The following is a 57,671-nucleotide window of genomic DNA, read 5'->3' as shown; positions in this document are numbered from 1 at the left end:
GTTATGCCGACCACATCAGCAACACACCGGAAGAAGCGGCAGCTTGGGCAGGTTACAGTCAGGATGACGTATTTAAGGTAGAACGAACAACAGCGGAGAATATCTCCTCTTTTCTTACCAATCCGGTTGTCATGACTGTGTTATTGTTCCTCGGAATCGCGGGTGTGATCATTGAATTGATTGTTCCTGGTTTTGGAGTTCCTGGTATTGTAGGTATCGTGTGTTTCGTGTTGTATTTCTCGGGTAATTACATTGCGGGATTTGCCGGAGCAGAGACATGGGTGCTATTTACCGTCGGACTCATCATGATGATTCTGGAGATGTTTATTCCGAGCTTTGGTATTCTGGGAATTTTGGGATCAATTGCGCTTGTGGCCGGTGTTGTAAGGGCCGCTTATGATACGAGTGATGCATTTGTATCTCTGGGTATCGCTTTTGGAGCAGCATTGGTAGTCATTGCGATCATCTCAATTATCTTTAAGGATCGAGGGATATGGAATCGGTTCATATTGAGTGACAGCATGTCTGCGGATCGGGGTTATTCATCAGCCACAGAACGCAAAGAGCTGGTTGGTCTGCAAGGAATCAGTCTGACACCACTTCGTCCTTCTGGAACAGCGATGTTTGAAGGGGAACGAATTGACGTTGTGACGGACGGAGATTTTATTCCCATCGATACTCCGATTATTGTGATTAAAGCGGAAGGTACCCGGATTGTGGTTCAGCAAGCTTTGCCGGTGTAACTCGCTCTGTTGTCGAAGCGCATTAACGCTTCGGCAATGTACATAACCACGTGCTGAAGCTGCCAGCGAGGTGGTGCATTCTTTCATTTAGCAGCGGACTCATGAGTGTCTTCTCAAACATTTTTATCAAATTCAAATTGCAAATGGAGGAAATTAAACAATGGACACATCTATGATTACGATTTTGCTCATTGCGGTAGTAGGTATTATCGTATTGAGCGTATTCTTCAGCTTTTTCCCGGTTATGCTCTGGGTTTCAGCGATTGCATCCGGCGTACGTGTAAGTATTATTACACTGGTAGCGATGAGACTGAGACGTGTAACGCCTAGCCGTATCGTTAATCCAATGATTAAAGCAACCAAAGCCGGTCTTAAACTCTCAATGAACCAATTGGAAAGTCACTTCTTGGCCGGTGGTAACGTTGACCGTGTTGTAAACGCTCTGATTGCTGCACAACGTGCCAACATTCCACTCGAATTTGAACGTGCTGCTGCCATTGACCTCGCAGGTCGTGACGTATTACAAGCCGTACAAATGAGCGTTAACCCACGTGTTATCGAAACACCGATTGTCTCTGCGGTAGCCAAAGATGGTATTGAAGTTAAAGTTAGAGCGCGGGTTACGGTTCGTGCCAATATTGACCGTCTCGTCGGTGGTGCTGGTGAAGAAACGATCATCGCCCGTGTTGGTGAAGGTATCGTAAGTACAAACGGTTCCTCCAATTCTCACAAAGACGTCCTGGAAAACCCGGACCTGATCTCCCGTACCGTATTGTCCAAAGGTCTGGATGCAGGTACTGCTTTTGAAATCCTGTCCATTGATATTGCGGACGTTGATGTAGGTAAAAACATTGGTGCCTTCTTGCAAACAGAGCAAGCAGAAGCTGACAAACGTATCGCACAAGCGAAAGCGGAAGAGCGTCGCGCAATGGCCGTAGCCCAAGAGCAAGAGATGAAAGCACGCGTAGTGGAAATGAGAGCACGCGTTGTGGAATCCGAATCCCAAGTACCTTTGGCAATGTCTGAAGCTCTGCGTAGTGGTAAGATTGGTGTCATGGATTACATGAACCTGAAGAATATTGAAGCGGATACTCAAATGCGTAACACATTGGGAAAACCTGGTGAAGGTTCGAATTCCAACGATCAGGGTGATTCCAAAAACGGAAGATAGGCGGTGAGTGCATATGGGCCTATTTGAATGGATTTTTGATAATCTGTATATTGTGGCCGTCATCGGTTTTGCACTCTTCTCCTTCTTGGGGAAAGCTGCCAAATCGGCTGATCCGAACAAAAAGCGTCCTGCCAACGGGATGCCTACGTTTGGAGGCAGCGGTGATTCAGGCCGGGATGAACGCTCAAGAGACAACTCATCTCCGCAGCAGCAGTCTTCCGGACCTGCAGACCCCCGCTATGATGAACAGTATGACGATCGGTATGATGACGTGCAATATGAGAATCAGTATGATGAGCCGTATTCAGAGCCTGCTGCTTCTTCTCGCCCTGCAACTGACTACAGAAGTGAGGGCACGATGAGTGCCATGGAAAATTCACTTGAGGAACAGATGAGAGGCATGGAAGAACAGCAGCGCTTGATTGAAGAACGCTTGAATCGCATCTCTTCTGCGAATCGGCCAGTTGTGTCTGATTCCAGTTGGGATGAGACCAGCATCGATGAATCGGGAGCGTCTCCGCTTCGTCCTGCTGATATTCGCACAGGTGTCCTGTGGGCAGAAGTACTGGGTTCTCCTCGTTCCAAGCAACCGTTTGGTACAAGAGGGAAACTGTAAATAAGTTAAGTTGCTGGACGGAAATAAAGCCGTCTCTGGTGAGCATAAAGCCACCGGAGACGGCTTTTTCTGTGTACGATCCTTTTTTCTCAACATTCGTCCCTAACACGCACCGGAATTTTCATAAATTCATGAATCTGCGCATAAGTTGAACTGTAGAGGAAGGGGGAAGACCTTCGAATGACCCGGATCAGCCGCAAGCTGCGCAGATGGACCAGTGAAGTGTTGGATCTGCCGCAGGATGTGCTTTATGATATGCCACGGTTAACCCTGATCGGCAGTAAGCAACTGTATATAGAGAATCATCGCGGTGTCATCCATTTCACCCCGGATCGCATCGTGCTGGCTCTTTCCCAAGGCCAGTTAGAGATCAAAGGAACTGCCTTGGTGATACGTAACATTTTGCCGGATGAAGTAGCTGTTGAAGGAACGATTCTGGATATTCATATGAATGGAGTGGAGGGGAACGGATGAAGCAGCCCAGTCTGTACAAACTGCGGGGAGCAGTCCGAATCACGGTCACTGGGGGAGACATTGAAACATTGATCAACACGGTGGCAGAGCAGGGACTGGAAGTTTGGAACCTGCGTGCTCACGATGGACGCGTGGCAGAGATGAACATTCTGCTGCCGCATTTTTTCAGGTTGCGTCCTGTGTTGAAACGGACAGGCTGCAGGGTGAAAGTAACCCATCGCAGCGGTTTCCCTTTTTTTGCGGCCCGATTATTGCGGAGGAAGTTCTTTCTTGGGGGGATGCTGTTTTTTGTGGCAGCTTTGTTTGCGTTGTCATCCATGGTATGGAGTGTGGAGGTCAAGGGTAACGTCACCATTCCCACCGACGAGGTGCTTGCAGCAGCGAAGAAAGAGGGGATATATCCTTTGCAATGGGGGTTCCGTCTGCAAAGCCAAGACAAGCTCTCTAGGCAGCTTGCACTCGCTCTGCCGGATGTAACCTGGATTGGCGTGAGCAAAGAGGGGACAACCATTACCATTCAGGTCGTAGAATCGGCGCAACCAAAGCGCGAACCATTGCTGAATCCCAGACATTTGATCAGTAAGTCAGATGCTGTGGTCACTCAAATCTATGCGGAGCAGGGACGCCCTGTTGTTCAGAAGGACATGCGTGTCAAAAAGGGTCAGGTATTGATCTCGGGAATTCTCGGGGATGAGGAGAACACCAAAACCATCGTTGCCAAAGGTGAAGTTCGTGGCCTGGTATGGCGTGAGTATCAGGTAGAGGTTCCGCTGGTGCAAAAACATAATACAATGACAGGTGAGAGTAAAGAACGTTTTTACATGGTGCTGGGAAATTGGGCGATCCAACTGTGGGGGTACGGAAGTACACCGTTCAGTTCATTTGATACCGAGAGTAATCATAAACCATTGACGTGGCGATCCTTTACACTTCCCATGGGTTGGCTGACAGAGAAAGATCTGGAGACCCGAGAGCATGAGCAACAACAGTCGATAGAATGGGCCAGAACAAAAGGATTGGAAGGAGCAAGGAACGATATTATCGCCAAAAACGGCAAAGGAACAAAAATTATAAGTGAAAAAATTTTGCATGAGAAGAAAGAGAATGGTAAAGTTTATATGAAAGTCTTATTTGAAGTAGAAGAAAGCATTGCGGAAGAACTTCCGCTAGTCCATAGTCAAGGAGAATGAGGATATTTGTCAGAGCAAACACGCAGCATACAAATCTCCCTCCAGAGTGCGGGAGAGGGCCAATCTCTTTTTGGACCCCAAGATACTTTTCTTAAACTGATTGAATCCGAGATTCCCGCCCAGATTGCATCCCGTGAAGCGGAGATTGTGATTTTTGGCAACGCACAGCAGGTGGAATCGCTTGAACAATTATTTGATGTGTTACTGCAATTGATACGCAATGGATATGTGTTAACCGAGAGAGATGTGAAGTATGCGATTGAACTTGCCAAGGATATGCGGGCAGACCAGCTATTGGACCTGTTCAAGGGTGAGATTACGACGACATACCGAGGTAAACCAATCCGTGTTAAAACCATTGGACAGAAGCACTATGTAACTACAATTAAAAAACGTGATATTGTATTTGGCATTGGTCCTGCCGGTACAGGTAAAACCTACCTTGCTGTTGTACTGGCTGTTGCCGCAATTAAAGAAGGCAGCGTCAAACGGATTGTACTCACACGGCCTGCAGTTGAAGCAGGAGAGAGTCTTGGGTTTTTGCCAGGTGATCTTCAGGAGAAGGTAGACCCTTATCTGAGACCGCTGTACGATGCTCTGTATGACGTTATGGGACAAGAACAGACTGCGAAGGCACTGGAGCGTGGGTTAATCGAAATTGCACCACTCGCCTACATGCGGGGGCGTACGCTAGATGACTCCTTCATCATTCTTGATGAAGCACAGAACACAACGCCGGAACAGATGAAGATGTTTCTGACCCGTCTTGGTTTTGGCTCCAAAATGGTCATCACCGGAGACGTGACACAGATTGATTTACCGCGTGGTAAGAAATCCGGGCTTGTGGAAGCGAATACGATCTTGAACGAAGTTAACGAGATTGGATTTGTCTATTTTGCCGAGCAAGATGTTGTACGGCATTCCCTTGTCCAGAAAATTATCGTGGCTTACAACCACGCCGCAGAAAATCAAGCATAGAAAGGGATTGTCTAAAGTGACCTCGAAGGAACCGTCAAAAGGCAAATCTTTTCAGAATAAGGCTACAGGATGGAAGTATAGCGTGTGGGCACGCTATCTTCTGTTTTTGTTTCTGGTGATTCTTTTCTACGTCAGTCTGGCTTCCAAGCTGCTCCCTGAGCGCTATGATATTCAGGAAGGGACACGGAGTGAAGTGGACATTGCTGCGCCCATGCAGATTCCGAATAACAAGGCCACACTCAAAGCACAGGAAGAAGCTGCTGAACGGGTACAGCCGATATTTCAGATTGTCCAGTTGCGAAACGAAAATTTGATGACTACCCTGCTTGATCGTGTAGATCGATTAAATCAGGATGATCAGATTTCAAGTCAGGACAAGATTGATATATATCGGGATGAAATTCCGCAGCGCCAGAAGGATTTTGTGACCAACTATATCAATAATAATCGGAAAGCCGGTACATACTCCGAGACTCTTTTGGAAGAGATCAGAAATGTGGTACAGGAGCAAAGCTACCGTATTCCTGAAGAAACTTACATCAAAATCTCGCGTCTGACATCGGATGATATCCAGGAGATGAAACCGGTTGCGAGGGATATTGTTGCCCGGTTAATGACGGATCAGATCAGCGATGCAACTACTGCCCGTGCCAAAGTAGCTGAGATGGTGAGTGTCAGCTCTCTTGGTAAGCGTACGCAACGTGAGGTCGTGCAAGAACTTGCTCGCCTCGTGGTGACCGCTAACCGTTTCTACGATGAAGAGGGAACGAAGGAAGCGAAAGTTCAGGCGCGTGAGAACACGCAAACCGTCTTTATCAAGCAAGGGGACACATTAGTTGCCAAGGGTGAGATGATCACCCCGGAGATGTATACTTTGCTGGATGAGAATGATTTGTTGAAAAATGAAGTAAACTACTGGCCACAGCTTGGACTTCTTATGTTTTCCTGCCTGTTGTCGGCAGCCATTCTGATGTATATTCAGCAAGGCAGCGGAACGCATTTCAAATATAATAATGCGCAGCTGTTGATGCTTGTTCTCATTTTTATTATTACGATTGTAGTTATGCATGTGACGGCGATTATCCAGACCAATGAGAGGTCTTATGTTGGCTTCCTTGCACCAGTTGCGGTAGGAGCGATGTTAATTGCCTTGTTACTGGATACCTCGCTTGCCTTTGTATGTTCGATATTGATCGGTATGTTGTCCAGCATCATTTTGAATACCCATCAGGGTCAGCTTTTTGACTTCGAATTAGGTTTCTTCGCTGTATTGGTTTCATTTGTTGCGATCTTCGCCACTCATAAGGCTAGCCAGCGATCAACGATCCTGAAAGGGGCCATTATGGTCTGTCTGTTCGGGTCCATAGCCGTCTTCACCTTGGCTTTGATTGACTCGGGCGATTGGAATCGAACCACGACATTGTATGGCGTTGGATTTGCATTTGCTGGTGGCGTATTAACTGCCATACTGGTCATCGGGCTGATGCCATTTTTCGAAACATCATTTGGTATCTTGTCAGCGCTCAAACTGGTGGAACTGTCTAATCCGAACCATCCGCTTCTACGCAAGTTGCTGACGGAGACACCGGGTACCTATCATCATAGCGTTATGGTAGGCAATCTGTCCGAAGCAGCAGCAGAAGCCATAGGAGCTAACGGATTGCTCTGCCGAGTGGGTTCGTATTATCATGATATTGGCAAGACGAAGCGCCCCATCTATTTTATTGAAAATCAGAACAATATGGAGAATCCGCATGATTCAATTGATCCGAAACTGAGCAAATCCATTATCGTAGCCCATGCGCGCGATGGGGTGGAAATGCAGAAGGATTATAAGCTGCCCAGACCTATTCGGGATATTGCGGAACAGCATCACGGCACAACATTTCTCCACTATTTCTATCACAAAGCACTGCGCCAGGCGGAAGAAGCAGGCGTTGAGCCTGATTTCACGGAAGAAGATTTCCGTTACCCTGGGCCGAAGGCTCAGTCCAAGGAATCGGCTATTGTTGGCATTGCCGATAGTGTGGAGGCTGCTGTGAGATCTTTGCGCAAACCGACAGTGGAGCAAGTGGAGTCCATGATTGAGAAGATTATTAAAGGACGATTGGACGATCACCAATTCAATGATTGTGACCTTACGATGCGTGAGCTGGATATCGTCGCCAGAACATTGAAGGAAACGGTGATGGGTATCTTCCACTCCAGGATCGAATATCCGGAGGAGATTAAGAAACCAAAGCCGACTTCACCCGAAGCGGGCTAATTTAATAATATGAGCAGACAGGAGTTATGAAAGAATGAGTCTTAATCTGGCATGGAATAATGAACAACAGGATAAAGAAATTACAGAACCGATGATTGCAATGCTGGAACAGTTGCTGAACCTTGCAGGAGAAGCGGAAGGTGTTGCAGACGGGGAAGTGGCTCTGACTTTTGTAAACGATGAGCAGATCCATGAGTTGAACCGTGATTATCGCGGCATTGACCGTCCTACGGATGTACTGTCTTTTGCGATGAACGAAACGGTTGATGAAGAGCTTGATATTATCTATGACTTGGACGAAGATGAAGAAATGGAAGAAATGCCGGATGTTCTTGGAGACATCATCATTTCCGTACCACGGACCATCCTGCAAAGTGAGGAGTATGGACACTCATTTGAACGTGAACTTGGTTTTCTGTTTGTCCATGGTTTCTTACACCTGCTTGGATATGACCATCAGGATGAAACAAGTGAGGCTGAAATGATGGGCAAACAAGAAGCGGTATTGGCCCAGGCCGGGTTGACACGATAATGAAAAGACGCTCCTGGGGTCTGGTATTCCGCAATGCTGCGGAAGGAATCGCATATGGGTTGCGGACTCAGCGTAATGTGAGAGTTCACACGGGAGTGGCTATTTTGATGTGTGTAGCCGGCTTTTTTTTCAGAATTTCAAGAACGGATTGGATGTTTGTGCTGACCGCTGTCTTTTTGGTCCTGGTGACTGAATTGATGAACACGGCTGTAGAAGCAGCGGTTGACTTGGCACATCCCCATATCCATCCGCTGGCAAAAGCGGCAAAGGATACCGCGGCCGGGGCAGTTCTGCTGGCTGCGGTATTCGCCGTCATCATTGGTTGTATCGTCTTCACTAAGCCGGTGATGAGCTGGCTGGGTTTGTACTGATTTTGATTCGTTTTGTGATTTTAATACTACACAACTTTGTAAAGTTAGACCTTGTTTAAGTTGAACTTGTAGACGTTACACGATAACGAAGAGGACAGAAATAAACCTGTAGAAGCGAAGCGTTCGCCTTTATCCCCGGATTTTCACTTTGAAAAAGTGAATCAAAAAATCTGGGGATAACAGCGATCAAAGGGTTATTCTGGACTCGGAGTGGCTAGTGTAAATTTGGCTTTGGTTGAACTTAATTCGTAGGTAGTAACTTTATATTGCACCCTAAGGGAGAGAATATTAATGGATAACGGTTTGTTAATGCAAGAAGCAATTAAGGCGCGTACGAAGGCGTATACGCCTTACTCCCATTTTGGTGTAGGCGCGGCTTTGCTTGACAGTGAAGGTCATGTGCATCATGGTTGTAATATTGAGAATGCTGCTTATACACCAGGTAACTGTGCTGAGCGTACAGCGATGTTCAGTGCCATTGCAGGTGGGCAGAAGCCTCGCAGCTTCAAAGCGATTGCCATTGTGGGAGACACGGATGGTCCGATTGCTCCATGTGGCGTATGTCGTCAGGTCATGTACGAACTTTGTGAACCGGATATGAAAGTCATCTTGGGGAACATGAAAGGTGATCTGCAAGAGACCACCGTTGCTGAACTGTTACCTTGGGCTTTTGGGCCATCTGATCTGAATTCTGCCAAAAAATAAACCAATATTCCAGGCCTAGGCGCCTGAGGAGGAACATATGAAAAAACAAGCATTCAAATCCGGTTTTGTAGCCATTATTGGACGTCCAAACGTAGGTAAATCCACACTGATGAACCAAGTTATCGGACAAAAAATTGCGATCATGTCGGACAAGCCACAAACCACACGTAATAAAATTCATGGTGTGTATACATCCGAACATCAGCAAATCGTATTCCTGGACACACCGGGTATTCACAAACGTCAATCCAAACTTGGCGATTACATGAACCAGACTGCTCTGAACACGCTCGGAGAGGTGGAAGCAGCGCTGTTCCTGATTGACGCTTCGGAAGGCATGGGTGGCGGTGACCGTTATATTGCGGAACAGTTAAAAAATATTCGTACGCCTGTCATTCTTGTCATGAATAAAATTGACAAAATTGAGCCGGAAGCGCTGCTGCCTCTTATTGAGGAGTATCGCAAACTGCATGATTTCGCTGAAATCGTGCCTGTATCTGCCATGCTCGGCAGCAATGTAAGCACACTATTGGAACAGCTCGGCAAGTATTTGCCAGAAGGTCCACAGTACTATCCTGATGACCAGGTTACTGACCATCCGGAGCAGTTTGTATGTGCAGAGTTGATCCGTGAGAAAATTTTGCAGATGACTCGTGAAGAAGTGCCACACTCCATTGCCGTAACGATTGAGGATATGAAAGTACAAGATAACGGTGTCGTTTATATCTCAGCTGTCATTTTTGTGGAACGGGATTCGCAAAAAGGAATCATTATTGGCAAGCAGGGAGCCCTTCTGAAAGAAGTGGGTAAACGAGCTCGACACGATATTCAGAACTTGCTCGGCTCCAAAATTTTCATGGACCTGTGGGTTAAAGTGAAAAAAGACTGGAGAAATCAGGATAGAGTTCTGCGTGACCTTGGCTTTGGCCGCGACTGATCGTCGGAATTGTATCCAGTAATTGCAACACATAGTTTACCTTGCAAGACTCCATCCTATTTGGTAGATGCAGACGTCATTTCCGAAGAGAGGATGAAATTCCGATGCGAGATTTTTCGTGGAAGGTTTTTGCGATGACGGGGGATGTAGAGTCCTATTTGTTATATACCGAGGCATGTAACTCATTAGGACAGGAGTCGGATAATGCAAGGGAAGTGATTGAAGATGAAGAAGCCGAAGGATAATTGGCTGATTCGGGAATGGTTAGGTGACGAGGCATGCTATACAGGGTGGAAGGGATTGTCATCCGCAGCATGGACTACGGCGAAGGGAACAAAATCATTACGCTTTGCACCGAAAGTGGCGGGAAAGTAGGGGTACTCGTCCGCGGTGCCAAAAAGCCCAAGAGCCGACATGCTGCACTGGTGCAGCCGTTTACGTATGGTCAATATGTATATTTTCGCAATACAGGTCTAGGCACACTGAACGCTGGAGAAATTGTTGAATCTTATCATGAGTTGCGTGAAGATCTGGTCAAGGCCTCATATGCCTCTTATGCGTGTGAACTATTGGATCGGGTGCTTCAGGATGAAGAGACAGGTACATTTTGGTTCAAACAGTTAAAGGCGTGTTTGCAGGCGTTGAAGGAAGAGAAAGATCCGGTTGTTATTACAAGTCTGTACGAAATGAAAATATTACAGGCATCCGGATATGGTCCACAGTTCGATGAGTGCATCTCCTGCAATCAGGAGCGACCAGATGAGCAGTTGTTTATAAGTCCCAGACTTGGTGGCGTCTTGTGTCGAGCATGCAAACATTTCGATCCTCCAGCGATGTCAGTAAGTCCAAAGGCCCTGAAGTTGTTGCGTTTGTTCGCGCAGTTGGATCTGCAGCGCTTGGGGAATATATCAGTGAGTGAGTCTACCCGTGATGAGATCAAAAAGTTGATGCGTGCCTTTATGGATCATCAGCTCGGTCTGAATCTCAAATCCCGTTCTTTCCTCGATCAGATGGAGAAGTACGGGATTTGAGGCGTTTTGGTGGAAGTGAAACTATATCTTGACTTCATACTAGATTTTATATATTATGAAATATAATTTCTCTTTATGAGACATGCATTGAACGAGAAAGTAAAAGACTGGATTTATTGCATTTGTGGGGGGCAAGTTGTTGTATAACTCTTGTGAATCATGAATGAGCGAGCCGGGGATGGTGGAAGCCTGGCTGAATCGGTCTTTGAAACGGCACTCGGGAGCATGAATGGACACGGAAAAGTGGGCTGGAACGAACAGAATCTTCTGTTTGATCCAAGCCAAGTAGGGTGGAACCGCGGGAATAGCTCTCGTCCCTACGTCTGTACAACAGGCGTAGGACGGGGGCTATTTATTGTTGTCTGCACCGTTCTAAGCTTGCTAACAAACCATTGAAAAGGAGCATGATTATGAATTTTCAGCAGATGATTCTAACGCTGCAACAATTCTGGGCCGAGCATAACTGTATTATTGTCCAGCCATACGATACGGAAAAAGGGGCAGGTACGATGAACCCGATGACCTTTTTGCGTTCGCTTGGACCCGAACCTTGGAAAGTAGCCTATGTGGAGCCTTCCCGTCGTCCTTCGGACGGACGTTATGGTGAGAACCCTAACCGGCTGTACCAGCATCATCAGTTCCAGGTAATCATCAAGCCTTCACCGGACAATATTCAGGAAATTTACCTGGAAAGTCTAAAGCGTCTGGGTATTGATCCGCTCAAACATGATATTCGGTTTGTTGAAGATAACTGGGAGAATCCTTCCCTTGGTTGTGCAGGTCTTGGTTGGGAAGTATGGTTGGACGGAATGGAAATTACGCAATTTACGTATTTCCAACAGGTTGGTGGAATCGAGACGAATCCGGTAGCTGTTGAAATTACGTATGGTATGGAGCGTTTGGCTTCTTACATTCAGGATAAAGAGAATGTGTTTGATCTGGAATGGGTGGAAGGTATCACTTATGGTGATGTATTCCGTCAGCCAGAATTCGAACACTCTAAATATACGTTTGAAGTATCTGATGTCAAAATGCTGTTTACACTCTTCAACATGCATGAAGAAGAAGCAAACAAAGCCATGGCGCAGCATCTGGTATTCCCGGCATATGACTATGTGTTGAAATGTTCCCACACGTTCAACCTGCTGGATGCACGTGGAGCCATCAGTGTAACGGAACGTACGGGCTACATCACACGTGTCCGTAATCTGGCTCGCCAAGTCGCTGCAACATATATGGAAGAGCGTGAGAAGCTAGGCTTCCCGCTGATCAAGAAAGGGGGAGCCGAGCATGTCTAAGGATCTGTTGTTTGAAATCGGGCTGGAAGAAGTACCTGCACGCTTTATGCGCGCAGCAATCGCACAGCTGCAAGAGCGTGTCGTGAAATGGCTTGACGCATCCCGCATTGCTTATGGTGAAGTGAATGCATATGCTACACCGCGCCGTCTGGCTGTTTTGATTCAAAATGTGGCTGAAAAACAGGAAGATATCGAGGAAGAAGTGAAAGGTCCTTCACGCAAAATTGCCCTGGACGACAGTGGCAATTGGAGCAAGGCTGCACTCGGATTCGCCCGCAGTCAAGGTGTTGAACCGGACCAGTTTACGTTCAAGGAACTGAACGGTGTCGAATATATCTATGCAACGAAGAGCAGCAAAGGTGTGGAAACGGCTTCTGTGGTTGGGGAAGGATTACTTTCTGTATTACATGCCATGACGTTCCCGAAATTCATGCGTTGGGCTTCCTATGATTTCAAATTTGTACGTCCAATCCGCTGGATTGTGGCTATGCTCGGCAGTGATGTTATCGATCTGGAAGTGACAGGTGTTAAATCGGGTAATGTAACTCGTGGACATCGTTTCCTCGGTAAGGAGGCCGTGATCTCTACTCCGTCTTCATACGTGGAAGTGTTGCGTGCAGAACATGTCATTGCTGATATACAGGAACGTGAACAGATGATTGTATCCCAGATTCAGGCACTGGCTGCTGAGAAAAAATGGGATATTGCGATTAAAGAAGACTTGCTGGAGGAAGTCCTGTTCCTGGTGGAAACACCTACCGTATTGTTCGGGACATTTGACTCCTCATTCTTGAATATTCCACAAGAAGTATTGATTACTTCCATGCGTGAGCATCAGCGTTATTTCCCTGTACTGGACAATGAAGGACAATTGTTGCCATTCTTCGTGACGGTACGTAACGGTGGAAGTGATTCACTGGACGTTATTGCCAGAGGGAATGAGAAAGTTCTGCGTGCACGTCTGTCTGATGCCAAGTTCTTCTATGAGGAAGATCAGAAGCTACAGATTAAGGATGCATTGTCGAAGCTGGAAAGTATCGTCTTCCAGGAAGAGCTCGGAACGGTTGGAGATAAAGTGCGCCGTATTCGCAAGATTGCCGATGGACTTGCTGCCAAACTGCAAGTATCCGGTGATGTTGCCGAATCCGTTAGCCGCTCAGCAGATATCTGCAAATTCGATCTGGTGACACTGATGGTGGGTGAATTCCCGGAACTGCAAGGTGTGATGGGTGAGGATTACGCTCGAAAAGCCGGCGAAAAAGAAGAAGTGGCTAAAGCGGTATTTGAACACTATCAGCCACGTTTCGCTGGAGATCAATCCCCTGCTTCTCTGGTTGGTGCGATTGTGAGTGCTGCGGACAAAATGGATACAATCGTGGGTTGTTTCTCAATCAACATTGTTCCAACGGGTTCTCAGGATCCGTACGCGCTGCGCCGTCAGGCTGCAGGTATTGTACAGATTTTGCTGGATCACAAGCTTCCGCTGACATTGTCAGACGTGTTCGGAGTAGCACTTCAAGTGCATGCCCAGATGAACCTGTTGAAACGTGCAGATGAAGAGGTTCGTAAAGATCTGCAAGACTTCTTTGGTCTTCGTGTGAAAAAATTGTTGTCCGAAACAGTTCGCTACGACGTAGTGGATGCCGTAATTTCTTCCGGATTCGATGATATCAGCGCTGTGGTTCCAAAAGGTGAAGCATTGATGGCGGCTGTTCAGACAGGAGACGCATTCAAAACAACGGTTGAATCGTTCAACCGTGTGGGTAATCTGGCTGCCAAAGCATCAAATGCTTCCGTACATCCAGAACTGTTCACAGAAGATGGAGAACGTCAGCTACATGACGCATGGAGCAAAACGAATGCAGAATATCGTCAGGCGTTGACTCAGCATCATGCTGCTGAAGCACTGGCTATTGCATCTGCCTGGAAGGATGGTATTACCTCATTCTTCGATTCGGTCATGGTTATGGCCGAAGATGAAGCTGTTCGGGCGAATCGACTTGCCCTGCTCGCGGCTATTGATCGTGACTTGAAAGGATTTGGAGATTTTTCCAAGTTGGTTTGGTAATTGGGCGTATTTCATGAGTCCTTTTCCACAGACTTGGCACAAAGCTAAAATTCAGTATTAAAGAAGGATATATGAGGGTATAAATATACGGAACGGGTTGTGAAATGTATTTTTGACAACCGCTCCGTATTTTAGCCTTTGATTTCCCTTGTTCCGGCAGAAGGATTTTGCCTGGCCGGGGTCGTATATAACAATATGCAGCTATTTTATGAAACCGGGTGGTCTGGGTTTGAGTGAGTTAAATATACGCCACATTGTTGTGGATGGTGATGCTTGCCCGGTCAAAACCGAGATTGCGCAAACCGCTCGCCTTTTCAACATCCCCGTATTGTTAGTCTCTTCATTTGATCATTTGCTTCAAGGAGGAGAAGGGGTACGCACTGTGCAAGTGGATCGCAGTGATCAGAGCGCAGACCTGTATATTGCTAATCATATTAAGCCATACGATGTGGTTATCACTCAGGACTATGGACTTGCGGCACTTGCGCTCGGCAAACGTTGTTATGTTTTATCCTTTCGTGGTCGTGAGTTCAACGATCGTGACATTGATTTCATGTTGGATTCTCGTCATACTGCGGCCAAAGCACGAAAAAGAGGCCATTACGGGAAAGGCCCAAAGCCTTTCACAGAGCAGGATCGAGAAATGTTTCAACATAAACTGACAAAACTTTTAAAAGATTTGCAGGAGAATGTGTAAGTTTATCGAATTATATTTACGTGTTGAAGAGATGAAGGTGGCCAGAGATGAGTACCGGACAAGGCGGTATACCCGAAAGTATTATTGAATCGGTGTTACAGCAGAATGATATTGTCGATACGGTGAGCCGATTTGTGCATCTGACCAAGCAGGGGAAGTATATGAAAGGCCTCTGTCCTTTTCATTCCGAGAAGACGCCTTCGTTCACCGTTACACCTGAGAAACAAATTTTCTACTGCTACGGTTGCGGCACGGGTGGAAATGCCATCAAATTCAGGATGGAAATCGAAGGGTTATCCTTTCCCGAGGCTGTCAAGACGATGGCGGAAGAAAGTCACATCTCTATGGGGGACTGGCAAGGGCGTGAATCTGCTCATGTGAATCCGGAGACGGAACGTCTATTGGAGGCTTATGAGCTTACCGCGAAGCTGTATCATTTTTTGTTGAAAAATACAGAGCACGGCAAGTCAGCCATGGAGTATTTACGCTCAAGAGGTTTTGGCGACAAATTGATCGACCAGTTCCAGATTGGTTTCGCACCAAATCGTTGGGACACACTGGTACAATTTCTCGAGAAACGTAACTATCCGCTTGAAGAGATGGAAAAGGGTGGACTTCTTTCACCGCGAAATGAAGGTCAGGGATATGTGGATCGATTCCGAGACCGGATTATGTTCCCGATTAATGGCAGGAGCGGTAAGCCGATTGCATTTGCAGGACGCATATTGGGAGATGGGCAACCGAAGTATCTAAATTCACCGGAAACCCGGTTATTTAACAAAAGCCGTGTTCTCTATAATCTGCATCATGCCAAAAATGCAATTCGCAAACAAAGACAAGCCATTTTGTTCGAGGGATATGGTGATGTCATCTCCGCATGGGATCAGGATATCCAGAATGGTGTAGCGGCAATGGGCACTGCGCTAACCGAGAATCAGGCACTGATGCTCAAAGGGATGTGTGACGAAGTCATCATATGTTATGACGGCGACAAAGCAGGACAGGCTGCTGCACTCAAAAACTTCCCTATTCTTGAGGAAGCCGGATTGCAGGTCAAAGTGGCTCTCATTCCCGAGGGACTTGACCCGGATGATTTTATCCGGAAGCATGGTGGTGAACGGTTCCGAAACCAGATTGTGGACGGTGCCGTGACAACTACAAAATTTAAACTTATAAACTTAAAAAAAAGCCATATACTGCTAGAGGGTGGCGGACAAATCGCCTATTCGAAAGAAGCAGTAAAATTGATTGCCCCCTTACCTTCTCCAACAGAAAGGGAAGTGTATCTTCGTGAACTGGCTGCAGAAGTGGACGTATCCTTCGAAACATTGAAGCAGGAGTGTAATGAAGAACGGGAGGCAATGAAAAATAACCTCCAGTATGGGGATAATAACCCGAAAAGGTGGAATAATGGTAGGCAACAAAATAGGCAGGTGCCTACACCCAATCTGTTGCCGGCTTATCACGCTGCCGAACGCAAACTGATTGCCTGGATGTTGCAGGATGATGAGGCTGCCCAGTACGTGAATGAGCATCTTGGTGAAGCTTTTAACTTGGATGATCATGCAGCTATTGCTGCTTATCTATATGCCTACTATGCGCAAGGCAAACCGTCGGATACAAGCCGTTTTATGTCTTCACTGCATGACGATCGCTTGGAAAAAACGGTCAGTTCAATCTCGATGATGGATGGTCCAGGTGAATGGAGTATTCAAATGCTCGATGATTGCATCAGGGAAGTGCTGAAGTATCCACGTAAGAAAGAGTACGATTTGAAAAAAGAAGAAATGATTGCTGCAGAGCGGGCAGGTGATTCTGTACGCGCGGCACAGATTGCAATTGAAATGATTGCCCTAGAGAGACAGTGAACGTCTGATGATTAGATGTTTCTAGGGAGGAGGGAGTCGAGTTATGGCGAATGATCAGCATACTGAACTAGAAACAGAATTGACACTGGATCAGGTTAAAGATCAATTGATTGAATCAGGTAAGAAAAGAGCTTCGCTGAATTACAAGGAAATTATAGAGAAACTCTCTCCTTTTGAGCAGGATGCAGAGCAAATGGATGAGTTCTATGAACAACTGAGCGATCTGGGTATCGATGTAGTGAATGAAAATGATGAAGAGGTTACACTTCGTCCTAGTGAAGATTCCGAGAACAACACCAGAGAGGGAGAGGACGAATTCCACTTTGATGATGACCTGAGCTTGCCGCCAGGTATCAAAATCAATGACCCTGTCCGTATGTACCTCAAGGAAATTGGTCGTGTGCCACTGTTGTCGGCAGATGATGAAGTACAACTGGCTAAACGGATTGAGAACGGGGATGAAGAAGCCAAGCGTCGTTTGGCTGAAGCGAACCTTCGACTTGTAGTCAGTATCGCCAAGCGTTACGTTGGACGTGGAATGTTGTTCCTTGATTTGATTCAGGAAGGTAATATGGGTCTGATCAAAGCGGTTGAGAAGTTCGACCACAAAAAAGGATACAAGTTCAGTACGTATGCTACATGGTGGATTCGCCAAGCGATCACTCGTGCTATTGCTGACCAGGCGCGTACCATTCGTATCCCTGTGCACATGGTGGAGACGATTAATAAGCTGATCCGGGTATCCCGTCAGCTGTTGCAGGAACTTGGTCGTGAACCGACACCAGAAGAAATTGCTGCTGAGATGGATCTGAGTGTAGAGAAAGTTCGTGAAATTACGAAGATTGCACAGGAACCGGTTTCTCTGGAAACACCGATTGGTGAGGAAGATGATTCCCATCTGGGTGACTTCATTGAGGATCAGGAAGCACTTGCTCCGGCGGATGCTGCTGCGTATGAGTTGCTGAAAGAACAGCTCGAAGATGTATTGGATACACTGACTGAACGTGAAGAGAACGTACTTCGTCTACGTTTTGGTCTGGACGATGGACGGACGAGAACGCTGGAGGAAGTCGGCAAGGTATTCGGTGTTACGCGTGAGCGTATTCGTCAGATCGAAGCCAAGGCTCTTCGTAAATTGCGTCACCCGAGTCGTAGTAAACGACTCAAGGATTTCCTCGAATAATCGAACTATGGGAGACTTTCCGCAAGACGCTTTAGCGGCGGCGGGGTCTCCTTTATTTTTAATTTAAACGTCTTGATTTCTTGGTTTTGGAAATTCATCCTTGAAATGTTTTATTGGATTTTATTTTATCGCTTTTCCTTGTTCAATGCAAATCAATAAATTAAATGAATGGTGTAGGTGCTTCATGAAACTTTCGAATCGATTACAGCGAATACATGATCAAATTCCCGATGGCAGCCGCATGGCTGATATCGGTTCAGACCACGCGTTGCTGCCAGTAGCTGCAATCCGCAGTGGGAAAGCTGCAAGTGCAGTAGCCGGGGAAGTCAATCCAGGCCCTTATGATGCTGCATGCAAACAAGTCAGTGATGCTGGCCTGAAAGAAAAAATAACGGTACGCCGTGGAGACGGATTGGATGTAATCTCTGCAGGAGAAGTTGATGTCATTACCATCGCAGGCATGGGTGGTGCCCTGATTGCTTCTATTTTGGACAGAGGTTTATCCAAACTGGAAGGAGTCCAGTTACTTATTTTGCAACCAAATGTGGGAGAGGATATCCTCAGACGCTGGTTGCTGGAGCATCACTGGGTGGTTGTAGCAGAACAGTTGCTCGAAGAAGATGGCAAGATTTATGAGATTATAACAGCGATGCCACAATCCGTAAGCCCGATTGCAAATGTTGAGGTGTATCGTGCACGTCCGCTTCAAGGCGGGGCAGAATTAACGGAAGATTTGCTGCTGCGGATGGGACCTTATTTGGTGGATCGTCCAACGGATGTATTTTTTGCCAAATGGGAAAGTGAGATCGTCAAACTGCAAGGGGTTGTTAACTCCATCTCCAAATCCGATCAGGATTCTTCCCGGGACAAGGCGGCTGAGGTAGAGCGTCTTATCGCAAACTTGAAGGAGGTTTTGGCATGTTTGCCAAAGGTCAAACTGTAATTCAATTGATGGAGCAACTCGCTCCAAAACATCTGGCTGTACCGGATGACCGCATTGGTCTGCAGCTCGGCAGTTTGCAAAAAGAAATCAGTCACGTGTTAGTTGCTTTGGATGTGACGGATGAAGTGGTGGACGAAGCGATTCGTATTGGTGCTAACCTGATTATCGCTCATCACGCCATCATTTTCCGTCCGGTTAAGTCACTGAGTACAGATACACCTATGGGTAAATTGTATGAAAAGCTGATTAAGCATGATATCGCTGTTTATATCAGTCATACGAACCTGGATGTGGCCGAGGGTGGTATGAATGACTGGATGGCCGAGGCACTTGGCATCGAGAGTAAAGAATCGCTGGAAGATGTACACACAGATCATCTGTACAAGCTGGCTGTGTTTGTGCCTCGTACCCATCATGAACAGGTTCTTCAGGCCATTCTGGAAGCCGGAGCGGGGAGTATCGGTCAATATAACAAGTGCAGCTTTAATACGGAAGGTACAGGAACGTTTGTACCTGGTGAAGGGACTCAACCGTTTATCGGTACCCAAGGGCAGATGGAACGTGTGGAAGAAATGCGGATTGAGACCATCGTACCCCAAAGTCTGAGAAGTAAGGTCGTGCAGGCGATGCTTAAGGCTCATCCTTATGAGGAAGTGGCCTACGACCTCTATGCCATGGATTTAAAAGGCCGTACACTCGGTCTGGGACGCTTGGGACCCCTTAGGGAACCTAAGACATTAGGTGAGCTTGTGGAGGTCGTAAAGACCCAATTCAATGTGCCTCATGTGCGTGTAGTAGGAGATCTGAACAAACAGATCAAAAAAGCAGCGGTTCTTGGCGGCTCTGGCAGCCGTTACGCGCTCACTGCCCGTTTCAAAGGTGCGGATGTTATTGTGACCGGAGATATTGATTATCACACGGCTCATGATGCGTTAATGGCAGGTATGTGTATCATCGACCCTGGACATAATTCCGAGAAGATTATGAAACCAAAAACAGCTGATTGGCTTCGTTCCCGGTTGGAAGAGAAACGATATGATACGAAAGTTACGGCTTCAGAGGTAAATACGGAAGTATTCCAGTTTATCTAAAAAGACAGTTGCTGTGTGATTCCCAGTAATATTAAGCTTGTCTGGGAACCCAATTGCCTGTATACTATGTAATGTTGTTCGGAAAGCTTGACAGACAATCGCTGGTGGCCTTTGTTGCCACGAGAGGAAAGTCCGGGCTCCACAGGGCAGGATGCTGGATAACGTCCAGTCAGCGCGAGTTGAAGGATAGTGCCACAGAAATGGACCGCCGATGGCCGGATTTTCCGGCACAGGCAAGGATGGAACCGAGGTGTAAGAGACCCCGAGGAACGCTGGTGACTTCGTTCCTGGTAAACCCCATCTGGAGCAAGACCTAATGGGACACAGCCCCCTTTTCGGAGGAGGCAACCTTAGCCCGAGGTGTGTCTAGGTTGGTCGCTTGAGCTGTGCAGCAATGTATGGCCTAGATAGATGATTGTCGCTTCTGGTGGGAGGGTAGTTCCCGTATGAACCACGAAGAGCACAGAACCCGGCTTACGGTAAGCTTTCCTAACTGCAACAACAACACCATAGCAACACAATGTAGTCCACCTATCAGTCGAGGACAACTCGTATGAATCATCCGATGGCCTGACTGATCAGAAGGACCCATGAACGAAAAAACATAACTCCTGTTGATAACAGGTTCTATAAAAATAAGGCGGCAGTTCCGAGATTCTCGGGCCTGCCGCCTTATTTTTATTTCTCATATCAAGTTAACTAACCTTTATACGCTAAAGAATCGCGAAACGTTTATGACAGTTCATTACAGTGTAACAACACTGTCGGATGTTAAGGAAGCATGCCAGCGTTGGATGGCGCGATCCATTCTTTCCACGGCTTCCGGAAGGAGCTCAGGGTCCGTATGAGTAAAGTTGATCCGCATGCGGTTTAACTCTGGTGTACCTGCATAGAAGGAATCACCTGGCACAATGCACACTTTCTCCTGGATCCCGTAAGTGAACAGATTGCTTGCAAGCATGCCTTCAGGCAATTGCAGCCACAAGAACATGCCACCTTGTGGTGAATTCCACGAGATGCCTTCCCAAGCTTTGGCTGCCATAAGAGTCGTCAGTGTTTTCATGCGTTTTTCGTAATCCTCTGAAATACGGCGAATATGCGCATCCAGATCGAAAGATTCAAGCAGTGCATGAAGCGCTCTTTGGTCAATGCTGCTGGAGTGCAAGTCGGCACCTTGTTTGGCTCGTGCTGCCATTTTGACAATATCGGGAGCAGCCAGTATCCAGCCCGTACGAAGGCCAGGTGCTACCGTTTTGGAGAATGTACTGGTGTAGATAACGTTGGAAGGGCCGTCATAGGATACTGCATCCAGTTCTGCGAGAGCAGGGACATCCAATTGCTCCGGATTAAACCGAATTTCACCATAGGGATCATCTTCCAGAATGAGTACACCATACTTGCGGCACAGATCCACAGCCTGCTGTCTTCTTTCTCGCGACCATACTTTTCCCGTAGGATTGGAGAACGTGGGATTAATATAGACAAGTTTTGGACGATGCAACTGGAGCTGTTCCTCCAGAGATTCAGGCAACATGCCGTGATCATCACAGGCTACGCCGTGAGATTCAGCCTGATAGGAATGAATGACTTGCAGAGCAGCGAGGTAGGTTGGTGATTCAACCAATACGCGGTCACCCGGGTCGAGAAGGATGCGGCAAACCAAGTCAATGGATTGCTGTGAACCTGTAGTGAGAAGCATGTGATCGGGTGAAGCGGGAATGCCCTTGGATTCAAGACGTTCGGCGATTTTGGCGCGAAGAGGACGGTAACCCTCAGTCTCCGCATATTGAAGAGCGGCTGCTCCGCTCATAAATACTTTTTCATATGCAACGCGGATGGCTTCCAGCGGGAATGAAGTCTGGGCTGGTAATCCACCGGCTAGTGAAATCATTCCAGGTGCCTGAGCGGCCTGGAGCATGTCGCGAACGACAGAGGACGGGGTGTTTTGTGCCATTTTGGACCAAGGGATACTCATGTTATTCTCATCTCCTGTTATTCACTGTTATACTGATATTATAAACTATAATAGACGGACTACACTATAACAGTAAAATGAAGATCATAACAGTTGGGGGAGCACATATGCATATTGAATTAAAGCGGGGAAGCAGTACCAAATTGTACGTGCAGATTGCGCTAACGATTGCCGATCGCATCCGATCAGGACTCATTGAACCCGGAACCCGACTTCCTTCTGTTCGTAAAATGACCGCGGATTTGGGTGTCAGCCTGGTCACTGTATCCAAAGCGTATGCTGAACTTGAAGCGATTCAATTGATCACCTGCTCCCAGGGGAAAGGTTGTTATGTGAGAGGTACATTGAACGTGGATCAGACGGAGGATATGGACCGAACGCAGCGAAATAATGCCAACAGTGAATCCAGTACGTCATGGAATTGGCAGATGGCACTGGTGGATTATTTACCGCGAGCCCAGCTATGGAGACATTTTGATACGTCACCTCAAGTGCGGTATGAACTTCATATGTCAGCGATTCAGCCGGAATTGTTGCCTACACGCGAGATTATCGACAGCGCCTACCGACTCTCTTCCGATCATACAGAGCGTATGGCGGCGTATGGATCTTTTCAGGGAGATCGGGAACTTAGACAGATCTTTGCCGAACATTTTGCCGAGCGTGGACTACAGGCTGCACCTGAACGCATGTTAATTACAAGTGGTGCACAGCAGGGGATCGATCTTGTGGCCCGGACTTTTGTCGGACCTGGGGATGTTGTATACATGGAGGCACCAAGCTATACCGGAGCCATTGATGTATTTACGAGTAGAGGCGCGAAGATCATTACGGTCCCGATGGATGACGAAGGCATGCGTATTGATCTGTTGACCCGATTATGTGATACCTATCCACCCAAGCTGATCTATACGATCCCGACCTATCACAATCCAACAGGTATCACGATGAGTGCAAGAAGACGAGCACAACTTCTTAATCTCGCGCAAAGCTACCACTGCCTCATTCTGGAGGATGATCCGTTTGCAGATCTTTATTTTCAGGACCCTCCCCCGGCTTCCATTAAATCGATGGATGGGACAGGCCATGTCGTATATATCAAAAGCTTCAGCAAGGTGTTGTCTCCCGGTTGCCGTATAGCCTGCGCCATCGCAGACGGAAGCGTATTGACCCGGCTTGTGGCCGCGAAATCTACGGCGGATTTGGGGAGTCCGCTGCTTACACAAAAGGCACTGCAATCTTTTATTCAGAATCAGTACGGTGCCTATGTATCCCGATTGAGGGATGAATTGTATTCTCGCTTGTGCGCAGCTTCTAAAGTGCTGGAAGAGCATGCTACTATGGGCATGCAATGGCGCCTGCCAGAGGGAGGACTCAATCTGTGGCTCCAACTTCCGAGTAACCTGGATATGCGTGAGTTGCATCATCAGTCACTTGCTGCAGGGGTTTCTTTCCTCCCCGGTTCCGCCTGTTATGTAGGGGAGATGGATACACCAAGTCTGCGTATCTGCTTCACTGTAACAAACGTTGAGCTTTTGTGTGAAGGACTTCGTGTACTGTGCCAAGTCATTGACAGAGTAACACCTGGGCAGGGTGGGACAGTGGCGGACAGGCTACCGCTCATATAATTTTTCGGACTATGGACATACATCCAATCCACTTTCGATCTGTTGCAATAGGTTATAGTATCACCAGAAAGGGAGTTGGTTTTGAAATGAACCATTACTGTCCACCGCTTTGCCCGATTGTCTGTGACCCGATCCAAGTTGTTGAGGATTATTACATCCCACAAATCGTGCCTGTAATTCACCCGATTGAAGTGATCAAAAAACATCACTGTGTTCCGATTCATCACCACATGTATCCTGTTGTTGTCAAAGAAGAAGACCCTTGTTATGTATCCAGCCATAATCCGAAGAAAAAATCCGTGAAAAAATCAAGTAAAGCCCGCACATCTTCTCGCAAGCGCTAATTGCGGCGGGTGCCCCGGGGAATTGGATGTAAACCAAAAGAGCAGCGTACGCCCCGGGGCGCAGCTGCTTTTGTATTTTTTACAGATTATCCTCATTACGATTACTGGGTATACTTTTTCATCGTATTATCCATTTGTTGTCTGACATGTTGCGGCCAGAATTGCAAAGGAGCGCTGTTGCCTGATGCGGCTTGAAGTGCCTTATAGACATCGATTTGCCCATAGCCGAAATACTTGTCGTGACCGGGATCACCGAGGTCAATAACACTTTGGCGCATCAAATCCATCACTTCCGTGTTGGTCAAGTCCGGGTTCAATGAACGAATCAAACCTGCAAGTGCGGCTACATGGGGGCTAGCCATGGAAGTTCCAGACAAGGCCGCATACTGATTGTTTGGATAGGTACTGGCGATACTGGACCCTGGAGCCATCACATCTACATAATCCCCGTAGTTGGAATAGGAAGCTTTGCTCATATCCGGGTCCGTAGCAGATACGGCAAATACTTCCGGATAGGCAGCTGGGTATCCTGGACGCTCGGTATTATCGTTCCCCGTGGCTGCAATCAGGACGATATCCCGGTCAAAAGCGTATTTAATGGCATCATGAAGAAATTGCGCATCAGCATAATTACCCAAACTCATGTTGATAACTTTGGCTCCATGATCGGCTGCCCAGATGATGCCTTCGGCAACGGCATACGTGGTACCAGAACCTGAGTTGTCGAGTACTTTAACCGGTAGTACCTTGTTATACCAGCTCATGCCTGCCACGCCTTCGTTATTGTTGACAATAGCGCCTATAATGCCTGCGACGTGTGTCCCATGTCCCACATCATCCATCGGTTGGCTTCCCGGCTCGACCACATTATAACCCTCAAGGAGCTTGCCCTTCAGGTCAGGATGATTCATATCAACCCCCGTGTCGACCACTGCTACGATGACATCTTTGTTTCCCTTGCTAATATTCCAACCTCTGTTTGTCTCAATCGCAGGCAGGTTCCACTGATAATCGGAGAACAAAATGTCATTGGGTATCGTTACATCTGTTTGTTCAGTTACGGTATCATTGGTTAAATACATATAGTGGGGTTCCATATAGAGTGGATTCCATTTGCTTTCGAAATAACTATGCAATTGCTTGTAACTCATGTGTTCTGACCGAAAAACATACGTGTATCCCAGCTTGCGCGCAGATTGCGCTCTTAGATCGGATTTAATGATACGCATATCCCGTTCACCGGGATCCTGGCGAAAACGGATGACGATTTCATTTTCGTAAAAATGACTGGCATTTGCATTATCATGTCCGGTCTTTACTGTGATTTCGTTAAGCGTATCCGGGTGAACAGACTCAATTTTGAATTTACCCTCACGCGGATAAGGGATCATGCGCAGATTTTTCCGCTGATGTTGTTCAACAGCATTTAATACGTTCTGGCTGAACAAGGCAATCACAGCTCTTTTGCCATCTTTGGAGGGTTGCCCCATAACAAAATATTTTTCTTTTCCCAAAGGAAAAGAAGAGGATTCAAAACTTTGACGTTTGTTTACCGCTTTTTTGGCAAGGTTGAGCGAATGTTGAAGCTTCTGTTGTTCCAACTTGCTTCCTTGTGTGGAGGCGTGATCAAAGGGCTTGTTAAAAGAGCCATTGGTATTCATGAGATGAATGGATCTGATATGTTCATGTGAACTTTGGAGATCATTCACATATCGGCTAACCTGCGCAGCATTCATTGTGGCGGTTTTCTCCAGCATGATACTGAGATGTTGCTTGGCATCCATACGGGTCAGAAGATCGGTTGCTTTGACATCCTGCACTTTCAGACGCTGCTTACTCGTGTGCTCTTCATGAGCAGAGTCTGACAGGGCACCTGGCTTAGGTTCGGGACGATTGGATGTTGGAAGCAGGAGCGTCAGGGCGAGTGCACCCGCACCAGCTGCAAGGGCCCAGTTAATCCATTTGGGTCTGGACATGGTGGATGGAACCTCCTTGATTCATTTTGGACAATCATTAACAGTGCTTCGTCGTTGTCACTGGTTATATCTATCGTTAGAAAAAGCGGATATTTTTATGCAGGCGTGTTCGAGTTTAACTGCTTATAATAGGCATGTTTAACGGCAGAAGCGGAAAGCATGATTAAGGGATACCGCTCGTCATCTTTTTATGGTAGGATTATAGCTGAGAATTCAAAGGTCAGGGGAAAACCACCGTTGGCCGACCTATATGTAAGGACTTATTTAAGGGGGAGCTACCTTTATGTCAGCAGCCAATGTACAGAAAACATGTGAGTCAACTAGGGAAAAGTTAAAACCGGCTATCGATCGGATTGAAAAATTTTTGAATGATAATGCTTTGCCTGAACTGGATCAGAATCAGACGGAAGAATCAACAGCCTTCTACAAAGGATTTCTTTCAGATCTCCGTCATTTGCTCGTTTTTTCTGAAGTTTCTTACGAAAAACTTGGCGTTGTGCTGCGTCGTGCCAACTTTGATGTCGATTTTGCCGAAAAGGCTCTTTATAATACGTATCACCAATGCGTAAATAGCTTTTTCTATCCCAAAAATGAATGTTATTCCGAAGACGGAAGATACGCTTACACAGGACAAGATGCCATTCGTTTCCGTGACAAGCCAATCCGTGCAGTACGGGATGTTATTCTTGAGGTTTCCAAAACGTACGAAGAATTGCGCGATGATCTGGCATATTATGAAAGTGATTACCTGACCCAGCGCCGTATGCAAAATCAACGGAATCACGCCTAATTAACGTTTAAACCTGAATATGAAATTGGACGAAACCGCCCTTGTGGCGGTTTTTTTGTGTTTTTAGTGAGAATCAGACGAGGTGTAATCATGTCATCATCTGGCATTTTGACGGGGAATATCAGGTTTGTGGCGGGGAGACAATAGTAGTCGAGGTGATAAAAAATGAGCCAAGACAAACCAATTGTCAAATGCAGCGTCTCCAACTGTAACTTTTGGGGAGAGAACAACTTCTGCCACGCCGATGCCATCATGATTGACATCGACCAACATGCCACCCGTCGTCTGCATGAGGAATTTGCCGGTGAGACATTTGACTCCGATCACCATGATCATGCACGCACATCCTCTGCAACATGCTGTCACACGTTCAAACCCAAGTGAGCAGTCATCCCTATTCATAACGGAGGTGCTTCCCAATGAAAAATGACGATAATAAGTTTAATTTTCAAGATCGTCCTAAAATCAATGTTGACGGTGAAAAACAGCGTATGCGCGTCGATTATCCCAGAAAAGCACATCGGGAAGAATACGGGGCAGAGGTCGCTCCTCCGACTGTTGTAAGAACTGGAGGTACCGAACGGGCAGAGCCTGTACCGGAGAAACATGAGGCAGACCGGGTCATGGAATCAACAGGCAAGGTCGCGGGTTACATGGGACTTGCCTTCGGGATTGCGTCCTTGTTCATGTGGTCAATCGTACTTGGACCGGCAGCAGCGGTACTGGGTTACTATGCTTATGTGAATGGTCGTAAGACAGCGGGAGCCTGGTCCATTGGACTGGGTATTGTAGCTACGCTGAGTTATTTTTTCATGATTCCATTCGCTCGCTAAATTGTAAAATGATTCACTCACAAGCCTTCTGTTCTCACCCAAATGTGGTGAATTACAGAAGGTTTCTTTCGTATATGCGCAGGTTAAGTGGGAAGATTCATATATTTTTTTGAAAACAATGGAACCTTGCTGTAAAACGATGTAGAATAAGGTCATAATACGCTTAATTATACGGGAGTGGGTATAACTCATGCAGATTGATCCAAGTGGATCGCGGCAGTTATTGGAACTGCAATTGTCCAATGTGAATAACCAAACCAGTGGATCACAATCGGATGCTGGTTCAACAGTGGATTTCGCCAATGTGATGGACGGGCTGTTAGGTACGGGTGCCAAGTCGACGAGCAATACAGATTCCACCGCTACAGTCTCCAAAAGATCCAGTGATGGTCTGTTGTGGCTGCAACTCGGAAGCACGTACAATCCGGATATAAATACGGCAGGATCGTCCTCTGTCTCCAATAACATCGTTGAGTCTTTATTATCTTCATCCAATGCAGGAATCGTGGATTCCGGAGCATCTGTACCTACGGATTATGAATCTTTGATTGCGGAAGCAAGTGCGAAGTATGGTGTTCCTGAATCATTGATCAAGGCGGTCATTGACACAGAGTCCAATTTTAATCCAAATGTCGTGTCCTCCGCCGGTGCCAAAGGGCTCATGCAATTAATGGATGGCACGGCTGCAGGGTTGGGTGTGAGTAATTCATTTGATCCTGCCCAGAACATTGATGCGGGTACGAAGTATCTTTCCCTTCAGCTCCAGCGTTTCGGTGGAGAAGTGAAGATGGCGCTTGCCGCGTATAATGCAGGACCAGGGCGTGTTTCACGCCTGGGCGTGTCGAGTGATAGCGAACTGATGAGTGTACTTAACCGTCTGCCTTCCGAAACACAGAATTATATCTCCAAGGTGGAGAAGGCACAGTCAAAGTATGTGATCTAAACTCACAGATAGACATTTGTGAAAACACATGATAGGCAAGCCAAGATCAAATGTGGGAGCAGTAGCGCTTGAAACGCCTGTTCCCGGTTGGTCTTTTTGTGTTGTATGGGTATCATGTTACAATGCTCACTGTAGGTTCATGAACGAAGAGATAAAGGGAGGTCTAACCTCATTTGAAATATTTTGATTATGCTGCAACCACACCTCCTCATCCGGATGTGATTCGTACGATGGCCGAAATTATGGAGACACAATTCGGTAATCCGTCCTCCATCCATGGGTATGGAGAGCGTGCTCATCAGTTGCTGCGTCGTGCACGATCCGGATGTGCTGCGGCAATCGGCGTTAAGCCTGAAGAGATTGTATTTACTTCCGGTGCGACCGAGAGCAATAATCTTGCCATAAAAGGTGCGGCATTACGTTATCAGTCACGAGGCAGACATATCATCACTACGGCTACCGAGCATGCCTCGGTGTATGAAAGTTTTATGCAACTGCAGCAATGGGGATGGGACGTGACGCTAATTCCTGTCAATTCCAATGGTGTGGTCAACGCTCAGCGGGTTATAGACGCGATCAGACCGGATACGGTGCTTGTGAGTCTGATGCATGTAAACAATGAAACAGGTGCCATCCATCCAATTGCAGAGATCGGCAAACAGCTCAAAAAGAAAGCACCACGCGTGCTTTTCCATGTGGATGGTGTTCAGGGCTTTGGAAAAATGAAGGCAACACCTGCGGCTTGGGGTGCAGATCTGTACAGTCTGTCTGCTCACAAGATTCGTGGACCGAAGGGAGCAGGTCTCCTGTATGTGCGAAGTGGAGTGGAGCTTACTCCACTATTGTCAGGAGGATCACAGGAGCAGGGCCTAAGAGCAGGCACAGAAAACGTGGCCTTACTGGTAGGCATGGCAAAGGCGATGCGAATGGCAGCAGAAGATCAGGTTGATTTTGCCCAACGTACAACGGTGCTCCGTGATCGATTGATGGAAACGATACGTGCCATTCCTGAATTTGAATTGAACAGTCGTTCAGAGGGTGCACCTCATATTGTGCACTTCTCCTATCCCGGGATGAAGGCAGAAGTGGCGCTGCACACCTTGGAGCAACTTGGCGTAACCATATCGACCCAATCTGCCTGTTCTTCGCGTTCGGCTGAACCGAGTCGGGCTCTACTTGCGATGGGCAGAGATGCAGCTTGTGCTGGTGGCGGATTGCGTATTAGTCTTGGAAATGAACATACAGAAGAAGATGTAGCCTTGCTTGAACAGGCTTTACATCAGATGGTGGCGCAGTTGCGGCCCCTCGAAAGGCGGATGTAATGGATATGAAATATGATATGCTGCTTCTCCGTTTCGGAGAGTTTATGTTAAAAGGGAAAAATCGTGCCCGATTTGAAAAAACGATCATTACACAGGTGAAAGCTTTGCTTAAACCTTATCCAGGAGCGAGCCTTCGCAAAGAATATGGCCGTGTCTATGTGGATCTTGGCGGTGAATCACATACTGAACTAATTAAGGTGCTGAAGCGGGTATTCGGCGTGATGTCGATTAGTCCGGTTAAAGTTACTCCATCCGAGCTTGATGAGATTGTGAAAACAGCAGTCGCATTTATGGACGAAAGGGAGGACGAATTCAAGGAAGGCACCACATTTAAGGTGAATGTAAGGCGGGTATGGAAGGAGTTTCCGAACTCTTCCCATGAAATGAACCATCTGGTTGGTTCCCCGATCCTTCGAAAGTTCCAGCAATTGAGTGTTGATGTTCGCGAGCCTGATATTGAGCTACGAGTGGAAATTCGAGATCAGGGTACCTATATTTTCAACGAAACCATTCCGGCAGTAGGTGGGTTTCCGCTGGGCACGAATGGAAAAGCGATGGTACTGCTATCAGGTGGAATAGACAGCCCGGTTGCAGCCTGGTCTTCCATGCGCCGTGGACTTGAAGTGGAATGTGTACATTTTTACAGTTACCCGTTCACAAGCCAGCGTGCCAAAGAGAAAGTCATTGATTTGGCACGTGCCCTTGCTGATCATGCAGGAACAATCAAGTTGCATCTGGTTCCATTTACAGAGATTCAAACGGCATTTACCCAACTGGGTCAGGACAATCTGATTATTACGCTGATGCGACGTTCAATGCTGCGAATTGCATCCAAACTTGCCGAGCGTGAGCGGGCACTCGCACTGATCACCGGGGATAGCTTGGGCCAAGTAGCGAGTCAGACTCTTCCGAGTATGAATGTCATTGGTCGTGCGACGGATCTGCCACTTTTGCGACCACTGGTTATGATGGATAAACAGGAGATCATTACCCTGTCCAAACAGATCGGAACGTATGACATATCTATTTTGCCATATGAGGATTGCTGTACTCTCTTCGTGCCAAAGTCACCTTCAACCAATCCAAATCTTCGAATTGTGGATAAAATTGAATCAACAATGAGCCATCTCTCAGAATGGGTGGAGCAAGCAGTGGAACAAACTGAAACGATCACACTGCATGCCGGTGAAACTTCTGTGGTAACGAATCAGACAGAAGACAATGGCATGAAGGATGATTGGTTCTAAACTCAATAAAAATTAGCATGGCAACATAATATGGGCTATGTTAACTGCAAAAAAGGACTGTCCGATGAAATATCGTTCAGTCCTTTGCTGTATTCAGATAAAATTTTAGTTTAAATTAGCCTACGAATAGGAGCGCTGCTGTTCCCCGCCAGATCCCTTGTGGCTGGAACTGCTGGAGCGTTTGCGATAACCTGCAAAGACTACACCTGCAATAACCACAACGATGAAGAGAATGCGCAATGCCGGATGTTCAGTAAAGTAAGGCAAGAGTCGCTGTTCCTCCGTGATCATATTGGAAGCCGTATACCCGAGAACGATGGCTCCGACATAGATGATCCAAGGAAAGTGATTGATTAGCTTGATAAACAGGGTACTGCCCCATACGATAATAGGTACACTAATCAGGAGTCCAAGGATGACAAGCACGAGATGCTGCTGCGCTGCTCCAGCAACTGCAATCACGTTATCGAGTCCCATGGCTGCATCCGCGATCACGATGGTACGAATAGCGGTCCACAAGGAAGTTCCCGCCTGGACATCATTGTGTTCATCTCCCTGATCCGCCAATAATTTATAGGCAATCCAGATCAGAAGTATGCCTCCCACAAGCAAGAGCCACGGAACTTTAAGCAACCATAAAACAACAACTGTTGCTAAAATTCGAATCAAAAGTGCGCCGCCAGTTCCATATAGAATCGCCTTTTTCTGCACGGAAGGGTGCAAATTTCGAGCTGCGAGACCAATGACGATGGCATTATCCCCAGCCAGAATTAGATCAATAAAGACAACGTTCAGCAAAGCCAGCCAGAATGTGGGACTAAATAGCTCCATGAGATATGTCACTCCTTATATACGGTTCAATCATTAAGAATAGCATGGACAACTCTGACATACAAGTTAATGTGGGGGGGATTAGGACATGGATACACTATGGCTGTTAACTGAAATTTTAATGATCAATCTGGTATTGAGTGGAGATAATGCGGTTGTTATTGCGCTTGCCAGCAAGGATCTGCCACCAATACAACGCAAAAAAGCGGTATGGTGGGGAGCTTTTGGTGCGGTGCTGCTGCGTTGTGTATTAACCTTTGTAGCGGTATTATTGCTGGGAATTCCCTTTATCCAAGCGGCAGGTGGGCTGTTGCTATTCTGGATTGCAGTAAAGCTGCTGCTTCAAAATGATGAAGAAGTACATATTCGTGAAGTTTCTACGACCTGGAAAGCCATTCAAACCATTCTGATTGCCGATTTTGTAATGAGTCTGGATAACGTTTTGGCCATAGCGGCTTTGGCAGATGGAGATTTGGCTTTGATTGTCATCGGTATTGCAATCAGTATCCCCATCGTTGTATGGGGGAGCGGGTTAATTGTTGGTTTGTTGAAGCGATTTCCGATTCTTGTATTCGCTGGCTCAGGTATCCTAGCCTTCACAGCAGGTGAGATGGTGATGAAAGACCCCAAGTTAGGAGAATGGCTGGGAGGTATGGCATCAGAGGTGCATACGCTGTTACCCGTAGCAATGGCTTGTCTTGTGGTTGCGATTGGAGGCGCACATAAATTTGTGCGGAAGAACGCATAGTTTAATTTTGGATAAAAGCTTGAACATAGGACCGTCTGAACCGTCCGGTTTAGGCGGTTTTGTGTTGAGAGAATACGCTTGTGAATACAACAACCATTGGGCTAGTCATAAGTTGCACATTTTAGGGTAATAAAGGTAAAGGACGCACGCAAAGTGCGACATAAAGTATAGTTTTTTGCCGAAACATCGGATACACTAGAAGCAGGATTACAGGTTTAAAATCAACAGTCAGCATGAAATGCGTATCGTTTATGAAGAAATAAAGTACATAGCCATAGTATAAGAGGTGATTGCAGATGAGGATGAGAAATGAAAAAGCGATTGGACTATTTATTGCAGCTGCGGGAATTATTATTCTGCTTGGCAAGTTTGGCGTGTTTGGATTTATCGGTCGCAATTTCTGGCCTTTGCTGATCCTGCTGCCAGGCATCGCCCTTCATGCGTTATATTATGCGCGCATTTCACCATCGTGGTCCCTTGTTCCTGCCGGCATACTAACGGTGTATGGTGTTTTATTCAGTATAACGAATACATGGGGCGCTGGACTTATGAGCAGGCTGTGGCCAGCATTCTTGCTTGGGTTCGCCATAGGGTTACTCGAATATGGAATGGCTGAACGGCGAAGACCGGAATATGTGTTACCTGCAGCTTTGATCCTTGGTGCAGTGTCCATCATATTATTCGGATTTACCTTGCTGCAAACGGGAATAATCTATGTACTTGCTGTCCTTTTGATCTTGGCCGGAGTCTGGTTATTGCTTGGGCGAGGACGTCAAGGGAGAGGCTGGTAACATTCCCAGTGGTCTTTTCGTACGAAATATCTTGATTTTTACCTATAATAAACTATAATATAAGGGATATAGACATGCGTCGGGATATCACCGACGCTTATTTTGTGAGTAACCTGCGAAATTGCGGGAAGTTTAGTAGATAAGAATTGAAATTGGAAAGGATATGGATACAAACCATGCATTCAAGAGAACACATTCGCAATATTGCGATTATTGCCCACGTCGACCACGGGAAAACTACGCTCGTCGACAAGTTGCTCCAGCAATCCGGTACTTTCCGTGATCACGAAACGGTACAGGAGCGCGCAATGGACTCCAACGATTTGGAGCGTGAACGCGGTATTACGATTTTGGCCAAAAACACGGCTATAACTTATAAAGATTATCTGATCAACATTGTGGATACACCAGGACACGCCGACTTCGGTGGTGAAGTGGAACGTATCATGAAAATGGTTGACGGCGTATTGCTCGTTGTTGATGCTTATGAAGGCTGTATGCCACAAACGAAGTTTGTACTTCGTAAAGCTCTGGAGCACAACCTGACACCAATCGTTGTTGTTAACAAAATTGACCGTCCAGCGGCTCGCCCGACTGAGGTTATTGATGAAGTATTGGACCTGTTCATTGAACTGGGTGCCAACGATCAACAACTTGAATTCCCAGTTGTATATGCTTCCGCATTGAACGGAACATCCAGCATGGATAATGATCCTGCAAAACAGGATGACAACATGATGGCGATTTACAATACCATCGTTAGTCATATCCCACACCCTACCGAAAATGTTGAAGAACCACTTCAATTCCTCGTTACTTTGATGGACTACAATGAATACCTTGGCCGTATTGCCATTGGTCGTGTTAACCGCGGTGTGATCCGTCAAGGACAATCGGTAACGGTTATTATGCGTGATGGTAAGAGCAAAACTGCACGTATCGAGAAACTGTTCGGTTTCCAAGGTCTCAAACGTATTGAGACGGAAGAAGCAGGAGCAGGCGACATCGTTGCCATTGCAGGAATCAAGGATATCAACATTGGTGAAACCATTGCCGACCCTAACAATCCAGAAGCACTTCCAGTTTTGAAAATTGATGAGCCTACACTGCAAATGACGTTCCTCGTGAACAACAGTCCATTCGCAGGTCGTGAAGGTAAATGGGTAACTTCCCGTAAACTTCGTGAGCGTTTGTTAAAAGAATTGGAAACAGACGTTTCCCTTCGTGTTGACGAAACGGATAGCCCGGATGCATTTGTCGTTTCCGGACGTGGTGAGCTTCACTTGGGTATCCTGATTGAGAATATGCGTCGTGAAGGATATGAATTGCAAGTATCCAAACCAGAAGTTATCGTTAAAGAAGTTGACGGTAAGAAAATGGAACCTCTCGAGCGCTTGTTGATTGATATCCCTGAAGAGAGCATGGGTTCCGTAATGGAGAGCCTGGGCGCACGTAAAGCAGAGATGGTTAACATGGTTAACACAGGTAGTGGTCAAGTTCGTCTGGAGTTCCTGATTCCAGCACGTGGTTTGATCGGATATAGCACAAACTTCCTGACATTGACTCGTGGTTACGGTGTAATGAACCATGCATTTGACAGCTACGCACCAGTAGTATCCGGTCAAGTGGGTGGACGTCACCAAGGCGTGCTGATCTCAACTGAGACTGGTACATCTACGTTCTATGGCATGATGGGCGTTGAAGATCGCGGTACGCTCTTCTTGGAGCCAGGTACTGAAATCTACGAAGGTATGATTGTTGGTGAACATACACGTGACAATGATATCGTTGTTAACATCTGCAAAGAAAAACAACTGACTAACGTTCGTTCTTCCGGTAAAGATGATACGGTTAAAATTAAAACTCCAATTATCTTCTCGTTGGAACAGGCGCTTGAATATTTGAATGAAGATGAATATTGTGAGATTACACCAAAATCTATTCGTCTTCGTAAGAAGATCCTGAATAAATCCGAGCGTGAGCGTGCAGAAAAACAACGCAAAATGGCTTCTAAAGCTTAATAACAACAAAATAATATATATAAGTTAACGTTTGATGGAACACATATGCACCATCGGCGTTAATTACAACCCACTAAAGTAGTGGAGGATACGGAATCGATTCTGTAGGAGCGAAGCGTTCGCCTTTATCCCCGGATTTTACCATTGAAAAAATGGATCAAAAAAATCTGGGGATAACTGCGACCAAAAGAACGATCCGAATCCGAAACGGTCACATTGCAGAGCTTTGTAATTAATGTTGTTGGTGTTTTTCCATCAACCAGTTAACTTATATCCTAGCATGAACACGAAAGGAGCTGGCTGTGCATGCAAGCATGGTTCGCGTCAAACCCGATCGTAGCCTACATCGTCATCTTTGTATTGATTACTTACGTATATAACAAGGTGTTTCGGGTACGTCAGAAATTGCCGCTTGGTAAGGAAATCGTTCTCTATATTTTGATGGCGATGGGCACATTCATGCTTCTTATTTTTCAGATCGACAAGCTGCCCATCATTCAATGTTTGTTGGTCGCGGTTGGGCTGATGTTGTTAGTGAGAGTGCGTTATTTTATTGAAGGTCGTCAAAAGAAAAAAGCGGAAGCTGCCGCTCGAAACTCATAAATCCTGTCTTGTACAGACCATCCGTTTTCCTTAGGGAAAGCGGTTGTCTTTTATTTAGACAAAAACAGATGTGATAAAGGTGTTGAAGATATGAACTCAAATTCGAACGGACTGCCTCCACGGAGACAGGCACCAACGCAATCCGGTGCTTCTGGATCGAAGAATGGCAAGGGCAAGCAGCCTAAGAAGAAAAAGAGAATGAATGCTTTTGGCAGAATCCTTTTAAGTCTATTGGTTATTGCCATTGTGGTAGGTGGTGGATATGCGTACTGGGTATACAATCAAGTCGTGGATACAGGCATCGATAAACCGGTACCTCCCGGGATGTCAGCCACAACCAAACCGATCACGATGCTGTTATTAGGCACAGATAACCGTCCTGAAACTGGCACATATCTCTCGGATGTTGTTATGGTGGCTTCGTTGAATCCGGAGACCAAGACGGCAACCATTGTATCTTTGCCTCGAGACACGCGTATTCAATTGGATGGGTACAAATCCAACAAGCTGAATTCCTATTATCCAAGATTCAAAGCACAGGAAAAAACCACTGGCAAAAATGCAGAGGATCAGATGAAAGAAATGATGGGCAAGTATTTGGATGTAGATATTAATTATACAACCGTTCTGAATTTCCAGGCATTCCGTGATGCTGTCAATGCCGTGGGTGGCGTGGATGTGACTGTGGATAAAAATATGTGTTATAGAGATACAGCCGATGGTACAGATATCAATCTGGTCGCAGGCGCACAACATCTCGATGGTAAAGCAGCACTAGATTTTGTTCGTTACCGCAAATCCAATTGTAATCCAAAGACTGATGAATCCAATGACTTTGATCGTAACAAACGTCAAAACCAAGTGCTGAACTCCATGCTGGATCAGATGAAATCTCTTGGGGGCATTACAAAGATCAGCAAGGTGATTGGTGCAGTTGACAAGAATATGACGACAGATGTGGAATCGGAACAAATGAAAAACTTTATCTCGACGTATTGGAACATTTCCACTTCGGATGTACATTATACTCCGGTTACCGGAGAGTGGAGAAGTCCATATGTGTATATTAATGAGACGGAACTCGCCAATGCCAAGCAGGCTTTACAAGATACACTTTCAGGTAAAGTAACGGCTTCACCTTCAGGCGAATAACCTTCATTCTTTTGGGATTGGAAGCACGTTAATCGGTATGCTATAATAACATAAACCAAGTACAAGAATTGCATAAAGAAGGTTAGGGGGCTGGTTGAATGTCCGAAGCCGTCACACAATTAACTGAATCTCTTTTACAGCAATTCAAGAATGAGACCTTTGTGCTTCTGAGCACAGTGGATGTAGAATCCGGAGGTCCGACTTCAACAGCCATCTCCTGGATTTATGCGGAGAATGCTTCTACTTTTCGTGTAGCAATTGATCATCGTTCACGTTTAGTGAATAACATGATTACTAATCCGCTCATTACGGTTACTGTCTTTGGAGAAGAGATGGTGTACGCAGTGAACGGACGTGCTGTGGTACGACAAGATCCGCTGCAGGATGTTCCATTTAATATGTGCTGTTTCGACATCACAATTGAAGCGGTGAGGAATGCTCTGTTTTACGGCGCTCAATTGTCCTCTGTGCCTCAATATGTCAAAATATATGATCAGCGTGCTGCTGAGAAATTAGATGAGCAGGTTTTTGCTGCAATGAAAAAAGCCTAGTGAGAGATCACTGGGCTTTTTGTTGTCTTTTGTCAGATGAATGCAGCTGCTGCATTTGTTGTTTTTGATTCACGTTTTCATCCGGATTTTGACGGACTTTGACATCTTTCGGGAGTTGAGGGATAATTCGTCCCACCATGTCAGCAAGTTCTGAAGCAAAACCGGAGATTGGGTGCCCTTGACGAATATGTTCACCGATTTCTTTAATTCTTTCGGTGACATCTGCATCAGCAGTAACGATGGAATCTACACCTTCGGGGTCTTTGCGAAGTGCTTCGGCAACTGCGTACTTAATGGTACCAACCCGAGCACGTTCCAGTTCACCATCAACATCGATGCCAACTACGGCTGTATTACCGAGTATGACGCAGTTCGCATCTTCAACACCTTCCACTTGCTTGGCAAGGGCTTTAAGGTGATTGATTCGTTTTTCATTTGGCATCCGGCCACTCTGTGCATCATCCGCAATGTTGGTATCATGGACTTCACCTGTATTCTCATTGAGGCGGTCCAAACGTGAAGGATTCATCCGATCTTCCTGTGCATTGAGCATGTGAGATCCTTTCCCTTGATCTTGCTGAGTTGTTACATTTCCTCCGTAACCTTTCGCATGTGTACCTTGATTCTGCGAAGCGCTACGTGTGGAACTGTTGCAACCTGTAAGTATAAAGATCAGAAGCAGCGTGCAAACCCATATTTTCATAAATGTTCATCCTTTCTTGGAGTTTTTCAGAATGGTTGACAATTATTTTGCCCTAGTCGAATACATTTATGTATGGGATCATGATTGTCCATGCCGCTGCTGAAAGATCACACTATCCATGCCTTTAACGACGCCGCTTTGGAGGGGATTGAATGAAAAAGATTTTTGTATTGGATACCAACGTGCTTCTGCATGACCCCAATGCCATATTTGCCTTTGAGGAACATGAGGTAATCATTCCCGCGGTTGTACTGGAGGAGATCGACTCCAAAAAAAGAAATGCCGATGAAATTGGGCGTAATGCCCGTAATGTATCCAGACTGTTAGACGGATTACGTGAGCTGGGTCACTTGCACAGTGGGGTACCTTTGGCTAATGGAGGTAACCTGAAAGTAGAGCTGAATCATCGGAGTTTCGTGAAAGTTCAGGAAATGTTTGGTGAAGTGTCCAACGATAATCGGATTTTGGCTGTCGCACTGAATTATCAGATTGAGGAGAATGAAAAGGAAGTAGTCGAACGTCAGGTCGTGCTTGTCAGTAAAGATGTACTTGTGCGTATCAAAGCGGATGTACTTGGTCTGTTCACACAGGATTACTTATCAGATCGGACGGCAGGACTCAGTGAGTTATATCCAGGTTATACGGCCCTAAAAGTTCATCCGTCAGTGATTGATGAGTTTTACACATATCGTTTTTTACCAATCAAACCGTTACAATTGTCTTATTCGTTGTATCCGAATGAATTTGTCATTCTCAAGGATGAGATGGGAACCAATAAATCGGCTTTGCTTAAAGTGAACACAGAGGGAACCAAGCTGGAGCCGCTTTTCCTCAGTAATGACAATGTCTGGGGCATTAGCGCACGTAACGCACAACAACGCATGGCACTGGAACTGCTTTTGAATGATGACATCCCGCTTGTTACCATCACCGGTAAAGCTGGAACAGGGAAAACCTTGCTGGCACTTGCAGCAGGTCTGCTTAAGGTAGAGGATGATCATAAATACAAAAAACTGCTGATCGCTCGCCCTGTTGTTCCCATGGGGAAAGATATCGGTTACTTGCCTGGTGAGAAGGAAGAAAAACTTCGTCCATGGATGCAGCCGATTTATGATAATCTGGAGTTTTTGTTTGACACCAAAAAAGCCGGAGATATCGATAAAATTCTAATGGGGCTTGGCAGTATTCAGGTGGAGGCTTTAACGTATATTCGTGGAAGATCGATACCTGGACAGTTTATCATAATTGATGAAGCCCAGAATCTCTCCCGCCATGAAGTGAAGACCATTGTATCAAGGGTCGGTGAAGGCAGTAAGATTATTTTGATGGGAGACCCTGAGCAGATAGACCATCCGTATCTTGATTCTGCCAGTAACGGCCTGACGTATATCGTGGAACGGTTCAAGCAAGAGGGAATCAGCGGACACATCATGCTCGAAAAAGGAGAACGGTCCAAGCTGGCACAGCTTGCAGCTGATTTATTGTAAAATTAAGGGGGATTTATTTCCCGGAAAATGTTGTTATTGAAGCCGGCTCCTGGAGCCGGCTTTTTGCTGAAAAAATAAGTAAGCGTTATTACACAGAACTCGATATGCTCGTATTATGCAAAAATCCGAAAAAGTGTTTTTCGGCAGGGTAGGACAAGAGTACTACTTATTTGTTACAATAATTGCTGCAGGAAAAAACTAGGTGAACAGGGAGGGAAGTTAATGAAGCGTAGACATCAGGTTGTTTTGTTCGCGGTATTGCTGCTTTCGTTAACGATCTTGTCACCGAGTTTTGACTTTAGAGGTTCACAGCTCAATCAGGAACGCGACCAGGAGAAGGATACCTTTCCGGGTTCGTTGTCCCGTAATGAAGATGCTCAAGCTCCGCTGGAGATTGTAGTGGCCATGTCGGATGTAGAGTTCCAAGCCTTTCAAAAAATAGCTAAAGAAGTTGCTGCTTCCCAGCTGGTAGAGATTAATCTTCGGAATGAGAAGCCGGATACATATAAGCATGTTTTGGATCTTGAATTTTCACTAGGGGAGAATGGTGATGTTGTTCTGCTTGATAGTGAGGAAGTGCAATACTATGCCCAAAAAGGGTACCTGTATCCGTTAAACGGAACAACATTGTCGAAGTCGCTAGGAGATACGGTAGTTGGGTTACGGGGAATGACAGAGTGGAATGGTTATCAATGGGGGATGCCTTTTGATTTTGATCCGTACATTCTGGCTGTACAATCTTCATTTCTAAAAAGATCTGGTCTGGAGTCATTACCTCACAATAAAGATCAGTGGGTCAGACTTACTCAACAAGCCATTTCGGAAGGCATCCCTTTAATTACAATGAACATCAATGATATGTACGGGACAAATGCGTGGCTGAATCATTTGGAACCAAGGATGGCGCCAGATCAAGTTAGTCAAACGCAAATAGATTCGCAAACAAGAGATCTTCAGCAGGGGATTCAGTTGATGAATCAGATTCAGCCCCTTATTAGGCTCAAGTCTACCAATCCAGGGTTTTCTCCAACTGCTGACCAGAACGACACACCGATGGTTGTATCATTGTTATCTCAATTATTAAGTGCAGATCAAAAGAGTGCAGTTGATGAAGATTCTTTGGAGCGGTTTTCTTTCGAAACCTTGGAAACTGTAAACTCCAGAAGCCTTGTTATTACTGCGGGTTCGGTTGAGGCTGAGGAGGCCAGTAGATGGATTGAAGGAATGACGTCCGCTACGACACAGCTGAAATGGTACCAACAGGTTAACCGGTTGCCCGCAAAGCAACAGGAGCTGGATTTGGAGTCTGAGAAACTCGTTGGACGTTATGATATGACAAAGGGACAATCCTGGTTCTCAACCACCCAAGATGTCCCCGCTGCAACGACCGAAAGTCATGCTCTAACAACTCGTTTTCATAAAAAAGTACAACAATTCTTAAAGGGAGAAATTACAGCGAATCAATACGTAGACAGTATTAGAACGGCGAACTAACTTTAAAAGGATATAGCTAGTTTTACTTCCAGTATGCCTTCACTTGTTGAAACATCGGTTGCTTTGACAAACGACAGGATTTTCTGTGGATAGAACCCAAGGTCAAATTCTCTTTCCAGCATTCGGCGAGTAGTGTCTGGTAATTCAAGCTGGTTGAATACAAGTTTGTCCACATGAAAACGAATGGAGTTTTGAGGTTCATTTTCTACCGTATAATGTCCTTCAATGCTTAATTGCAATTGATCCCGCTGACCGGAAGCTATAATCTTATCCTGATTAAACTGAAAGGCAAAATCTTCAAAGATTGAATTTTGGGAACGCAGAAATGCATTAAGCTCATCCTGCCCAATTCGAATCGTATACGTTGTTCCAGTCGTGGATATACCTCCGTTTTGTTTTTGGATAAAATCGGGCAGGTTCTGCATGGCAGATGCCAATGCTTTGAAATATCGTTTCACCTCATAGATGCCGATATTCTCCCAATAAAGGGTTAATTCATCCATCAGTTTCTGAATCGCTGCCGCATCTCCGCTGGTGGCTATTTGGGCATCCACTTCTTTTTGCAAGGTGACTACACGTTCCCGCTGGTTTTGAAGATTAGTCTTCATTTCGGTTAATTCTGTTGTAGTCTGACGAATCTGAGTGGAAGTCTGTTGCAGGGTGTGATAACGGTCCTGATACTTGTCCAGCACAGCCTGATCCCGTCCGATAATAATCTGGTAATAATCATACAGTACAAACAAGTCTTTGAACGACCTGGCTCCCAGGACCGTCATGAGGAGGCTGTCGCGTTCTCCTGTGTAGTAGGACCTCACTACAGCTCCGGCCCGATCTTGCTGAATATGTATCTGCTCTTCCTGTTCCTGAAGCTGGACGGATAATGTCTCGTATTGTTGAGCCAGCTGCTTCTGCCTTTCGGCGATGCGTTCGATTTCGTGATCGATTTCAACGATGGATAGACTTTTTTGCAATATCTCACGTGTATCCTCAGGTGAAGACTCTCCATAGGCATGGGCTAAAGGTAGCTGGAGGAATAAAATGATGCATAATATAAAGGCGGCAATGCCGTATTGACGATTCACCGATCCATTCTCCTTTCCACTTCTTAAATGACAATCGTACAGGCTTGTTGTCTTCCAGACAATATATGAAACAAATCCGTGAAATATCCTTAGTGGTTACATAACACCATGAACATTCATTTAATCTGAACACAACAAAAAAGCAACCCGACAGTTATCGGATCACTTTGATGCTGCAGGTGGATTAGAGCGGCAACCCCATTTCGAATACAGTCCAGTAGCTGAACCCCGTGAATGTTACGATCATATAACCCCAGAAGAGCAATATGTACGTTCGCTCGGTAAATTTCAAGTATCCCAAAATGACAAAAAACGCAGTCTGCAGGAAAAAAAGCAAAGCCATTTCGACCAGATCTCCCGCAAAAGCCATCAGGCCAATTGCAAGCGTGAAGAACCCGAGTACCCGAAACATGCGTGCCACGGTAAATCCTCCTCTCCTAAGTACGTTCATAGATTGTCTACACAACATTATACCGGGAAAGGAAAAACGTGTAAACAAATTTGGATATGAAAGCGAATTCTTTTTTTGCTCAAAGTAAGTATAGAGGGATATGTTTTACGTATGTCACGTATGAGCAAGCCTGAATGTGGAAATACATTTTAGTATGAAATCAATTCTATGAACTCTATGAGAGGCATAAGAATGAATGAAGCAGCTTTTATACCTAATTCACATACCGGGCTTCCGGTAATGCGGACGGTTATTTTAGGATGTTGTTAGGAGGGTATTATAGCATGACTGCAGTGAGACAGGATGCTTGGAGTACAGAGGACGATTTGATATTGGCTGAGGTTACTTTGCGTCATATTCGGGAAGGCAGTACACAATTGGCCGCTTTTGAAGAGGTGGGCGAAAAAATAGGCAGAACATCTGCCGCATGCGGTTTTCGCTGGAACAGTTGTGTACGTAAAAAGTATGATTCTGCCATCAGTAACGCCAAGGCACAACGACAGAAACGAAGTTATCTCAGAAAGCAGCCAGCTATGCTCGGACCGCAGGTTGCAGCATTGTCTACACTGGACACTGAAGAACATCTGTACAAATCAGATGGGATCTCAGACGATTCATTATCGATGGATGCAGTAATCCGCTTCCTGCGGCAATGGAAGGGAACAGTGCAGGAGAGTAATCGTCAACTCAAGATGCTGGAGAAGGAGCTTCGCGAGAAAGAAGATGAATTGCTTGAACTACGTCTTGAGAATGACCGTCTCTCCAAGGAAGTGAATGAAGTACAGACGGATTACCGTGTGGTGAATGACGACTACAAAGCTTTGATTCAGATTATGGATCGGGCTCGCAGACTCGCATTTTTGTCCGAAGAAGAAGAGGAACTTAAGACACGTTTCAAGATGGATGCCAACGGGAATCTGGAACGAATTGAATAACAAGTTCAGACGTTTGATTTGTGAAAGTCAGGTATGAACCCGCCACACCTCCGTTACACAACGGCAGGTATGACGGGTTTTTAGTTTGGTGTTTTTGTTCTATTATAGATAATAGAAGAGCAACTACTGAAGCGGAGAGGAGTGCATCATATGATCATTGACATCGTAGGAGCGGGGGCACTGGGTCTTTTATATGGCGGGAAACTGCTGGCGTCAGGTAACCAGGTCAGATTTTGGACGAGAACAACAGCTCAGGCTGACCTCCTCCGCCATAATGGAGTAACCATTGTGGAACAAGACGAGGAGATACATATTCTACCGGATCAAATACAGGCGAAACCAGTAAGTGAGCTGACTGACACATGGAAAAACAAACCAGGAGAATGGTTACTGCTCATGGTTAAGCAGACAAGCATTGATGATTTCATTCATGAGATCAGTCCGTTACAAGATCATGTGCTGAATATCGCTTGTTTTCAGAATGGGATGGGCCATCTGGCAAAACTTCAAGCAGCTTTGCCAAAGTCGCTTCTGTGTAGTGCGGTTACAACAGAAGGTGCGAAGCGCACACAAAGTCAGGTAACTCGTGCAGGTACAGGTGAAACCAAGCTGGGGAGGTACAACATACATATAGTAGCTTCTGCCTCTATAGAGGAGAAGAGAACATTTACTCTGTCGGGATCGTTGCAGCAGGCAGGATTTGACTGTACAGTGTCGAATGAAATCGATAAGCTGATATACAGGAAAATATTGATTAATTCAGTCATTAACCCGCTTACGGCACTATGGCGAATCCCTAATGGAGAATTGATCGTCAAGGAAGAACGAAAGAGGCTAATGCGCCAGTTATATGATGAAGTATTGTTAATCTACTCTGCAAGTGGAATATGTTTGGATCAGGATATGTGGGATCAACTGATATCGGTCTGTCGTTCTACTGCCACGAATACTTCCTCCATGCTTGCAGATGTTCTCGCTGGACGTGGTACAGAAGTGAGGTCAATTAACGGTCATATTGTAAAGATGGCACAGAAGTTGGACCTTGTTGCACCTACACATGAAATACTGCTTCATCTGATTGAAGGAATGCAACCGGAAGGAGTGAATTAATGGGACTTTTTATTGTGTTGAGCATATTGCCCTTTTTTCCGTTCTTTCTTGTTTATTGGGGCATGTACGTATGGAAAAAAGACAAACGGAACGCCATGCGGATGGCAATGGATGTTACCACTTTTTTTCTTGTTTTTTCAGTATCGGCGTTATTCAACTTAACATTTGATTCGAATTTTGGTTTTTATCTGACACTATTACTCATACTACTAGCACTTGGATTCATCGGAGGTGCGCAAAATCGACTAAAGGGGAAGGTCGATGGGGGGAGAATGTTCCGGGCCGTATGGCGCATGGCCTTCATCATTATGAGTTTCGGGTATGTTTTGTTTACTTTATTTGGATTATTTAGATACTTCATGAAACAGATGTGAGGTTACATAACGCAAAAGAGGCAAAAAATGTGTCGATTTTGTCGAAAACTGAAAAAAACATTACTTTCTGAAAAAGTAATGTAGATTTTTTTGACCGGTGGTTGTATAATCTATAAACATATAAACCATATCAATTTAGGGGGAACGTGTTAGATGAAAAGGAAAAGTCTATTAGTCCTTTTGACGCTGATTTTGGCGTTCGGTACCGTACTTGCAGCGTGCGGATCGAAAAACGAAGGCACAGGTAACACCGATACTGGTTCTGCAAGCGAAGGAAATGGTCTTGCAAAAGATCAAATTCTGAAAATCAACCTGTCAGCTGAACCTCCTACGTTGGACCCGGCTCAAGCAAAAGACAGCCAAACCAACACAGTTCTGAAATTCTTGTATGAAGGTCTTGTACGCATCGATGCTGATGGCAAAGAAGCTCCAGGTGTTGCAAAAGACTGGGTTATATCTCCAGATGGGTTGAAATACACTTTCAATCTGAACCCGGATGCTAAATGGAGCAACGGTGATGCAATCACTGCTGAAGACTTTGTACGTTCTTGGGAACGTGCTTTGAAACCGGAAACAGCTTCTCCTTATGCTTACCAACTTTATTACATTAAAGGTGCAGAAGGATTTAACCGCAGTGTTGACGAAACATATAAAGGTACTAAAATCACTGATTTCTCTCAAGTAGGTGTTAAAGCTACTGATGAGCACACGCTTGAAGTAACGTTGGAAAACCCAACACCTTACTTCTTGGGTCTGACAGCATTCTACACGTACTACCCAGTACATGCATCTGCTGACACAAATGACAAATTCTTCACAGACTACAAAAACATGATCGTTAACGGACCATTTGTAATGGATCAATACGCTAAAGGTCAAAAAATTGTTGTGAAGAAAAACGATGCTTACCATGCAGCTGCCGATATTAAATTGGCTGAAATCGATATGTCTCTGACAAACAGCAGTGCTTCCGAACTGCAAGCTTACAAATCAGGACAATTGGACTATACTGGTGCACCTAACGGTGAAATTCCATCCGACCAAATTCCTTCTGTAAAAGCGGAATTGTCGGACGAGTTCAAAGCTACTGGTATTGCAAGTACGTACTACTACCAGTTCAACGTAAACGAAGCACCATTTAACAACGTTAAAATCCGTAAAGCATTTGCAATGGCAATTCAGCGTCAGCTGATTGTTGACAAAGTTACACAAGGTGGACAAATTCCAGCATTCGGCTTTGTACCTCCAGGTATCCGTGGTGAAAACGGCGAATTCCGTGATGAGCACAAAGACGATTACTTCACAGAAAATGTGGAAGAAGCTAAAGCATTGCTTGCCGAAGGTATGAAAGAAGAAGGTTACACTACATTGCCAGCTGTTACTTTGATCTACAATACTAGTGATGGTCACGCGAAAATCGCTTTGGCGGTTGCTGACATGTGGAAACAAAATCTTGGTGTTGATGTGAAAACAGAAAACCAAGAGTGGGGCGTATTCCTTGATAACCGTCAAAACCAAAACTTCCAAGTAGCTCGTGCAGGTTGGTCTGCTGACTACAACGATCCATACAACTTCTTGGAAATGTGGACTACTGGAAACACAAACAATGATTCCAAATTCAGCAACGAACAGTATGACAAAGATGTTAAAGAAACTGTAAAATCTGCTGATCCAGCTACGCGTATGGCTGCATTTGCTGACGCTGAGAAAATCCTGATTCAAGATGAAATGGGCGTTATGCCAATCTATTATTACACTAACGTATCTTTGACTAAGCCTTACCTGAAAGGCGTACAACTTGATTTCAGTGGAGCTATTGACTTCACGCGTGCATATCTGGAAGAGAAATAAGTTGTTCTGAAGTCTAATATGAATACTTCGGGATATATATGTGGAATTCCATATATATCCCGATTTTTTGTATGTGCACCGATTTTCCTTATAATTCTTGAAATTTCCGATAAATGGATTGGACTTTATTTCTGTCTAATTCTACAATCGATTTGTATACAAAATATTGTTTGTGGAGGTGTGCAAGGGTTGGTTAAGTATGTGTTGAAAAAACTACTATTTATGCTGCTATCGCTTTTCATACTCGCATCGATGACTTTCTTCCTGATGAAGGCCATTCCTGGTGACCCTTTTACATCTGAGAAAAAAGTATCACCTGAAATCCGTGCACTCTTGGAAATCAAGTACGGACTGGACAAGCCGATGTATGAACAATACCTGAAGTATATGGGAGGAATCGTTCAAGGAGATTTTGGTGTTTCAATGAAATATTTGAACCAAAGCGTCTCTGAGATGATTGTGAAGACTTTTACAGCATCCTTGAAAATAGGTATATTCGCGATTATTATTTCAGTTATTGTAGGTGTGTTGCTCGGGCTTCTCGCAGCAGTGTATCACCGCAAACTGATTGACGATGTAACCATGATTCTTGCTGTCATAGGTATTGCTGTTCCGAGCTTTTTGCTTGCCTCTCTGATACAGTTTGTTTTTGCGTCGAAACTGGGATGGTTCAACGTTATGGGCTTCGACGGACCACTTGACTATGTGCTCCCAGTTGCAGCGTTATCTGCATCTCCGATTGCTTTTATCGCTCGTTTGACGCGTTCGAGCATGCTTGAAGTCTTACATGCAGATTATATCAAAACAGCTAAAGCCAAAGGTCTGAAATGGCCTGCAATTATGTTTAAACACGTTGTAAGAAACGGTATTCTACCAGTAGTAACTTATGTTGGTCCAATGACAGCGAATATCATCACAGGTTCCGTTGTAATTGAACAGATCTTTAACATCGGGGGAATTGGTAAAGTATTCGTAGAGAGTATCACAAACCGTGATTACACTATGATCATGGGGATTACGATTTTCTATGGTATCCTCCTGATGTTGGCTCGTTTCTTTACGGATATCGCTTACGTGCTGATTGATCCTAGAATTAAGCTGGAAAGCCGGAAGGGGGCATAACGTTGTCTGGCACGAATAATAAAAAGAATGAAACGGCGAACACGAACCTGACTAGTCAGGCAGCGGTTAAACCGCAAGAAAGTGTATCCCTTTTTAAAGATGCCATGTACAGACTTGCAACCAATAAGGCTGCAATGATCAGTCTGAGCGTGTTGGTTCTTGTCGTGATTTTCTCTTTGATTGGTCCAACTTCTTTGTTTACTAGTTATAATTATTATTCCAATGATTTGTTGAATGCCAATGCAGCACCGAGTGCGGAGCACTGGTTCGGTACGGACGAGCTTGGTCGCGACGTGTGGGTAAGAACTTGGGTAGGGGCACGTGTATCCCTTACTGTAGGTTTGGCCGCAGCCTTGATTGACCTTGTTATCGGGGTTATTTATGGAGCGATCATGGGTTTCTACGGTGGACGTGTAGATGGAATTATGAACAAGTTTTCCGAAATCCTCTACTCCTTGCCGTACATGCTTGTTGTAATTTTGTTGCTGGTTGTACTGGAACCAAGTCTGACAACGATTATCATTGCCCTCACCATCACAGGCTGGATCAGCATGTCATGGATTGTACGTGGTGAAATTATGCAACTCAAAAACAGAGACTTTATTCTTGCTGCAAGGTCCATGGGAGCAAGCACAGGGCGTCAATTGTTCCGTCATTTGCTACCCAATGCAATAGGACCGATTCTTGTAACATTGACGTTGTCCATTCCAAGTGCAATCTTTGCCGAAGCGTTCCTGAGCTTCCTTGGATTGGGTGTGTCAGCACCAAGATCTTCACTTGGTTCTATGATCAATGATGCACTTACAGGCTGGACGCTATTCCCGTGGCGGATGTGGTTCCCAGCAGGTCTGATGGTTCTTACAATGCTTGCATTTAACTTGCTCGGAGACGGTCTGCGTGACGCACTCGATCCGAAATTACGTAAATAGAAACAGGAGGTGGGATTATGGAGCCGATTTTAACTGTCAAAGACCTGAGTGTGTCGTTCTCAACACGTTCTGGTGAATTTGATGCCGTTAAACATGTGAGTTTTGAACTTGGCAAAGGAGAGACGCTGGGGATCGTAGGTGAATCGGGTAGTGGTAAGAGTGTTACCGCCCAAACCATCATGAAATTGATTCCCTCCCCGCCTTCGAAGGTCAAAAGCGGAAAAATTACTTTTCACGGGCAAGACCTGCTGAATAAGACAGACAAACAAATGGAAGCGATTCGTGGTAAAGATATCGGTATGATCTTCCAAGACCCAATGACTTCATTGAATCCTACCATTAAAATTGGTAAACAAATTACCGAAGTATTGCGCAAGCATCAGAACATGTCCAAACAAGCGGCGAATAAAGCGGCTTTGGAGATGCTGGAACTTGTAGGTATTAAAAATGCGGCTATTCGCATGAATCATTATCCTCACCAATTCTCTGGTGGTATGCGTCAGCGTGCCATGATTGCGATCGCGCTTGCATGTCGTCCATCCCTTCTGATTGCGGATGAGCCGACAACTGCACTTGACGTTACAATTCAGGCTCAAATTCTGGATGTCATGAAAGACATGCAGCAAAAACTGGGAACATCGATCATGCTGATTACGCATGACCTTGGTGTCGTAGCGGGTATGTGTGACCGTGTTGTTGTTATGAAGGAAGGCGAAGTTGTTGAAACAGGAACAACTGCTGAAATCTTTAGTAACCCTCAACATCCATACACGATTAAATTGTTGAATGCCTTGCCTCGTCTGGACGAGCCCAAAAAGGAAAAACCAGCTCCGGCTGGTATTATCAAAGGCAGCAATAAGCCTCTGGTACAAGTGAAAAACTTGAAACAGTACTTTAATTTGGGTAAAGGTAACATTCTCAAAGCGGTCAATGACGTAAGCTTTGATATCTTTGAAGGTGAAACACTTGGCGTTGTAGGCGAGTCTGGCTGTGGTAAATCCACAACAGGTCGTACCATTCTGCGTCTTTATGAGCCAACTGGCGGAAATGTTAACTTCAACGGAACGGATATCTACAAGTTGTCCCCGCGTAAAATGAAAGAAATGCGTAAAGATATGCAGATGATCTTCCAAGATCCATATGCATCTCTTAACCCGCGTTTCAATGTTATGGATATTATCGGGGAGTCCCTCGATATTCATGGTCTGGCTTCCAGCTCTAAAGAGCGTAAGAGACGAGTGGAGGAACTGCTTGATCTGGTAGGTTTGAATCCAAGTCATGCTCTTCGTTATCCACATGAATTCTCCGGTGGTCAAAGACAACGGATCGGGATTGCGCGTGCACTCGCTGTAGACCCTAAATTCATCATCTGTGATGAGCCATTGTCTGCACTGGATGTATCCATTCAGGCACAGGTCGTTAAATTGCTTGAAGAACTTCAGCAACGTCTCGGCTTGACTTACCTGTTTATCGCGCATGACTTGTCGATGGTTAAACATATCAGTGACCGTGTCGCTGTAATGTACATGGGTAAAGTGGTTGAGCTCGCAGAAAGTGAAGAACTATATGCGAACCCTATCCACCCTTATACCAAAACATTGCTCTCAGCAATCCCTGTACCTGATCCGGAAGTGGAAGCGAACAAACGTCGCATCTTGCTGCCGGAAGAGCATATGAGCCCGATTCAGAATGGATCTGGTGGTCCTGCAAATGACCCGTACAACCTGGAAAATGCTCAATTGATTGAGGTTTCCAAAGGTCACTGGGTTGCAGAACCTTACGTATAATAGGAATATTAATGCGATATGCTATTATTGATGTATTAAATGCCGCCGACTCGTTCGGCGGTTTTTTTCGTATTTTAATCACTTTCTTTTGACGAAGCGGCCTTGAATTCGGTACAATCAAGAAAGGCTCTTTGAAGCAGAATAGGAGGCAGACCTCATGAACGGTATTACCGAGGCACTCCGCAGCGGATCAAGACTTGCAGAAGATTATATCTGTTCAAGAGATGCTGCGCGTGGCCTTTACGAGTATGACATTCGCTGGGAATCAGGACTTCAGGCGCGTGCCGAGTGGCTGGACCAATCGGAAAACACACGTATTGATCGTCGTGATCTGGCAGAGTATTTACGTATATATAATAAGCGGGTGAACGACCATGGAGAGGTTCATGCGTCCATCACACGTCTTGCAGAACAAGATGCACTAGTGGTTACAGGAGGACAGCAGAGCGGTCTGCTCACCGGACCACTGTTCGTCATATACAAAGCCGCCAGCGTAGTGGCAGCTGCGCGGGAAGCGGAAGAAAGACTTCAACGCCCGGTAGTCCCAGTGTTTTGGATTGCTGGTGAAGACCATGACTGGGATGAGGTTAACCACACATATCTACCTGATCATCAGGGAGACATGAAGAAGGTCAAGTTACAAGGACGATTCGCAGGAAGGGATTCTGTGAGTAATGTTCATGTGGATACGCAGCAGTGGATGAATGTACTCGAACAGGTGGAACATCTTTTACCTGATACGATACATAAACCAGGACTGATGAAATGTATCACAGAGATCCATCAATCCAGTTCAAATCTGAGTGATGCATTTGCCCGCATGATATCTGCCTTGTTTGCCAGTAGTGGACTTGTTCTAATGGATGCATCGGATCCAGATTTACGCAGGTTGGAACAGCCCGTGTTTGAGCGGTTGATACGAAAAAATGAAGTGCTGCGCAGCGCATACACACAAGGTGCTTCGCTGGTACAACAAGCTGGTTATGCTATGCCTGCCGAAGTAGCGGAGGATGGAGCCAATCTGTTCTACATTCATGAAGGTACGCGTCTGCTCTTGTTGTTGAAGGACGGTTTATATAGTGATCGCAAAGGTTTGGTTTCTTTCACAGAGGAACGTTTGCTTCAGGAACTGGGAGAACATCCGGAGCGCTTCAGTAACAACGTATTGACACGACCATTAATGCAAGATTCCGTGTTGCCTGTAGCCGCTGTTATTTTGGGGCATGGTGAAATTGCATATTGGGGTTTGACTCGGGAAGCATTCCGTCAGTTCGGACTGCAAATGCCCATTTTGTTGCCGCGGTTGTCTTTCACCATTATGGAAGATATTCATCACAAACATATGAAACAATATGGACTTTCTTATCAGGATGTTCAATATCATATGGAAGAAAAGAAGGAACAGTGGCTCGCACAGCAGGAGACGTTCCAGGTAGATGAACAGTTTGACAAGGTTCAGGAAGCGTTTCTTGATCTGTATGGACCATTGCTAGATGAGATCGCGGAGATTCATCCGGGGCTGGAACGAATTGGCGATACCAATTTGGGTAAAATCAACGAGCAAATGCAATATCTGAAACAGCAGACTCACAAAGCCATCGAAGACAAACATAATGTGAGTCTAAGGCACTGGAACGGCATTCAGAACTCCTTATTCCCAACGGGCAAACCACAGGAACGAGTACATAATGCACTCTTTTACCTGAATCGTTATGGCACCGAGTGGATCGACGAACTGATTAAGGCCTCAAGTGAATTCCTTGGAGAGCATAAGGTTATTGCACTATAGATCCCTTTATAATAGAAGAAACACATAAACGAGGAGGATATGAAATGACTACACCTGCATTGCAAAACAGTATTGTTAAAGATATGGGACTCGCTTCAGAGGGTCACCTGAAAATTGACTGGGTAGAAGCGCATATGCCGGTACTGAACCGCATTCGTCGCCAATTCGAACAGGATCTGCCCTTCAAAGGTTTGAAGGTTGCCATTTGTCTTCATCTGGAAGCGAAAACAGCTTATTTGGCAAAAGTGATCCAAGCGGGTGGGGCGGAAGTAACGATTACGCACAGCAATCCATTGTCTACACAAGATGATGTTTGCGCAGCATTGGTGGAAGACGGCGTCACGGTGTATGCGAAGTACAATCCGGAGCCTGCGGAATTCAAATCACTGCAACTGCGTGCGCTTGAGGTGAAGCCTGATCTCATTATTGATGATGGTGGAGACTTTGCAACCATTATTGCATCCGAGCGCCCTGACCTCGCAGCAACCATTCGCGGAGGAGCAGAAGAAACGACAACGGGTATTATTCGTTTGAAAGCATTGGCGAAAGAAGGCCAATTAAAGTTTCCGATGGTTGCGGTTAATGACGCATACTGCAAGTATCTGTTTGACAATCGCTACGGTACTGGACAATCTGCATTCGACGGGATTATTCGTACAACTAACTTGGTTATCGCTGGTAAAAACGTAGTGGTAGCAGGTTATGGCTGGTGTGGTAAAGGTGTAGCGATGCGCGCCAAAGGTCTTGGTGCGAATGTGATTGTAACCGAGATCGATCCAATCAAAGCGGTAGAAGCACACATGGACGGGTTCCGGGTCATGACGATGGTGGAAGCCGCCAAATTGGGCGATTTCTTTATTGCAGTTACAGGCAATAAGGATGTTATCACAGGTGAGCATTACGATGTGATGAAGGACGGAGCGATCCTGAGTAATGCAGGTCACTTTGATGTTGAAGTGAATAAACCTGAACTGGCTAAACGTTCCGAATCGATTCGCACAGTTCGTCGCAACATTGAGGAATATCGTTTCAAAGACGGTCGTAAAATGTACCTTCTTGCAGAAGGTCGTCTTGTGAACCTGGGTGCAGCAGATGGTCACCCTGCCGAAATCATGGATACAACGTTTGCTCTGCAGGCGCTTGGTCTGCGTTATGTAAGTGAGAATTATGAAAACTTGGGTAAAAACGTTGTTAATGTACCTTATGATATTGACCAGCAGGTTGCCAGCTATAAACTTGAAAGCCTGAATATTGGCATCGACTCCTTGTCAGCTGAGCAAGAGAAATACCTGGATAGCTGGAAATTTTAAGCACTATCCAATAATTACAAGCTGATGAAATGATTCAATAGGTATAGAATGGTTTATTGATGATATGGCTCATGTGCGGGTAGACATACGATTGCCCGTTTACGGGAAGCGTCTTTGATCCTGAGTGACAGGATCAAGGACGTTTTTTTATGCTGAAAAATTAAAAAATCAAGTAATGCAAGAAGGGTTTTGATTTTTTTGTGCGAATCTATTATGCTTAGGTGGTGGAAAGTGGGGCAAAGTGGGAGAAACGGGTGAGGAGTGAGTGGGCCAATGTTTATGGGGGAGTTCCAACATAGCATTGATGATAAGGGTCGGGTTATCATTCCGGCTAAATTCCGCGAATCTCTGGGACCGTCTTTCGTTGTCACACGGGGTTTGGACCAGTGTCTTTTCGTGTACCCCATGGAGGAGTGGGGGGTCATGGAACAGAAGCTCAAAGCACTGCCATTGATGAAATCTGATGCACGTGCGTTTACCCGGTTTTTTTTCTCGGGTGCAACCGAATGTGAACTGGACAAACAGGGCAGGGTAAATCTGCCGGGCAATTTAAGAGAGTATGCCAAGCTGGACAAGGATTGTGTTGTTCTTGGCGTGTCGAACCGGGTGGAGATTTGGAGCAAAGGCATATGGGAGAGTTATTTCAATCAATCCGAAGAAGCATTCAACGACATTGCCGAAAAGCTGGTCGATTTTAATTTTGATTTATAAAGTCAGGAGGGGTGCAGGTTGTTTCACCACATAACCGTACTCAAAGAAGAGGCAACAGAGGGATTAAACATCAAGCAGGACGGTATATACGTGGACTGCACTTTAGGCGGTGGCGGACATAGCTCCGTGATTGCTTCCAAGCTCGGTCCAGGGGGACGTCTGATCGCACTTGATCAGGATGATTGGGCTTTGGATAATGCTCGCGAGAAGCTCGCTGCTTATGGAGAACGTGTAACATTGGTGAAAACCAATTTTCGAGATCTGGAACAGGTACTCAAGGATCTGGATGTACCAATGAAGGATGGTGCACCACAGGTCGACGGTATTTTGTACGACTTGGGTGTGTCATCTCCGCAATTTGATGAAGGAGAACGTGGTTTCAGCTACAATCACGATGCTCCGCTCGATATGCGAATGGACCAGGATGCAATGCTGACGGCCAAAGAGATTGTGAATGAGTGGCCAGAAGAAGAGATTGCTCGAATTTTGTATCGCTATGGTGAAGAGAAGTTTTCGAGAAGAATTGCCCGTGTTATCGTCGGAAAACGAGCGCAGTCTACCATTGAGACGACAGGTGAACTCGTGGAACTGATCAAGGAAGGCATCCCGGCGGCAGCTCGCCGTACTGGTGGACATCCTGCCAAACGCAGCTTCCAGGCATTACGCATTGCCGTCAATGATGAGTTGGGTGCGTTCGAAGAAGGCTTGCATCAGGCTGTTCGTTGTCTGGCACCAGGAGGACGTGTATCTGTTATTACCTTCCACTCCCTTGAGGATCGGATATGTAAACAGATTTTCAGCAGTTATCTGGAAAAATGTACATGTCCACCCGATTTTCCGTTGTGTGTATGCGGCGGCAAGGGGAGCCTGCGTTTAGTTAACAGAAAACCGTTGATTCCAACGGAAACGGAATTGACCGAAAATTCACGTGCTCGTTCAGCCAAGCTGCGCGTAGCCGAGAAATTGTAGATCAAGAGTGGAGGAGAGAATCGGAGTATGGCATATACACGTGGTAATCTCGCTGTAAAAGAAAAAGCGTCCCAGGAACGTGTGACCCAGCAACGATACAAAGAAACCACCAAAGTGGTGACCCGTCGTACGGGTCTTCCGGCACGCGAGAAGATTTTGTATCTGATTACCCTGCTTGCAGTTATCCTTGTTGGAGGAGCCTTGATGTCTCGTTATGCTCATATCTATGATCTGAACAAGCAGGCGCAGTCCACTATTTCGGATATCAAGGGGTATGAAAAGACAATTGCAGACCTGCAGGTGGAGAAAGAAACATTGAACAACCAGGTCATCGAAAATGCCAAACAACTTGGTTACGTTGAAGCTTCCGGTAAGGATGTCATTTATGTACCTCGTTCAACAAGTACGAAATCAACTGGTACTGAGTCGTCCTCCAATACAGCAAGCAGTAAGTAAAGAGGTGTTCCGATGATAAAAAGAATAAAGATGCGCACGTTGCTTATAGGGGGATGTATTACCCTCTTTTTTCTTGTACTCGTAACCCGAATCTTTTTCATTCAAGTTGTGAATGGCGGTGTATGGCAGGAACGGGCGGCCGGATTGGTAGAGCGGGAACAGACGATTAAGGCTGCACGTGGAACGATTACGGATAGAAACGGTAATATTTTGGCTACCGATTCCCCTGCGTATACGGTCTCCGTTAATCCATTATTAATTAATGAACTCGGAATTCAGGATGTTGTTACGGAGAAGCTCTCTGCCCTTCTTGGGAAAAATGAGAGTGAGATGCGTGCTTTGGTCACAGCCAAAAATGCAAAGGGCAAGTTTTTTCAGCAACGTGAAGTACGCAGTGAAGGATATAAAATAAGTCCTGAACTTGCCGCACAAGTCAACGAGTTACGTGAAGAACTGCAAGAGGAATATAAGGCGCGTAATGCAATTGTGATGGCTCAGGAGTCGAAGCGTTTTTACCCTGAAGAAACACTTGCTTCTCACCTCTTGGGATATATGAGCCGTGATGGGAAAGCTGTCAATGGACTTGAAGTCTCGTATGATGAAGCACTGACAGGTACAGACGGATATTTGAATTATCAGAAGGATGCCAAAGGCATTAAACTTCCGGATTCACAGGATAACTATCTGCCACCTCAGAACGGTAAGAACCTTACGCTGACCATCGATGATACGATCCAGTTCTACATTGAGGATGCAATGAAAGAAGCCGTTGCCAAGTATAATCCACTGAGCATGACGGTCATTGCCGCGGACCCAAACACGATGGAGATTCTAGGGATGGCGAACTGGCCAACCTTTAACCCGAATACGTATGGAAGTACACCTGATCAAAAGAATTTTATCAACCATGCTACGCAATCAATCTATGAGCCGGGTAGTACATTCAAAATAGTTACACTAGCAGGGGCTGTTGAAGAAAAACTCTTTGATCCCAATGCAAGTTTTGAATCCAAACGCATGTATATCGGTGGTTTCCCGATTAGTGATAATGGTCATTCCTATGGTTGGATCTCGTATCTCGAAGGTGTCAAACGGTCAAGTAACATTGCTTTTGTTAACTTGGGTTACAACATGCTTGGCGGCGAACGTCTGCGTCATTACATAGACGAATTCGGCTTCGGCAAAAAGACGGGT

The 57,671-nt window shown here is 45.7% G+C and carries 56 protein-coding genes and 1 other RNA gene (2 of these 57 only partly in view); 51 read left to right on the top strand and 6 right to left on the bottom strand.

Annotated elements, in window-relative coordinates; genetic code table 11:
• The 22 genes from MKY87_RS06680 to rnpB all read left to right on the top strand — a co-directional run.
• Positions 1-743 carry the 3' portion of an NfeD family protein gene (locus MKY87_RS06680; protein WP_339790537.1) on the top strand. Its footprint begins 580 nt before the window's first position, so only the last 743 of its 1,323 coding nucleotides appear in the window; its start codon lies beyond the left edge, outside the window; the stop codon is at positions 741-743.
• Between the two features lie 160 nt (positions 744-903).
• Entirely contained in the window at positions 904-1,914 is a 1,011-nt protein-coding gene (gene floA, locus MKY87_RS06675) for a flotillin-like protein FloA (protein ID WP_076332307.1), read from the top strand.
• 13 nt (positions 1,915-1,927) lie between these two features.
• Positions 1,928-2,530 carry a hypothetical protein gene (locus MKY87_RS06670; RefSeq protein WP_340913925.1) on the top strand — a complete coding sequence of 201 codons (603 nt, stop codon included), beginning with the start codon at positions 1,928-1,930 and terminating at the stop codon, positions 2,528-2,530.
• 180 nt (positions 2,531-2,710) lie between these two features.
• Complete coding sequence (gene yqfC / locus MKY87_RS06665) at positions 2,711-3,004, top strand: sporulation protein YqfC (protein WP_017687241.1); 294 nt, start codon at positions 2,711-2,713, stop codon at positions 3,002-3,004.
• Positions 3,001-4,194, top strand: a complete 1,194-nt coding sequence (gene yqfD, locus MKY87_RS06660; protein ID WP_340963446.1) for a sporulation protein YqfD — start codon at positions 3,001-3,003, stop codon at positions 4,192-4,194. Before yqfC ends, yqfD begins: the two co-directional genes overlap by 4 nt.
• A 6-nt stretch (positions 4,195-4,200) precedes the next feature.
• Positions 4,201-5,172 (top strand): PhoH family protein, encoded by a 972-nt coding sequence (locus MKY87_RS06655; RefSeq protein WP_017687243.1) that lies wholly within the window; start codon positions 4,201-4,203, stop codon positions 5,170-5,172.
• 16 nt (positions 5,173-5,188) lie between these two features.
• On the top strand, positions 5,189-7,438 hold the full coding sequence (locus MKY87_RS06650; RefSeq protein WP_036674803.1) for an HD family phosphohydrolase: 2,250 nt from the start codon (positions 5,189-5,191) through the stop codon (positions 7,436-7,438).
• Positions 7,439-7,472: 34 nt separating this feature from the next.
• Positions 7,473-7,970 carry an rRNA maturation RNase YbeY gene (ybeY, locus tag MKY87_RS06645; protein WP_340963444.1) on the top strand — a complete coding sequence of 166 codons (498 nt, stop codon included), beginning with the start codon at positions 7,473-7,475 and terminating at the stop codon, positions 7,968-7,970.
• Positions 7,970-8,341 carry a diacylglycerol kinase family protein gene (locus tag MKY87_RS06640; RefSeq protein WP_340913929.1) on the top strand — a complete coding sequence of 124 codons (372 nt, stop codon included), beginning with the start codon at positions 7,970-7,972 and terminating at the stop codon, positions 8,339-8,341. Before ybeY ends, MKY87_RS06640 begins: the two co-directional genes overlap by 1 nt.
• Before the next feature lie 291 nt (positions 8,342-8,632).
• The gene (locus MKY87_RS06635; RefSeq protein ID WP_076211616.1) at positions 8,633-9,046 is read left to right on the top strand and encodes a cytidine deaminase; all 414 of its coding nucleotides are present in this window, start codon (positions 8,633-8,635) and stop codon (positions 9,044-9,046) included.
• Positions 9,047-9,083: 37 nt separating this feature from the next.
• Positions 9,084-9,983, top strand: a complete 900-nt coding sequence (gene era / locus MKY87_RS06630; RefSeq protein ID WP_062835494.1) for a GTPase Era — start codon at positions 9,084-9,086, stop codon at positions 9,981-9,983.
• A gap of 104 nt (positions 9,984-10,087) precedes the next feature.
• Positions 10,088-10,228, top strand: a complete 141-nt coding sequence (locus tag MKY87_RS06625) for a YqzL family protein (RefSeq protein ID WP_074095877.1) — start codon at positions 10,088-10,090, stop codon at positions 10,226-10,228.
• A gap of 33 nt (positions 10,229-10,261) precedes the next feature.
• The gene (gene recO / locus MKY87_RS06620) at positions 10,262-11,014 is read left to right on the top strand and encodes a DNA repair protein RecO (protein WP_047843778.1); all 753 of its coding nucleotides are present in this window, start codon (positions 10,262-10,264) and stop codon (positions 11,012-11,014) included.
• A 159-nt stretch (positions 11,015-11,173) separates the two neighbouring features.
• On the top strand, positions 11,174-11,410 hold the full coding sequence (locus MKY87_RS06615; protein ID WP_340963442.1) for a hypothetical protein: 237 nt from the start codon (positions 11,174-11,176) through the stop codon (positions 11,408-11,410).
• 14 nt (positions 11,411-11,424) lie between these two features.
• A complete protein-coding gene (gene glyQ, locus MKY87_RS06610; protein ID WP_017687252.1) occupies positions 11,425-12,312 on the top strand; it encodes a glycine--tRNA ligase subunit alpha in 888 nt (295 codons plus the stop codon).
• Positions 12,305-14,380, top strand: a complete 2,076-nt coding sequence (glyS, locus tag MKY87_RS06605; protein WP_340963439.1) for a glycine--tRNA ligase subunit beta — start codon at positions 12,305-12,307, stop codon at positions 14,378-14,380. Before glyQ ends, glyS begins: the two co-directional genes overlap by 8 nt.
• Positions 14,381-14,609: 229 nt before the next feature.
• Positions 14,610-15,077, top strand: coding sequence for a YaiI/YqxD family protein (locus MKY87_RS06600; RefSeq protein WP_017687254.1), 468 nt, complete (start codon positions 14,610-14,612; stop codon positions 15,075-15,077).
• 47 nt (positions 15,078-15,124) lie between these two features.
• Positions 15,125-16,945, top strand: coding sequence for a DNA primase (gene dnaG, locus MKY87_RS06595; protein WP_338587987.1), 1,821 nt, complete (start codon positions 15,125-15,127; stop codon positions 16,943-16,945).
• A gap of 43 nt (positions 16,946-16,988) precedes the next feature.
• Entirely contained in the window at positions 16,989-18,128 is a 1,140-nt protein-coding gene (rpoD, locus tag MKY87_RS06590) for an RNA polymerase sigma factor RpoD (RefSeq protein WP_062835490.1), read from the top strand.
• A 184-nt stretch (positions 18,129-18,312) separates the two neighbouring features.
• Entirely contained in the window at positions 18,313-19,071 is a 759-nt protein-coding gene (locus tag MKY87_RS06585) for a tRNA (adenine(22)-N(1))-methyltransferase (RefSeq protein ID WP_036615026.1), read from the top strand.
• Positions 19,047-20,162, top strand: coding sequence for a Nif3-like dinuclear metal center hexameric protein (locus MKY87_RS06580; RefSeq protein ID WP_338587986.1), 1,116 nt, complete (start codon positions 19,047-19,049; stop codon positions 20,160-20,162). The genes MKY87_RS06585 and MKY87_RS06580 overlap by 25 nt, the downstream gene beginning before the upstream one ends.
• Before the next feature lie 82 nt (positions 20,163-20,244).
• An RNA gene (gene rnpB, locus MKY87_RS06575) (RNase P RNA component class A) lies at positions 20,245-20,654 on the top strand.
• Between the two features lie 253 nt (positions 20,655-20,907).
• On the opposite strand, the gene MKY87_RS06570 is transcribed toward rnpB, so the two are convergent.
• The gene (locus MKY87_RS06570) at positions 20,908-22,137 is read right to left on the bottom strand and encodes an aminotransferase-like domain-containing protein (protein WP_340963435.1); all 1,230 of its coding nucleotides are present in this window, start codon (positions 22,135-22,137) and stop codon (positions 20,908-20,910) included.
• Positions 22,138-22,244: 107 nt separating this feature from the next.
• On the opposite strand from MKY87_RS06570, the gene pdxR reads away from it, so the two are divergent.
• Both pdxR and MKY87_RS06560 read left to right on the top strand, forming a co-directional pair.
• Entirely contained in the window at positions 22,245-23,765 is a 1,521-nt protein-coding gene (gene pdxR, locus MKY87_RS06565) for a MocR-like pyridoxine biosynthesis transcription factor PdxR (RefSeq protein WP_340963433.1), read from the top strand.
• A gap of 86 nt (positions 23,766-23,851) precedes the next feature.
• Positions 23,852-24,109 (top strand): hypothetical protein, encoded by a 258-nt coding sequence (locus MKY87_RS06560; RefSeq protein WP_076211601.1) that lies wholly within the window; start codon positions 23,852-23,854, stop codon positions 24,107-24,109.
• A gap of 101 nt (positions 24,110-24,210) precedes the next feature.
• On the opposite strand, the gene MKY87_RS06555 is transcribed toward MKY87_RS06560, so the two are convergent.
• Positions 24,211-26,085, bottom strand: a complete 1,875-nt coding sequence (locus MKY87_RS06555) for a S8 family peptidase (protein ID WP_339790189.1) — start codon at positions 26,083-26,085, stop codon at positions 24,211-24,213.
• Between the two features lie 283 nt (positions 26,086-26,368).
• Between MKY87_RS06555 and MKY87_RS06550 the strand changes: the two genes are divergently transcribed.
• The 6 genes from MKY87_RS06550 to thiI all read left to right on the top strand — a co-directional run bounded on the left by MKY87_RS06550 (position 26,369) and on the right by thiI (position 31,220).
• Positions 26,369-26,875 carry a YpuI family protein gene (locus MKY87_RS06550; protein WP_338587982.1) on the top strand — a complete coding sequence of 169 codons (507 nt, stop codon included), beginning with the start codon at positions 26,369-26,371 and terminating at the stop codon, positions 26,873-26,875.
• A 165-nt stretch (positions 26,876-27,040) separates the two neighbouring features.
• Positions 27,041-27,259, top strand: a complete 219-nt coding sequence (locus tag MKY87_RS06545) for a DUF1540 domain-containing protein (protein WP_074095869.1) — start codon at positions 27,041-27,043, stop codon at positions 27,257-27,259.
• Positions 27,260-27,294: 35 nt separating this feature from the next.
• A complete protein-coding gene (locus tag MKY87_RS06540; protein WP_169481644.1) occupies positions 27,295-27,708 on the top strand; it encodes a hypothetical protein in 414 nt (137 codons plus the stop codon).
• 190 nt (positions 27,709-27,898) lie between these two features.
• A complete protein-coding gene (locus MKY87_RS06535; protein ID WP_340963430.1) occupies positions 27,899-28,651 on the top strand; it encodes a lytic transglycosylase domain-containing protein in 753 nt (250 codons plus the stop codon).
• A 173-nt stretch (positions 28,652-28,824) separates the two neighbouring features.
• Positions 28,825-29,973: a cysteine desulfurase family protein gene (locus MKY87_RS06530; protein ID WP_340963428.1), complete on the top strand. Its 1,149-nt coding sequence runs from the start codon at positions 28,825-28,827 to the stop codon at positions 29,971-29,973.
• A 5-nt stretch (positions 29,974-29,978) separates the two neighbouring features.
• A complete protein-coding gene (thiI, locus tag MKY87_RS06525; protein ID WP_339790538.1) occupies positions 29,979-31,220 on the top strand; it encodes a tRNA uracil 4-sulfurtransferase ThiI in 1,242 nt (413 codons plus the stop codon).
• A 120-nt stretch (positions 31,221-31,340) separates the two neighbouring features.
• On the opposite strand, the gene MKY87_RS06520 is transcribed toward thiI, so the two are convergent.
• Positions 31,341-32,051, bottom strand: coding sequence for a TerC family protein (locus MKY87_RS06520; protein ID WP_047843768.1), 711 nt, complete (start codon positions 32,049-32,051; stop codon positions 31,341-31,343).
• 88 nt (positions 32,052-32,139) lie between these two features.
• Here MKY87_RS06520 and MKY87_RS06515 point away from each other — a divergent pair, with 88 nt between their 5' ends.
• The 6 genes from MKY87_RS06515 (at position 32,140) to MKY87_RS06490 (ending at position 37,917) form a co-directional block, all read left to right on the top strand.
• Positions 32,140-32,799: a TerC family protein gene (locus MKY87_RS06515; RefSeq protein ID WP_340963426.1), complete on the top strand. Its 660-nt coding sequence runs from the start codon at positions 32,140-32,142 to the stop codon at positions 32,797-32,799.
• A gap of 296 nt (positions 32,800-33,095) precedes the next feature.
• On the top strand, positions 33,096-33,590 hold the full coding sequence (locus MKY87_RS06510) for a hypothetical protein (RefSeq protein WP_133385546.1): 495 nt from the start codon (positions 33,096-33,098) through the stop codon (positions 33,588-33,590).
• Positions 33,591-33,766: 176 nt separating this feature from the next.
• Positions 33,767-35,611, top strand: coding sequence for a translational GTPase TypA (gene typA, locus MKY87_RS06505; RefSeq protein ID WP_091028450.1), 1,845 nt, complete (start codon positions 33,767-33,769; stop codon positions 35,609-35,611).
• Between the two features lie 306 nt (positions 35,612-35,917).
• Complete coding sequence (locus MKY87_RS06500; RefSeq protein WP_047843765.1) at positions 35,918-36,214, top strand: YlaH-like family protein; 297 nt, start codon at positions 35,918-35,920, stop codon at positions 36,212-36,214.
• Between the two features lie 90 nt (positions 36,215-36,304).
• Complete coding sequence (locus MKY87_RS06495; RefSeq protein ID WP_036614987.1) at positions 36,305-37,366, top strand: LCP family protein; 1,062 nt, start codon at positions 36,305-36,307, stop codon at positions 37,364-37,366.
• Positions 37,367-37,464: 98 nt separating this feature from the next.
• A complete protein-coding gene (locus MKY87_RS06490) occupies positions 37,465-37,917 on the top strand; it encodes a pyridoxamine 5'-phosphate oxidase family protein (protein WP_338587976.1) in 453 nt (150 codons plus the stop codon).
• Between the two features lie 7 nt (positions 37,918-37,924).
• Here the strand turns inward: MKY87_RS06490 and MKY87_RS06485 are convergent, their stop codons facing one another.
• A complete protein-coding gene (locus tag MKY87_RS06485; RefSeq protein ID WP_340963422.1) occupies positions 37,925-38,620 on the bottom strand; it encodes a YhcN/YlaJ family sporulation lipoprotein in 696 nt (231 codons plus the stop codon).
• 152 nt (positions 38,621-38,772) lie between these two features.
• Between MKY87_RS06485 and MKY87_RS06480 the strand changes: the two genes are divergently transcribed.
• Together MKY87_RS06480 and MKY87_RS06475 are read left to right on the top strand one after the other, a co-directional pair.
• On the top strand, positions 38,773-40,107 hold the full coding sequence (locus MKY87_RS06480) for a PhoH family protein (RefSeq protein WP_024628438.1): 1,335 nt from the start codon (positions 38,773-38,775) through the stop codon (positions 40,105-40,107).
• 222 nt (positions 40,108-40,329) lie between these two features.
• The gene (locus MKY87_RS06475) at positions 40,330-41,601 is read left to right on the top strand and encodes an extracellular solute-binding protein (RefSeq protein WP_339790203.1); all 1,272 of its coding nucleotides are present in this window, start codon (positions 40,330-40,332) and stop codon (positions 41,599-41,601) included.
• Positions 41,602-41,603: 2 nt separating this feature from the next.
• Here the strand turns inward: MKY87_RS06475 and MKY87_RS06470 are convergent, their stop codons facing one another.
• Together MKY87_RS06470 and MKY87_RS06465 are read right to left on the bottom strand one after the other, a co-directional pair.
• On the bottom strand, positions 41,604-42,683 hold the full coding sequence (locus MKY87_RS06470) for a hypothetical protein (RefSeq protein WP_338587974.1): 1,080 nt from the start codon (positions 42,681-42,683) through the stop codon (positions 41,604-41,606).
• 184 nt (positions 42,684-42,867) lie between these two features.
• Positions 42,868-43,104, bottom strand: coding sequence for a DUF2626 domain-containing protein (locus MKY87_RS06465; RefSeq protein WP_017687281.1), 237 nt, complete (start codon positions 43,102-43,104; stop codon positions 42,868-42,870).
• A gap of 314 nt (positions 43,105-43,418) precedes the next feature.
• Here MKY87_RS06465 and MKY87_RS06460 point away from each other — a divergent pair, with 314 nt between their 5' ends.
• From MKY87_RS06460 to MKY87_RS06400, 13 genes are all read left to right on the top strand, one after another.
• Positions 43,419-44,069, top strand: a complete 651-nt coding sequence (locus MKY87_RS06460; RefSeq protein ID WP_076211575.1) for an RsfA family transcriptional regulator — start codon at positions 43,419-43,421, stop codon at positions 44,067-44,069.
• A 150-nt stretch (positions 44,070-44,219) separates the two neighbouring features.
• Positions 44,220-45,179: a ketopantoate reductase family protein gene (locus tag MKY87_RS06455; RefSeq protein WP_340963419.1), complete on the top strand. Its 960-nt coding sequence runs from the start codon at positions 44,220-44,222 to the stop codon at positions 45,177-45,179.
• Positions 45,179-45,553 (top strand): DUF3397 domain-containing protein, encoded by a 375-nt coding sequence (locus tag MKY87_RS06450; protein WP_047843759.1) that lies wholly within the window; start codon positions 45,179-45,181, stop codon positions 45,551-45,553. Before MKY87_RS06455 ends, MKY87_RS06450 begins: the two co-directional genes overlap by 1 nt.
• A gap of 153 nt (positions 45,554-45,706) precedes the next feature.
• Complete coding sequence (locus MKY87_RS06445) at positions 45,707-47,404, top strand: peptide ABC transporter substrate-binding protein (protein WP_339790209.1); 1,698 nt, start codon at positions 45,707-45,709, stop codon at positions 47,402-47,404.
• 189 nt (positions 47,405-47,593) lie between these two features.
• Positions 47,594-48,526, top strand: coding sequence for an ABC transporter permease (locus MKY87_RS06440; protein ID WP_339790211.1), 933 nt, complete (start codon positions 47,594-47,596; stop codon positions 48,524-48,526).
• 47 nt (positions 48,527-48,573) lie between these two features.
• Positions 48,574-49,455: an ABC transporter permease gene (locus MKY87_RS06435; RefSeq protein WP_423804573.1), complete on the top strand. Its 882-nt coding sequence runs from the start codon at positions 48,574-48,576 to the stop codon at positions 49,453-49,455.
• Between the two features lie 17 nt (positions 49,456-49,472).
• Complete coding sequence (locus MKY87_RS06430; RefSeq protein ID WP_340963417.1) at positions 49,473-51,242, top strand: ABC transporter ATP-binding protein; 1,770 nt, start codon at positions 49,473-49,475, stop codon at positions 51,240-51,242.
• A gap of 157 nt (positions 51,243-51,399) precedes the next feature.
• Complete coding sequence (bshC, locus tag MKY87_RS06425) at positions 51,400-53,031, top strand: bacillithiol biosynthesis cysteine-adding enzyme BshC (RefSeq protein WP_338587970.1); 1,632 nt, start codon at positions 51,400-51,402, stop codon at positions 53,029-53,031.
• A gap of 44 nt (positions 53,032-53,075) precedes the next feature.
• Entirely contained in the window at positions 53,076-54,341 is a 1,266-nt protein-coding gene (locus MKY87_RS06420; RefSeq protein ID WP_047843755.1) for an adenosylhomocysteinase, read from the top strand.
• Between the two features lie 273 nt (positions 54,342-54,614).
• Positions 54,615-55,052: a division/cell wall cluster transcriptional repressor MraZ gene (mraZ, locus tag MKY87_RS06415; protein ID WP_017687291.1), complete on the top strand. Its 438-nt coding sequence runs from the start codon at positions 54,615-54,617 to the stop codon at positions 55,050-55,052.
• An 18-nt stretch (positions 55,053-55,070) separates the two neighbouring features.
• Positions 55,071-56,021, top strand: coding sequence for a 16S rRNA (cytosine(1402)-N(4))-methyltransferase RsmH (rsmH, locus tag MKY87_RS06410; RefSeq protein WP_338587969.1), 951 nt, complete (start codon positions 55,071-55,073; stop codon positions 56,019-56,021).
• Positions 56,022-56,048: 27 nt separating this feature from the next.
• On the top strand, positions 56,049-56,477 hold the full coding sequence (locus tag MKY87_RS06405) for a hypothetical protein (protein WP_339790217.1): 429 nt from the start codon (positions 56,049-56,051) through the stop codon (positions 56,475-56,477).
• Positions 56,478-56,489: 12 nt separating this feature from the next.
• On the top strand, positions 56,490-57,671 hold the 5' portion of the coding sequence (locus MKY87_RS06400; RefSeq protein ID WP_339790220.1) for a penicillin-binding transpeptidase domain-containing protein. 1,152 nt of this gene lie beyond the right edge of the window; only the first 1,182 of its 2,334 coding nucleotides appear in the window; its start codon is at positions 56,490-56,492; its stop codon lies off the right edge, out of view.

Origin of the sequence: Paenibacillus sp. FSL R7-0198, from assembly GCF_038000415.1 — a bacterium.
In the GTDB taxonomy this organism is placed as follows: domain Bacteria; phylum Bacillota; class Bacilli; order Paenibacillales; family Paenibacillaceae; genus Paenibacillus.
Note: the sequence above shows the minus strand (reverse complement) of the source record. Positions and strands in the feature narration are given on the sequence as shown.

Coding starts and splice junctions, on each gene's coding strand:
- MKY87_RS06535 (WP_340963430.1), top strand. CDS start 27,899: ATGCAGATTGATCCAAGTGGATCGCGGCAGTTATTGGAACTGCAATTG.
- floA (WP_076332307.1), top strand. CDS start 904: ATGGACACATCTATGATTACGATTTTGCTCATTGCGGTAGTAGGTATT.
- MKY87_RS06580 (WP_338587986.1), top strand. CDS start 19,047: ATGTTTGCCAAAGGTCAAACTGTAATTCAATTGATGGAGCAACTCGCT.
- MKY87_RS06635 (WP_076211616.1), top strand. CDS start 8,633: ATGGATAACGGTTTGTTAATGCAAGAAGCAATTAAGGCGCGTACGAAG.
- MKY87_RS06455 (WP_340963419.1), top strand. CDS start 44,220: ATGATCATTGACATCGTAGGAGCGGGGGCACTGGGTCTTTTATATGGC.
- dnaG (WP_338587987.1), top strand. CDS start 15,125: ATGAGTACCGGACAAGGCGGTATACCCGAAAGTATTATTGAATCGGTG.
- typA (WP_091028450.1), top strand. CDS start 33,767: ATGCATTCAAGAGAACACATTCGCAATATTGCGATTATTGCCCACGTC.
- MKY87_RS06495 (WP_036614987.1), top strand. CDS start 36,305: ATGAACTCAAATTCGAACGGACTGCCTCCACGGAGACAGGCACCAACG.
- era (WP_062835494.1), top strand. CDS start 9,084: ATGAAAAAACAAGCATTCAAATCCGGTTTTGTAGCCATTATTGGACGT.
- MKY87_RS06640 (WP_340913929.1), top strand. CDS start 7,970: ATGAAAAGACGCTCCTGGGGTCTGGTATTCCGCAATGCTGCGGAAGGA.
- MKY87_RS06445 (WP_339790209.1), top strand. CDS start 45,707: ATGAAAAGGAAAAGTCTATTAGTCCTTTTGACGCTGATTTTGGCGTTC.
- MKY87_RS06560 (WP_076211601.1), top strand. CDS start 23,852: ATGAACCATTACTGTCCACCGCTTTGCCCGATTGTCTGTGACCCGATC.
- MKY87_RS06450 (WP_047843759.1), top strand. CDS start 45,179: ATGGGACTTTTTATTGTGTTGAGCATATTGCCCTTTTTTCCGTTCTTT.
- MKY87_RS06485 (WP_340963422.1), bottom strand. CDS start 38,620: ATGAAAATATGGGTTTGCACGCTGCTTCTGATCTTTATACTTACAGGT.
- ybeY (WP_340963444.1), top strand. CDS start 7,473: ATGAGTCTTAATCTGGCATGGAATAATGAACAACAGGATAAAGAAATT.
- MKY87_RS06540 (WP_169481644.1), top strand. CDS start 27,295: ATGAAAAATGACGATAATAAGTTTAATTTTCAAGATCGTCCTAAAATC.
- glyQ (WP_017687252.1), top strand. CDS start 11,425: ATGAATTTTCAGCAGATGATTCTAACGCTGCAACAATTCTGGGCCGAG.
- thiI (WP_339790538.1), top strand. CDS start 29,979: ATGAAATATGATATGCTGCTTCTCCGTTTCGGAGAGTTTATGTTAAAA.
- bshC (WP_338587970.1), top strand. CDS start 51,400: ATGAACGGTATTACCGAGGCACTCCGCAGCGGATCAAGACTTGCAGAA.
- rpoD (WP_062835490.1), top strand. CDS start 16,989: ATGGCGAATGATCAGCATACTGAACTAGAAACAGAATTGACACTGGAT.
- MKY87_RS06585 (WP_036615026.1), top strand. CDS start 18,313: ATGAAACTTTCGAATCGATTACAGCGAATACATGATCAAATTCCCGAT.
- MKY87_RS06515 (WP_340963426.1), top strand. CDS start 32,140: ATGGATACACTATGGCTGTTAACTGAAATTTTAATGATCAATCTGGTA.
- MKY87_RS06670 (WP_340913925.1), top strand. CDS start 1,928: ATGGGCCTATTTGAATGGATTTTTGATAATCTGTATATTGTGGCCGTC.
- MKY87_RS06570 (WP_340963435.1), bottom strand. CDS start 22,137: ATGAGTATCCCTTGGTCCAAAATGGCACAAAACACCCCGTCCTCTGTC.
- MKY87_RS06420 (WP_047843755.1), top strand. CDS start 53,076: ATGACTACACCTGCATTGCAAAACAGTATTGTTAAAGATATGGGACTC.
- MKY87_RS06615 (WP_340963442.1), top strand. CDS start 11,174: ATGAATGAGCGAGCCGGGGATGGTGGAAGCCTGGCTGAATCGGTCTTT.
- MKY87_RS06500 (WP_047843765.1), top strand. CDS start 35,918: ATGCAAGCATGGTTCGCGTCAAACCCGATCGTAGCCTACATCGTCATC.
- recO (WP_047843778.1), top strand. CDS start 10,262: ATGCTATACAGGGTGGAAGGGATTGTCATCCGCAGCATGGACTACGGC.
- MKY87_RS06510 (WP_133385546.1), top strand. CDS start 33,096: ATGAGGATGAGAAATGAAAAAGCGATTGGACTATTTATTGCAGCTGCG.
- yqfC (WP_017687241.1), top strand. CDS start 2,711: ATGACCCGGATCAGCCGCAAGCTGCGCAGATGGACCAGTGAAGTGTTG.
- MKY87_RS06520 (WP_047843768.1), bottom strand. CDS start 32,051: ATGGAGCTATTTAGTCCCACATTCTGGCTGGCTTTGCTGAACGTTGTC.
- MKY87_RS06490 (WP_338587976.1), top strand. CDS start 37,465: ATGTCCGAAGCCGTCACACAATTAACTGAATCTCTTTTACAGCAATTC.
- yqfD (WP_340963446.1), top strand. CDS start 3,001: ATGAAGCAGCCCAGTCTGTACAAACTGCGGGGAGCAGTCCGAATCACG.
- MKY87_RS06545 (WP_074095869.1), top strand. CDS start 27,041: ATGAGCCAAGACAAACCAATTGTCAAATGCAGCGTCTCCAACTGTAAC.
- MKY87_RS06555 (WP_339790189.1), bottom strand. CDS start 26,085: ATGTCCAGACCCAAATGGATTAACTGGGCCCTTGCAGCTGGTGCGGGT.
- MKY87_RS06430 (WP_340963417.1), top strand. CDS start 49,473: ATGGAGCCGATTTTAACTGTCAAAGACCTGAGTGTGTCGTTCTCAACA.
- MKY87_RS06625 (WP_074095877.1), top strand. CDS start 10,088: ATGCGAGATTTTTCGTGGAAGGTTTTTGCGATGACGGGGGATGTAGAG.
- MKY87_RS06475 (WP_339790203.1), top strand. CDS start 40,330: ATGAAGCGTAGACATCAGGTTGTTTTGTTCGCGGTATTGCTGCTTTCG.
- mraZ (WP_017687291.1), top strand. CDS start 54,615: ATGTTTATGGGGGAGTTCCAACATAGCATTGATGATAAGGGTCGGGTT.
- MKY87_RS06480 (WP_024628438.1), top strand. CDS start 38,773: ATGAAAAAGATTTTTGTATTGGATACCAACGTGCTTCTGCATGACCCC.
- MKY87_RS06405 (WP_339790217.1), top strand. CDS start 56,049: ATGGCATATACACGTGGTAATCTCGCTGTAAAAGAAAAAGCGTCCCAG.
- pdxR (WP_340963433.1), top strand. CDS start 22,245: ATGCATATTGAATTAAAGCGGGGAAGCAGTACCAAATTGTACGTGCAG.
- MKY87_RS06550 (WP_338587982.1), top strand. CDS start 26,369: ATGTCAGCAGCCAATGTACAGAAAACATGTGAGTCAACTAGGGAAAAG.
- glyS (WP_340963439.1), top strand. CDS start 12,305: ATGTCTAAGGATCTGTTGTTTGAAATCGGGCTGGAAGAAGTACCTGCA.
- MKY87_RS06460 (WP_076211575.1), top strand. CDS start 43,419: ATGACTGCAGTGAGACAGGATGCTTGGAGTACAGAGGACGATTTGATA.